The organism is Vibrio sp. HA2012, from assembly GCF_002812955.1.
Taxonomy (GTDB): domain Bacteria; phylum Pseudomonadota; class Gammaproteobacteria; order Enterobacterales; family Vibrionaceae; genus Vibrio.
This window is the reverse complement of sequence record NZ_PFXK01000010.1, coordinates 1-57,671: the sequence shown is the minus strand read 5'-3', so window position 1 is coordinate 57,671 and position 57,671 is coordinate 1. Positions and strand designations below refer to the sequence as shown.

At 45.6% G+C, this 57,671-nt stretch carries 57 protein-coding genes (1 of these 57 running past the window's edge); 22 read left to right on the top strand and 35 right to left on the bottom strand.

Translation table 11 applies throughout. The annotated features are described in order from the left end of the window. The 7 genes from rsmB to CSW98_RS16250 all read left to right on the top strand — a co-directional run. A protein-coding gene (gene rsmB, locus CSW98_RS16275; protein WP_269799028.1) for a 16S rRNA (cytosine(967)-C(5))-methyltransferase RsmB crosses the window boundary here: on the top strand, nucleotides 1–111 show its 3' end. It extends 1,206 nt beyond the left edge of the window; only the last 111 of its 1,317 coding nucleotides appear in the window; its start codon lies beyond the left edge, outside the window; it ends in the stop codon at nucleotides 109–111. Nucleotides 112–198: 87 nt separating this feature from the next. After that, on the top strand, nucleotides 199–1,575 hold the full coding sequence (trkA, locus tag CSW98_RS16270; RefSeq protein WP_100801539.1) for a Trk system potassium transporter TrkA: 1,377 nt from the start codon (nucleotides 199–201) through the stop codon (nucleotides 1,573–1,575). A 16-nt stretch (nucleotides 1,576–1,591) separates the two neighbouring features. Next, nucleotides 1,592–3,037 carry a TrkH family potassium uptake protein gene (locus CSW98_RS16265; protein ID WP_100801538.1) on the top strand — a complete coding sequence of 482 codons (1,446 nt, stop codon included), beginning with the start codon at nucleotides 1,592–1,594 and terminating at the stop codon, nucleotides 3,035–3,037. A gap of 240 nt (nucleotides 3,038–3,277) precedes the next feature. Next, nucleotides 3,278–3,445, top strand: a complete 168-nt coding sequence (locus tag CSW98_RS17660) for a hypothetical protein (RefSeq protein ID WP_198517353.1) — start codon at nucleotides 3,278–3,280, stop codon at nucleotides 3,443–3,445. Nucleotides 3,446–3,599: 154 nt separating this feature from the next. Beyond that, nucleotides 3,600–3,866: a YihD family protein gene (locus CSW98_RS16260; protein WP_100801537.1), complete on the top strand. Its 267-nt coding sequence runs from the start codon at nucleotides 3,600–3,602 to the stop codon at nucleotides 3,864–3,866. 52 nt (nucleotides 3,867–3,918) lie between these two features. Beyond that, nucleotides 3,919–4,917: a serine/threonine protein kinase gene (locus CSW98_RS16255; protein WP_100801536.1), complete on the top strand. Its 999-nt coding sequence runs from the start codon at nucleotides 3,919–3,921 to the stop codon at nucleotides 4,915–4,917. Nucleotides 4,918–4,989: 72 nt separating this feature from the next. Then, nucleotides 4,990–5,610, top strand: a complete 621-nt coding sequence (locus CSW98_RS16250) for a thiol:disulfide interchange protein DsbA/DsbL (RefSeq protein WP_100801535.1) — start codon at nucleotides 4,990–4,992, stop codon at nucleotides 5,608–5,610. A gap of 53 nt (nucleotides 5,611–5,663) precedes the next feature. Here CSW98_RS16250 and yihG read toward each other — a convergent pair whose 3' ends face one another. After that, a complete protein-coding gene (gene yihG / locus CSW98_RS16245; RefSeq protein ID WP_100801534.1) occupies nucleotides 5,664–6,542 on the bottom strand; it encodes a 1-acylglycerol-3-phosphate O-acyltransferase, YihG family in 879 nt (292 codons plus the stop codon). 104 nt (nucleotides 6,543–6,646) lie between these two features. After that, a complete protein-coding gene (locus tag CSW98_RS16240; protein ID WP_100801533.1) occupies nucleotides 6,647–8,170 on the bottom strand; it encodes a YifB family Mg chelatase-like AAA ATPase in 1,524 nt (507 codons plus the stop codon). A gap of 514 nt (nucleotides 8,171–8,684) precedes the next feature. Between CSW98_RS16240 and ilvG the strand changes: the two genes are divergently transcribed. From ilvG to ilvA, 4 genes are read left to right on the top strand one after another with little or no spacing between them, the layout of a single operon-like run. After that, complete coding sequence (gene ilvG, locus CSW98_RS16235; RefSeq protein WP_100801532.1) at nucleotides 8,685–10,331, top strand: acetolactate synthase 2 catalytic subunit; 1,647 nt, start codon at nucleotides 8,685–8,687, stop codon at nucleotides 10,329–10,331. After that, nucleotides 10,331–10,600: an acetolactate synthase 2 small subunit gene (ilvM, locus tag CSW98_RS16230; protein WP_100801531.1), complete on the top strand. Its 270-nt coding sequence runs from the start codon at nucleotides 10,331–10,333 to the stop codon at nucleotides 10,598–10,600. The genes ilvG and ilvM overlap by 1 nt, the downstream gene beginning before the upstream one ends. 14 nt (nucleotides 10,601–10,614) lie before the next feature. After that, nucleotides 10,615–12,474 carry a dihydroxy-acid dehydratase gene (gene ilvD, locus CSW98_RS16225; protein ID WP_100801530.1) on the top strand — a complete coding sequence of 620 codons (1,860 nt, stop codon included), beginning with the start codon at nucleotides 10,615–10,617 and terminating at the stop codon, nucleotides 12,472–12,474. Nucleotides 12,475–12,478: 4 nt separating this feature from the next. Then, nucleotides 12,479–14,026 (top strand): threonine ammonia-lyase, biosynthetic, encoded by a 1,548-nt coding sequence (gene ilvA / locus CSW98_RS16220; protein ID WP_100801529.1) that lies wholly within the window; start codon nucleotides 12,479–12,481, stop codon nucleotides 14,024–14,026. Nucleotides 14,027–14,092: 66 nt separating this feature from the next. Here ilvA and glmU read toward each other — a convergent pair whose 3' ends face one another. The 20 genes from glmU to rpmH all read right to left on the bottom strand — a co-directional run bounded on the left by glmU (nucleotide 14,093) and on the right by rpmH (nucleotide 31,715). Continuing rightward, nucleotides 14,093–15,454, bottom strand: coding sequence for a bifunctional UDP-N-acetylglucosamine diphosphorylase/glucosamine-1-phosphate N-acetyltransferase GlmU (glmU, locus tag CSW98_RS16215; RefSeq protein WP_100801528.1), 1,362 nt, complete (start codon nucleotides 15,452–15,454; stop codon nucleotides 14,093–14,095). 122 nt (nucleotides 15,455–15,576) lie between these two features. Continuing rightward, nucleotides 15,577–16,002: a F0F1 ATP synthase subunit epsilon gene (locus CSW98_RS16210; RefSeq protein WP_100801527.1), complete on the bottom strand. Its 426-nt coding sequence runs from the start codon at nucleotides 16,000–16,002 to the stop codon at nucleotides 15,577–15,579. A gap of 18 nt (nucleotides 16,003–16,020) precedes the next feature. Then, nucleotides 16,021–17,424 carry a F0F1 ATP synthase subunit beta gene (atpD, locus tag CSW98_RS16205; protein WP_100801526.1) on the bottom strand — a complete coding sequence of 468 codons (1,404 nt, stop codon included), beginning with the start codon at nucleotides 17,422–17,424 and terminating at the stop codon, nucleotides 16,021–16,023. Between the two features lie 34 nt (nucleotides 17,425–17,458). After that, a complete protein-coding gene (atpG, locus tag CSW98_RS16200; protein ID WP_100801525.1) occupies nucleotides 17,459–18,325 on the bottom strand; it encodes a F0F1 ATP synthase subunit gamma in 867 nt (288 codons plus the stop codon). 58 nt (nucleotides 18,326–18,383) lie between these two features. After that, nucleotides 18,384–19,925, bottom strand: a complete 1,542-nt coding sequence (atpA, locus tag CSW98_RS16195; protein WP_100801524.1) for a F0F1 ATP synthase subunit alpha — start codon at nucleotides 19,923–19,925, stop codon at nucleotides 18,384–18,386. Between the two features lie 13 nt (nucleotides 19,926–19,938). Next, complete coding sequence (gene atpH, locus CSW98_RS16190; protein ID WP_100801523.1) at nucleotides 19,939–20,472, bottom strand: F0F1 ATP synthase subunit delta; 534 nt, start codon at nucleotides 20,470–20,472, stop codon at nucleotides 19,939–19,941. 15 nt (nucleotides 20,473–20,487) lie between these two features. Beyond that, entirely contained in the window at nucleotides 20,488–20,958 is a 471-nt protein-coding gene (atpF, locus tag CSW98_RS16185; RefSeq protein ID WP_100801522.1) for a F0F1 ATP synthase subunit B, read from the bottom strand. A gap of 60 nt (nucleotides 20,959–21,018) precedes the next feature. Further along, nucleotides 21,019–21,261 (bottom strand): F0F1 ATP synthase subunit C, encoded by a 243-nt coding sequence (gene atpE / locus CSW98_RS16180; RefSeq protein WP_100801521.1) that lies wholly within the window; start codon nucleotides 21,259–21,261, stop codon nucleotides 21,019–21,021. Between the two features lie 47 nt (nucleotides 21,262–21,308). Beyond that, on the bottom strand, nucleotides 21,309–22,085 hold the full coding sequence (gene atpB, locus CSW98_RS16175) for a F0F1 ATP synthase subunit A (protein ID WP_100801520.1): 777 nt from the start codon (nucleotides 22,083–22,085) through the stop codon (nucleotides 21,309–21,311). Nucleotides 22,086–22,093: 8 nt separating this feature from the next. Further along, the gene (locus tag CSW98_RS16170; RefSeq protein ID WP_157810401.1) at nucleotides 22,094–22,453 is read right to left on the bottom strand and encodes a hypothetical protein; all 360 of its coding nucleotides are present in this window, start codon (nucleotides 22,451–22,453) and stop codon (nucleotides 22,094–22,096) included. Between the two features lie 178 nt (nucleotides 22,454–22,631). Beyond that, nucleotides 22,632–23,528: a ParB/RepB/Spo0J family partition protein gene (locus CSW98_RS16165; RefSeq protein WP_100801518.1), complete on the bottom strand. Its 897-nt coding sequence runs from the start codon at nucleotides 23,526–23,528 to the stop codon at nucleotides 22,632–22,634. A gap of 27 nt (nucleotides 23,529–23,555) precedes the next feature. Next, complete coding sequence (locus CSW98_RS16160; RefSeq protein WP_100801517.1) at nucleotides 23,556–24,329, bottom strand: ParA family protein; 774 nt, start codon at nucleotides 24,327–24,329, stop codon at nucleotides 23,556–23,558. Nucleotides 24,330–24,344: 15 nt separating this feature from the next. After that, nucleotides 24,345–24,977 carry a 16S rRNA (guanine(527)-N(7))-methyltransferase RsmG gene (rsmG, locus tag CSW98_RS16155; RefSeq protein WP_100801516.1) on the bottom strand — a complete coding sequence of 211 codons (633 nt, stop codon included), beginning with the start codon at nucleotides 24,975–24,977 and terminating at the stop codon, nucleotides 24,345–24,347. After that, nucleotides 24,974–26,869 carry a tRNA uridine-5-carboxymethylaminomethyl(34) synthesis enzyme MnmG gene (gene mnmG / locus CSW98_RS16150; protein WP_100801515.1) on the bottom strand — a complete coding sequence of 632 codons (1,896 nt, stop codon included), beginning with the start codon at nucleotides 26,867–26,869 and terminating at the stop codon, nucleotides 24,974–24,976. The genes rsmG and mnmG overlap by 4 nt, the downstream gene beginning before the upstream one ends. Before the next feature lie 478 nt (nucleotides 26,870–27,347). Beyond that, nucleotides 27,348–27,782, bottom strand: coding sequence for an FMN-binding protein MioC (gene mioC, locus CSW98_RS16140; RefSeq protein WP_100801514.1), 435 nt, complete (start codon nucleotides 27,780–27,782; stop codon nucleotides 27,348–27,350). 39 nt (nucleotides 27,783–27,821) lie between these two features. Next, a complete protein-coding gene (mnmE, locus tag CSW98_RS16135) occupies nucleotides 27,822–29,183 on the bottom strand; it encodes a tRNA uridine-5-carboxymethylaminomethyl(34) synthesis GTPase MnmE (RefSeq protein ID WP_100801513.1) in 1,362 nt (453 codons plus the stop codon). Nucleotides 29,184–29,359: 176 nt separating this feature from the next. Further along, on the bottom strand, nucleotides 29,360–30,985 hold the full coding sequence (gene yidC / locus CSW98_RS16130; protein WP_100801512.1) for a membrane protein insertase YidC: 1,626 nt from the start codon (nucleotides 30,983–30,985) through the stop codon (nucleotides 29,360–29,362). A gap of 2 nt (nucleotides 30,986–30,987) precedes the next feature. After that, a complete protein-coding gene (gene yidD, locus CSW98_RS16125) occupies nucleotides 30,988–31,245 on the bottom strand; it encodes a membrane protein insertion efficiency factor YidD (protein WP_100801511.1) in 258 nt (85 codons plus the stop codon). Further along, entirely contained in the window at nucleotides 31,212–31,535 is a 324-nt protein-coding gene (gene rnpA, locus CSW98_RS16120) for a ribonuclease P protein component (RefSeq protein WP_232733544.1), read from the bottom strand. The genes yidD and rnpA overlap by 34 nt, the downstream gene beginning before the upstream one ends. Before the next feature lie 45 nt (nucleotides 31,536–31,580). Further along, a complete protein-coding gene (gene rpmH / locus CSW98_RS16115) occupies nucleotides 31,581–31,715 on the bottom strand; it encodes a 50S ribosomal protein L34 (RefSeq protein ID WP_093278272.1) in 135 nt (44 codons plus the stop codon). Nucleotides 31,716–32,269: 554 nt separating this feature from the next. On the opposite strand from rpmH, the gene dnaA reads away from it, so the two are divergent. From dnaA to gyrB, 4 genes are read left to right on the top strand one after another with little or no spacing between them, the layout of a single operon-like run. After that, nucleotides 32,270–33,670 carry a chromosomal replication initiator protein DnaA gene (gene dnaA, locus CSW98_RS16110; protein ID WP_100801509.1) on the top strand — a complete coding sequence of 467 codons (1,401 nt, stop codon included), beginning with the start codon at nucleotides 32,270–32,272 and terminating at the stop codon, nucleotides 33,668–33,670. 50 nt (nucleotides 33,671–33,720) lie between these two features. Continuing rightward, nucleotides 33,721–34,821 carry a DNA polymerase III subunit beta gene (gene dnaN / locus CSW98_RS16105; protein ID WP_100801508.1) on the top strand — a complete coding sequence of 367 codons (1,101 nt, stop codon included), beginning with the start codon at nucleotides 33,721–33,723 and terminating at the stop codon, nucleotides 34,819–34,821. Between the two features lie 17 nt (nucleotides 34,822–34,838). Then, entirely contained in the window at nucleotides 34,839–35,918 is a 1,080-nt protein-coding gene (recF, locus tag CSW98_RS16100; RefSeq protein ID WP_100801507.1) for a DNA replication/repair protein RecF, read from the top strand. Nucleotides 35,919–35,936: 18 nt separating this feature from the next. Beyond that, the gene (gene gyrB / locus CSW98_RS16095; RefSeq protein ID WP_100801506.1) at nucleotides 35,937–38,354 is read left to right on the top strand and encodes a DNA topoisomerase (ATP-hydrolyzing) subunit B; all 2,418 of its coding nucleotides are present in this window, start codon (nucleotides 35,937–35,939) and stop codon (nucleotides 38,352–38,354) included. A 54-nt stretch (nucleotides 38,355–38,408) separates the two neighbouring features. Here gyrB and CSW98_RS16090 read toward each other — a convergent pair whose 3' ends face one another. Continuing rightward, nucleotides 38,409–39,236 carry a substrate-binding periplasmic protein gene (locus CSW98_RS16090; protein WP_100801505.1) on the bottom strand — a complete coding sequence of 276 codons (828 nt, stop codon included), beginning with the start codon at nucleotides 39,234–39,236 and terminating at the stop codon, nucleotides 38,409–38,411. A gap of 348 nt (nucleotides 39,237–39,584) precedes the next feature. Here CSW98_RS16090 and CSW98_RS16085 point away from each other — a divergent pair, with 348 nt between their 5' ends. Continuing rightward, entirely contained in the window at nucleotides 39,585–40,022 is a 438-nt protein-coding gene (locus tag CSW98_RS16085) for an Hsp20 family protein (protein WP_100801504.1), read from the top strand. A 107-nt stretch (nucleotides 40,023–40,129) separates the two neighbouring features. Here the strand turns inward: CSW98_RS16085 and gntR are convergent, their stop codons facing one another. Next, nucleotides 40,130–41,137, bottom strand: a complete 1,008-nt coding sequence (gene gntR / locus CSW98_RS16080; protein ID WP_100801503.1) for a gluconate operon transcriptional repressor GntR — start codon at nucleotides 41,135–41,137, stop codon at nucleotides 40,130–40,132. On the opposite strand from gntR, the gene CSW98_RS17915 reads away from it, so the two are divergent. Beyond that, on the top strand, nucleotides 41,120–41,188 hold the full coding sequence (locus CSW98_RS17915) for a hypothetical protein (protein WP_443083671.1): 69 nt from the start codon (nucleotides 41,120–41,122) through the stop codon (nucleotides 41,186–41,188). The genes gntR and CSW98_RS17915 overlap by 18 nt on opposite strands. Nucleotides 41,189–41,233: 45 nt before the next feature. Here CSW98_RS17915 and CSW98_RS16075 read toward each other — a convergent pair whose 3' ends face one another. The 9 genes from CSW98_RS16075 to glyQ all read right to left on the bottom strand — a co-directional run bounded on the left by CSW98_RS16075 (nucleotide 41,234) and on the right by glyQ (nucleotide 51,734). Next, the gene (locus CSW98_RS16075; protein WP_100801502.1) at nucleotides 41,234–41,872 is read right to left on the bottom strand and encodes a bifunctional 4-hydroxy-2-oxoglutarate aldolase/2-dehydro-3-deoxy-phosphogluconate aldolase; all 639 of its coding nucleotides are present in this window, start codon (nucleotides 41,870–41,872) and stop codon (nucleotides 41,234–41,236) included. 32 nt (nucleotides 41,873–41,904) lie between these two features. Continuing rightward, nucleotides 41,905–43,710 (bottom strand): phosphogluconate dehydratase, encoded by a 1,806-nt coding sequence (gene edd, locus CSW98_RS16070; RefSeq protein ID WP_100801501.1) that lies wholly within the window; start codon nucleotides 43,708–43,710, stop codon nucleotides 41,905–41,907. Between the two features lie 11 nt (nucleotides 43,711–43,721). After that, complete coding sequence (locus CSW98_RS16065; RefSeq protein WP_100801552.1) at nucleotides 43,722–44,210, bottom strand: gluconokinase; 489 nt, start codon at nucleotides 44,208–44,210, stop codon at nucleotides 43,722–43,724. A 29-nt stretch (nucleotides 44,211–44,239) separates the two neighbouring features. Continuing rightward, nucleotides 44,240–45,562: a TRAP transporter large permease gene (locus CSW98_RS16060; protein WP_100801500.1), complete on the bottom strand. Its 1,323-nt coding sequence runs from the start codon at nucleotides 45,560–45,562 to the stop codon at nucleotides 44,240–44,242. Then, nucleotides 45,555–46,109 (bottom strand): TRAP transporter small permease subunit, encoded by a 555-nt coding sequence (locus tag CSW98_RS16055; protein WP_100801499.1) that lies wholly within the window; start codon nucleotides 46,107–46,109, stop codon nucleotides 45,555–45,557. The genes CSW98_RS16060 and CSW98_RS16055 overlap by 8 nt, the downstream gene beginning before the upstream one ends. Nucleotides 46,110–46,164: 55 nt before the next feature. Then, on the bottom strand, nucleotides 46,165–47,181 hold the full coding sequence (locus CSW98_RS16050; RefSeq protein WP_100801498.1) for a TRAP transporter substrate-binding protein: 1,017 nt from the start codon (nucleotides 47,179–47,181) through the stop codon (nucleotides 46,165–46,167). 212 nt (nucleotides 47,182–47,393) lie between these two features. After that, a complete protein-coding gene (locus CSW98_RS16045) occupies nucleotides 47,394–48,641 on the bottom strand; it encodes a valine--pyruvate transaminase (RefSeq protein ID WP_100801497.1) in 1,248 nt (415 codons plus the stop codon). A 106-nt stretch (nucleotides 48,642–48,747) separates the two neighbouring features. Then, nucleotides 48,748–50,814: a glycine--tRNA ligase subunit beta gene (gene glyS / locus CSW98_RS16040; RefSeq protein ID WP_100801496.1), complete on the bottom strand. Its 2,067-nt coding sequence runs from the start codon at nucleotides 50,812–50,814 to the stop codon at nucleotides 48,748–48,750. 2 nt (nucleotides 50,815–50,816) lie between these two features. Beyond that, entirely contained in the window at nucleotides 50,817–51,734 is a 918-nt protein-coding gene (gene glyQ, locus CSW98_RS16035) for a glycine--tRNA ligase subunit alpha (RefSeq protein ID WP_100801495.1), read from the bottom strand. Between the two features lie 209 nt (nucleotides 51,735–51,943). On the opposite strand from glyQ, the gene CSW98_RS16030 reads away from it, so the two are divergent. Then, nucleotides 51,944–52,219 (top strand): hypothetical protein, encoded by a 276-nt coding sequence (locus CSW98_RS16030; protein WP_198517354.1) that lies wholly within the window; start codon nucleotides 51,944–51,946, stop codon nucleotides 52,217–52,219. A 3-nt stretch (nucleotides 52,220–52,222) separates the two neighbouring features. Here the strand turns inward: CSW98_RS16030 and tusA are convergent, their stop codons facing one another. Then, complete coding sequence (gene tusA / locus CSW98_RS16025) at nucleotides 52,223–52,471, bottom strand: sulfurtransferase TusA (RefSeq protein WP_100801493.1); 249 nt, start codon at nucleotides 52,469–52,471, stop codon at nucleotides 52,223–52,225. Nucleotides 52,472–52,579: 108 nt separating this feature from the next. Here tusA and CSW98_RS16020 point away from each other — a divergent pair, with 108 nt between their 5' ends. Beyond that, entirely contained in the window at nucleotides 52,580–53,524 is a 945-nt protein-coding gene (locus tag CSW98_RS16020) for a LysR family transcriptional regulator (RefSeq protein ID WP_100801492.1), read from the top strand. Between the two features lie 128 nt (nucleotides 53,525–53,652). On the opposite strand, the gene acuI is transcribed toward CSW98_RS16020, so the two are convergent. Further along, nucleotides 53,653–54,633 (bottom strand): acrylyl-CoA reductase (NADPH), encoded by a 981-nt coding sequence (gene acuI, locus CSW98_RS16015; protein WP_100801491.1) that lies wholly within the window; start codon nucleotides 54,631–54,633, stop codon nucleotides 53,653–53,655. 178 nt (nucleotides 54,634–54,811) lie between these two features. On the opposite strand from acuI, the gene CSW98_RS16010 reads away from it, so the two are divergent. From CSW98_RS16010 to hemG, 3 genes are read left to right on the top strand one after another with little or no spacing between them, the layout of a single operon-like run. Then, the gene (locus CSW98_RS16010) at nucleotides 54,812–55,429 is read left to right on the top strand and encodes a YigZ family protein (RefSeq protein ID WP_100801490.1); all 618 of its coding nucleotides are present in this window, start codon (nucleotides 54,812–54,814) and stop codon (nucleotides 55,427–55,429) included. A gap of 35 nt (nucleotides 55,430–55,464) precedes the next feature. Beyond that, a complete protein-coding gene (locus CSW98_RS16005; protein WP_100801489.1) occupies nucleotides 55,465–56,922 on the top strand; it encodes a TrkH family potassium uptake protein in 1,458 nt (485 codons plus the stop codon). Between the two features lie 8 nt (nucleotides 56,923–56,930). After that, nucleotides 56,931–57,458, top strand: a complete 528-nt coding sequence (hemG, locus tag CSW98_RS16000; RefSeq protein WP_100801488.1) for a menaquinone-dependent protoporphyrinogen IX dehydrogenase — start codon at nucleotides 56,931–56,933, stop codon at nucleotides 57,456–57,458. Nucleotides 57,459–57,671 lie beyond the last annotated feature (213 nt).

The following is a 57,671-nucleotide window of genomic DNA, read 5'->3' as shown; positions in this document are numbered from 1 at the left end:
ACGGAGATGTCAGAGATCGGCTATCCTGGTCGGCAAATCCTGCCGGGAGAAGCTGAAATGGATGGCTTCTACTATGCGGTACTGTATAAAAATAGTGCAATAACAAACTGATAAATAAAACTCGGGTAAAAAACGCACAAATGATAATATGGCGTTTTTTACCCTGACAGATAATGCATCTCAAGAGTTCAAGACGTTATGAAAATCATTATCCTTGGTGCCGGGCAAGTTGGCGGCACACTGGCAGAAAATCTGGTTGGTGAAAATAACGATATCACCATAGTTGATACAGACAGTGAACGCTTACGAGAGCTTCAGGATAAATATGACCTGCGTGTAGTTAACGGTCGAGCCAGTCATCCAGAGACCCTGCGGGAAGCAGGCGCTGAGGATGCAGATATGCTGGTAGCAGTAACCAATTCTGATGAAACCAACATGATCGCTTGTCAGGTCGCCTTTACTATTTTTAACACCCCCAACCGAGTTGCCCGAATCCGCTCACCGGAGTATCTGGCGGAAAAAGATGCCCTGTTCCAGTCTGGTGCTGTCCCGGTTGATCATCTTATTGCACCAGAAGAGCTGGTCACCCGCTATATCGAGAAACTGGTTCACTACCCGGGAGCATTACAGGTCGTCAGCTTTGCTGATAGAAAAGTCAGTCTGGTTGCCGTCAAAGCTTACTACGGTGGTCAATTAGTCGGAAATGCCCTGTCGACTCTGCGCGACCATATGCCGCATATTGATACCCGGGTTGCAGCTATTTTCCGTCAGGGACGGCCAATCCGTCCTCAGGGTACAACGATTATCGAAGCTGATGATGAGGTGTTTTTTGTTGCAGCCAGTAACCATATCCGCTCGATTATGAGCGAGCTGCAACGGTTGGAAAAACCGTACCGACGCCTGATGATCGTCGGAGGTGGTAACATTGGTGCCGCTCTGGCTAAGTGCCTGGAATCAGAGTACAGCGTCAAGCTTATTGAACGCAGTTTTTCCCGGGCAGAAGCTCTTTCTGAAGAACTGGAGAATACGATTGTCTTTTGTGGTGATGCAGCGGATCAGGAACTGCTGGCCGAAGAGAATATTGATCAGGTCGATGTGTTTATTGCTCTGACCAATGAAGATGAAACCAATATCATGTCAGCTATGCTGGCAAAACGTATGGGAGCCAAAAAGGTCATGGTACTGATCCAGCGCAGTGCTTATGTCGATATGGTGCAGGGGGGAGTTATTGATATCGCAATTTCTCCACAACAAGCAACCATATCAGCACTGCTGACGCATGTCCGCCGGGCTGATATCGTCAACGTTTCTTCGCTACGCCACGGAGCCGCTGAAGCCATTGAGGCCATCGCCCACGGAGATGAAACTACATCCCGGGTTGTTGGCCGTTCTATTGGTGAAATAAGGTTACCACCGGGAACGACCATAGGAGCTATTGTGCGTGGTGATGATGTGCTGATTGCCCATGACAATACTATTATTGAACAGGACGACCATGTAGTTATGTTCCTTGTCGATAAAAAATACGTGTCTGAGGTGGAAGCCCTGTTCCAGCCAAGCCCGTTCTTCCTGTAAGAATAGGTGATTCATTATGGTTAACCTGCGCCCCATACTTTTTGTTTTCGGTTTAGTACTGTCAAAAATAGCACTGTTTATGTACATTCCGACTCTCGTCGCTTTTCTGTCCGGTACAGATGGATTTCTGGAGTTCGGTAAAGCGGTACTAATCACACATACAGCTGCTTTTGCCTGCCTGTCTATAGGCAGAACCCGCAAGTTTCATCTGAGCGTTCGGGATATGTTTCTGATCACATCTCTGGTCTGGACCATATCCAGCGTGTTTGCTGCTCTGCCATTTGTCTTTATCAATAATATCAGTTTTACCGATGCCTACTTTGAAACCATGTCGGGAATCACCACCACAGGTTCGACGGTTCTCAGTGGACTGGATAATATGGCTCCGAGCATTCTGCTCTGGCGTTCTACCCTGCAATGGCTTGGCGGGGTAGGATTTATTGTAATGGCTGTAGCCGTACTGCCTATGCTGAATGTGGGGGGGATGCGCCTGTTCCAGACAGAATCGTCTGACTGGTCAGATAAAAGTGCTCCAAGAGCCAAAACCGTAGCCATCAATATAGTCGGCGTATATATCACACTAACCCTACTGTGTATGATTGGTTATCTCATTACAGGAATGAATTTATTTGAAGCCGTTAACCATGCTTTTACAACGTTATCCACTGGTGGGTATTCAACGTCTGACAGTTCTATGAACAACTTTTCTAATGGGGCTCACTGGGTGGGTACTACTTTTATGTTTTTGGGTGGACTGCCATTTTTGTTATTTGTCACTGCGGTGAAAAAACGTAATCCGTATACCTTGCTGAAAGATGCACAGGTTCGTGGCTTTGCTTACCTGTTCATTGCAGCCAGTCTGGTTGTTGCCGTATGGCTTCAGCTTCATAATGGTTATCATTTTCCAGACGCGATCCGGGTCGCAATGTTTAATATCGTATCTGTTGTCACCACTACCGGATATGGTCTGGAAGATTTTACCGCATGGGGAGCGTTACCTTCCGTACTGTTTACCTTCCTGATGCTGGCTGGCGGCTGCTCCGGTTCAACTGCCGGCGGAATAAAAATATTCCGTTTTCAAATAGCTATCACTCTGCTTAATAAACAGATGATGAAGCTAATCCACCCTTCAGGTGTCTTTGTCCAGCGTTATAATCAACGCCCTGTCAATGATGACATCGTACGTTCTGTTGTTGCCTTTGGAATTACCTTCTTTGCAACCATTATTATCATTGCAGGCTGTCTCGGAGCATTAGGTCTGGATCCTATAACCGCTATTTCTGGTGCAGTTACTGCCGTCGCTAATGTCGGTCCGGGTATGGGAGATGTTATTGGTCCAACGGGGAATTTTTCTACGTTACCAGATTCAGCTAAATGGATTCTCAGCTTCGGCATGCTAATGGGGCGTCTGGAAATTCTGACCATTCTGGTACTCTTTTTCCCAGCATTCTGGAAACGCTGACCTATCACGACAACACAAATTTAAACCGGGTAAAAAAACAGCATTTTTACCTGGTGGAACTCGATAAAGCCTCAGGGTAGTGATACTATTTAGTCAGATATGCGAAACATATCTTCATCCTAGTTATTGATATTGGATTGGTAGTAGCCAGAAAGAAGATTTTCTCATGCATAATGAAAAGTCCTCATCAATAACTAGGCCATTAACTTGGCAATGGATGGCCTGACGAAAGGGTGAATAATGCACACTACCCATGTCAGGTTCTCGCGCACCGTAACCAGCGCGTCCCGCCGCCGTAGCAGTGTCGTATCTGCTCCGGTTGCTAGAAAACAGACGCCAGCAATGGCTCTGGTACAGAGAAAAGCTATCGAGAAACAGATTCACCACGAAACGATACAAGCGGCATAACGAAAAGCGCAGTTTTTCCACTGCGCTTTTTTCTTATAAGCAAAGTTAACTTCCCCTCGAAACAACAGTACTATAAGTAAAGTGTTTCTGTCTGAAAGTAATATTCTGTTAATACAGAAACACTCCATGACAATAAATATAATGGGAGAAAGTAATGAAATGCCACCGTGTTAACGAACTGATCGAACTGCTGCATCCGGAATGGCAGAAAGATCCCGATCTTAATCTGATCGAATTTATTCTGAAACTGGCCAATGAAGCCGGTTATCATGGATCGCTGGAAGCACTAACAGATGATGTGCTCATCTATCATCTGAAAATGCGTAACAGTACAAAAGACGAGATGATCCCCGGGCTTGCTAAAGATAAAGAGGATGATTTTAAAACAGCAATCCTCAAAGCCCGCGGTATTATCAAATAACCCCCGACCACAGGGCTGAATCTTAGTCGGCCCTGTAATAAGTTAATAAATTATGCAAAATATCACCCCGGAAAGTACCTTTAATTTCAATGCACTAACTCCAGACTTTATGTGGTATGCACTAGAAAATATCGGTATTCGAGCTGAATCAGGTCTGCTTCCCCTGAACAGTTATGAAAACCGTGTTTACCAGTTTACGGATGAAGAACGACAGCGTTATGTTGTTAAATTTTACCGCCCACAACGCTGGTCACGGGAACAAATTCAGGAAGAGCATGATTTTACAATGGAATTAATCGAACAGGATATTCCGGTTGCTCCCCCTGTAAATATCAACGGGGAAACCCTGCACAATTATCATGGATACCTGTTTGCATTGTTTAATAGTGTAGGAGGACGCCAGTTTGAAGTAGACAATACTGAGCAACTGGAGTGGGCTGGACGTTTTCTTGGCCGGATACATACTGTTGGTCATAAACAACCATTTAAGCATCGCCCGAGCATCAGCTTACAGGAGTTTCTATACCAACCGCGGGAACAACTGCGCAACAGCCCATTTATTCCACCGCATATGCAACACACTTTTTTTAATGATCTGGATATGCTTATTCAATCAATTGAGCATAACTGGTCAGATAATTTCACCCCTATTCGCTTGCATGGTGACTGTCATCCGGGAAATATTCTCTGGAGAGACGGACCGACATTTGTCGATCTGGACGATTCCCGGACAGGCCCAGCCATACAGGATTTATGGATGTTGTTAAACGGTGAAAGAGCCGATAAATTGATGCAGCTGGAAATTATACTTGAAGGTTACGCTGAGTTTTGCGATTTTAACCCGGCAGAACTGAAACTTATCGAACCCTTACGTGGTCTACGAATGGTGCATTATATGGCCTGGCTGGCTAAACGCTGGCAGGATCCCGCCTTTCCGCTGGCATTCCCATGGTTCGGGGACCAGAAATACTGGGAAAATCAGGTTCTGGCATTTAAAGAACAGATTGCAGCCCTACAGGAGACACCATTAACACTGATGCCTCAGTGGTAACGGTTTTATATCTGGTAAAGCTGCAGCACAATGGTCGCTCAACACCAAAGAACATAACGGAGTATCAATATAATGAAAAAACTATTTGCCCTGATCGCTGCCATGATTGTCAGCGTGTCGGTTCAGGCGACAGAGTTTAAGCCCGGAACTCACTATACGATCCTGAATACTCAGGCATCTTCCTCACCTAAAGTAACAGAATATTTTTCATTCTACTGTCCACATTGCTTTAAATTCGAACCTTTTATGCAGGTGCTGAAAGAGAACCTGCCGGCTAATGCTTCATTCCAGAAGAGCCATGTGACCTTTATGGGGAAAGCTATGGGTATCCCAATGGCCAAAGCCTACGCCACAATGGTCATTCTGAAACAAGAAGAAAACCTGGTACCGGCAATGTTCAGACAAGTTCAGGAACTACGTACCCCTCCGCGAAATGAAGCTGAACTGCGTCAGTGGTTTATTGACCATGGTGTAAATGGTGAATTATTCGACAACACCTATAACAGTTTTGCTATCGATTCTATGCAAAAGCGTTTTGTAAAAGACTTTGACGATGCTGAACTACGGGGTGTACCAGGTGTTGTCGTAAACGATAAATATGTCGTCGAAATGGAATGGATGAATAACTACGAAACTAATCAGGAACGAATCGACGTCTATATAGAGCTCGTAAACTACTTACTAAAAAAGTAAACCCTTAGTACCAATAAGCCCCTTTTCAAAAAACAAAACAGGGGCTTATTCCATTATTTATATATGTCAGTCAATAGCTTATCTTTCTCTTCCCAGAGACTCCCCAACCATTGCTGGAAACAGCGTTTATACGGCTTATCATGAAAGTAATCTCCCGTTACCTGCTCGTCGACAGGTAACACCCGGATACGTACCACAATACGCTTCATTTTCCCCATCAGCATCTGCTTAAATGGATTGGATAAGTTATCCGGATAAGCCAGTGTCACATCGATAATATTCTCGAATTGATCCCCCATAGCGGCCAGAGTATAGGCAATACCGCCAGATTTAGGCTGCAATAGGTAATTGAACCCAGCTTTACTCTTTTTACCTTTCACTGCTGTAAAACGAGTCCCTTCTACATAATTCACTACCGTTGTTGGTGTATGTCTGAATTTCTCACAAGAGCGCCGGGTTGTCATGAGATCCTGTCCCCTCTTTTCCGGATGACGGATAAGATACTCTCGTGAATAACGACGCATAAACGGCATATCCAAAGCCCAGCACGCCATACCGACAAAGGGGACATACAAAAGCTGCTGTTTCAGAAAGAACTTCGGCATAGGGATTCGATCTTTAAACACGCAACATAAGACGACAATATCTGTCCAGCTCAAATGGTTAGATATCATCAGATACCAGCCATTTTTCTTCAACTGCTCCCCCCCTTCAACATCCCACTCAACCCGGTTAGAAAGGGTCAGAATACCGGCATTCACCGTAGCCCAAACCCACATAAACCTGTTAGCTGCAGCCGTTGCAGCCCGTTTACCCACAGTAAACGGCAATATAATCTTGACCAGAGCCATCAGACAGATCAGCACTGAACAGACAGCTGTATTGAGCATAACCAGCGATACGTTTATCACCAAAAGCAAATAGCCAAACATTACAATCGATCTTATGTAGAAAAAAACAGCGTGTAATTATACAAATCAGGCTATCGATTGGAATATCTGAATGGTCTGAGTTGTGGGAACAACCGGTAATACCACTACACAACCTGTGCTGAAAGTTGTTTTAGTAACCGGTCCATAGCCCGGTATCCCAAAGCCTCTGCAATATGCGAACGTCTAATATTCTCTGCGCCTTCAAGATCAGCAATAGTTCGTGACACCTTAATAATACGGTGATAGGCACGAATAGATAACCCCAATTGATGCAGCGCATTTTCCAGAAACCGGGCATCCTCTTTTTTCAGTTGGCAATAATATTCAATCTCCCGACTGCCAAGCAGGGCATTAACCTTACCATTACGGTTTAACATTACGCATCTGGCCTCCCTGACCCTCTCCCTGACAACAGCTGTACTTTCTCCCCGCTCCCCTCCTTCAGCCAAGGTACCCTTCGGTAATGAAGGAATTTCAAGGCTCATATCAAATCGATCCAACAAAGGACCGGATAAACGATTCAAATACCGAAGCGTTGCTTGCGGGTTGGAACGAGAACTCCGCTCATCGTAATAACCGGTCGGACTCGGATTTAGGGCACCTACAAGCTGAAAACGAGCCGGAAAACGGGTTTTTCCGGCAGCTCTGGAAATAATAATTTCCCCGGATTCTAACGGTTCACGCAAAGAATCCAGTACTTTTCTTTCAAATTCAGGGAGTTCATCTAAAAAAAGCAGGCCGTTATGTGCCAGAGATATTTCTCCCGGCCGGGGAACAGAGCCCCCACCTACCAGTGCAGCCATTGAACTGGAATGGTGAGGAGCCCGAAATGGCCGTTGCTTCCAGTTAAACTGATTAACATCTTGCTGTGTCAGTGAGGCAATGGATGCAGTCTCCAGAGCCTCTTCATCACTCATCTCCGGTAATAAATCACACAAACGTGAAGCCAGCATGGTCTTCCCTGTACCTGGAGGGCCAACAAACAATAAGTTATGACAACCACAAGCAGCTATCTCCAGCGCTCTCTTTCCCTGCTGCTGACCGATAATATCCTGCAGATCACGTAACGAATCGTCTGTAGATAACTGTTTCGGGTTCTGAAACAGGGTTAATGGCCTTTGCCCACACAGATACTGACAAATATCTTCCAGACTGGAGACCGACTTATGCAGATCTCTGCCAACCAATGCTGCCTGATCACCATTATCATCCGGTACAATCAGACAGCGCTGTTTCCGGTTAGCAGCTAAAGCTGCAGGCAATACCCCCTTAACAGCCCGCACCAGTCCGGAAAGAGCCAGTTCCCCAATAAATTCATAGCTATTCAGTTTATCAGCCGGAATCTGTCTGGACGCCGCCAGAATACCCAGAGCAATAGGCAGATCAAAACGACCGCCTTCTTTAGGCAAATCTGCCGGAGCCAGATTTACCGTAATTTTCTGTGGTGGGAATTCAAAACGGGAATTGATAATGGCACTACGAACCCTGTCGCGCGATTCTTTGACCGTTGTTTCAGGAAGGCCCACCAATGTAAATCCAGGCATCCCCCGGCTGATATGAACTTCTACATTAACCTCCGGAGCTTCCACTCCGACACTTGCTCTGCTGTGAATAACTGCCAGCCCCATATTTATCCCTTATATGTTTTATCTTGTTACTGTTCTGTATATAAACACCTTTTTTATAACCTTTGTGTATAAACCAATAGCTAAAAGAATAAATATGAAAAAAGACTGAGTTTTTACTTGTCAGGCAACAGAGTTATGTGATACCACTAGGGATGTGAACAAACTAACAACAAATTAATTACTAAAAATGAACCTAACCGCTCGTATTAACGCACTCATTATTATTCTTGTCGTGGTCATTATTGATACCGCGCGGGGGCGAGTGAGCGGAAAAAAATAATCGACTAATTCAAAAAAACCCCCGCACTGAAAAGTCCGGGGGTTTTTTTACAGGGAAAAAACAAAAATTAAGGCAATATCAGTGAACTGATTCTCTGAACCATGCCGTTTACGGTTCTGCTTACCACGCAGATATTGCAGGAATTACAGACACGGGAAGTACAGGAGCACCTATGTGCAAACACACGATAAAGCGTACCCAAGCTGCGCAAATGATAATGACCGGAGGCACTAAATGAATGGTTCTGATTTAGTCGTTGCCGCACTGAAACACCAAGGCATTCATACCGTATTCGGTTATCCGGGTGGTGCCATTATGCCAATCTACGATGCTATCTATGATGGTGGTATAAACCATATTTTATGCAGGAATGAACAAGGTGCAGCGATGGCTGCCATTGGTCTGGCCCGGGCAACTCAGCAAGTTGGGGTTTGCCTCGCAACATCAGGACCGGGAGCAACCAACCTGGTTACAGGCCTTGCTGATGCTATGCAGGATTCAATCCCTCTGGTCGCCATTACCGGTCAGGTTGCCAGTAACCTTATCGGTACCGATGCATTTCAGGAAATGGATGTAATCGGCATGTCTCTCTCCTGTACCAAACACAGCTACCTCGTTAACCATATCGATGATCTGGCTCCAACACTTGCCGAAGCCTTTGAAGTGGCTAAATCCGGCCGTCCCGGTCCGGTTATCGTCGATATCGCTAAAGATGTCCAATTGGCAGAAGCCCCGGTACATACCATGCCGTATGTGGAACCACCAGCATTACCTGTTGCCGATCCAGAAGCGATGACTACCGCTCAGAAGCTGATTAGTGCCAGTGAAAAACCTGTTCTCTATGTGGGTGGTGGTGTTCAGCTGGCTAAAGCAACCGAATCTGTACGTAACTTCCTTCTCAGTAATCCTATGCCGTCCGTTTCAACTCTGAAAGGACTAGGTACAATCAATAAAAATGATCCTAATTATCTGGGTATGGTTGGTATGCACGGTACGAAAGCAGCTAATCTGTCAGTACAGGGGGCAGACCTGCTCATTGTCGTCGGTGCACGTTTCGATGACCGGGTAACTGGTAAGCTGGATACTTTTGCACCGGAAGCAAAAGTTATCCATATTGATATCGATACCGCTGAGTTTAATAAACTACGCACAGCGGATGCAGCTCTGCGTGGTGATATTAATGTGATTCTTCCGCAACTGGAAACCTCACATGATATCTCGGCATGGTTGTTACACACTGAAGAACTGAAAAATAAATTTAAATGGCGTTACGATCATCCGGGTGAACATATTTTTGCACCTAAGCTGTTAAAGCAGTTATCTGATATGATGCCAGACAGCACTATTGTCTCTACAGATGTAGGACAACATCAGATGTGGTCAGCTCAGCATATTCAACCACGTCGTCCAGAAAACTTCATCACCTCTGCCGGACTTGGCACAATGGGTTTTGGCCTGCCGGCTGCTATAGGCGCAAAAATTGCCCGTCCGGATGATCAATCCGTTCTGATCACAGGTGATGGGTCCTTTATGATGAATATTCAGGAATTGGGCACTATAAAACGTAAACAGGTACCGGTAAAAATGGTACTGCTGAATAACCAACGCTTAGGTATGGTACGTCAGTGGCAGTCACTCTTTTTTGATGGTCGATACAGTGAAACTATTCTGGATGATAACCCGGATTTTGTTGCACTGGCAGCTGCATTCGGTATTCCGGGTAAAACGATTACCACTAAAGATGAAGTAGAATCCGCACTGAAAGAGATGCTGGAAAGCAAAACAGCCTACCTGCTGCACGTTGCAATTTCCGAGGAAGAAAACGTATGGCCACTGGTACCACCGGGTGCCGCTAACCACGACATGCTGGAGAACTCCTGATGGACAGATATCTACTTACCATTAAAGCCGATGATAAACCGGTACTGCTTGAGCGTGTTCTACGTGTAGTACGTCACCGTGGTTTTATTATCAAACAGGTGCTGGCAACACAGAACCAGGACAGCAAGGTCGCTAAAGTAGAAATAGTCGTCGACAGTGATCGTCCTATTTCTCTACTGACCAATCAGGTTGAAAAACTGTGGGACGTGAAAGCGGTCAACACCTCTCGTCTGGCAAAAGATGAACTATTAAGTGCTTATAAAATTTAAGGGATAACCAGAGTATGGAAGCAAGCAAAACAAAAATTAAATACCGCAGTGCCACTACGACACACGGACGCAATATGGCCGGAGCTCGTGCTCTGTGGCGTGCAACAGGTGTAAAAGAAGAAGATTTCGGTAAGCCTATCATTGCTGTTGTCAATTCCTTCACCCAGTTTGTACCTGGGCACGTACACCTAAAAGATATGGGTCAGCTAGTCGCGCAAGAGATCGAAGCGGCTGGTGGCATAGCAAAAGAATTCAATACTATTGCTGTTGATGACGGTATCGCTATGGGTCACGGTGGCATGCTGTATTCCCTTCCTTCCCGGGAGCTGATCGCAGACTCAGTAGAATATATGGTGAACGCTCACTGTGCCGATGCAATGGTATGCATCTCCAACTGTGACAAAATCACTCCGGGAATGATGATGGCCGCATTACGGGTAAATATCCCTGTCATCTTTGTATCTGGCGGCCCGATGGAAGCCGGTAAAACTAAGCTTTCAGATCAACTGATTAAATTAGATCTGGTTGACGCCATGATGCAGGGTGCAGATCCAACCATATCTGATGATCAAAGCGAGCAAGTAGAGCGCAGTGCCTGTCCAACCTGTGGTTCATGTTCCGGTATGTTTACCGCTAACTCCATGAACTGTCTTACTGAAGCGCTGGGTCTGAGCCAGCCGGGTAACGGCTCCATGCTGGCAACCCACGCCGACCGTAAAGAACTGTTCCTGAGTGCTGGTCGCCGCATCGTAGAGCTGACTAAACGCTACTATGAACAAGGGGACGAATCCGCTTTGCCACGCAGCATTGCGACCAAAAAAGCATTCGAAAATGCCATGGCTCTGGATATTGCGATGGGCGGTTCTACTAATACCGTTCTTCACCTGCTGGCATCCGCTCAGGAAGGGGACGTGGACTTCGATATGAACGATATCGACCGTATGTCCCGCAAAGTTCCGCACCTGTGTAAAGTGGCACCTTCCACTCAGCAATACCATATGGAAGACGTACACCGCGCGGGTGGTGTTATGGGAATCCTTTCTGAGCTAAACCGTGCCGGCCTTATCAACACGGATACCAAAACTGTGCTGGGTCTGACTATGCAGGAGCAGCTGGCTAAGTTCGATATCATGACTAACCCGTCCGAAGAGCTGGCCAGTTTCTTCAAAGCGGGCCCTGCCGGTATCCGTACCACCGAAGCTTTCTCTCAGGACTGCCGCTGGGACAGCCTGGACAATGACCGTAAAAACGGCTGTATCCGTAATAAAGAGCACGCTTTCAGTCAGGACGGTGGTCTTGCAGTACTGAAAGGAAATATTGCTCTGGACGGTTGTATCGTTAAAACAGCAGGTGTTGATGAAAGCATCCTGAAATTTACCGGCCCGGCAGTCGTATTTGAAAGCCAGGAAGATGCAGTAGAAGGCATTCTTGGCGGTAAAGTGAAAGCGGGTGATGTCGTCGTTATCCGTTACGAAGGCCCTAAAGGTGGTCCAGGCATGCAGGAAATGCTGTACCCAACGACTTATCTAAAATCCATGGGTCTGGGTAAAGAATGTGCTCTACTGACTGACGGCCGCTTCTCCGGTGGTACTTCTGGCCTGTCTATCGGTCACGCTTCTCCGGAAGCTGCTAACGGTGGAACGATCGGTCTAGTTAAACCAGGCGATATTATCGCTATTGATATTCCGGGTCGTACTATATCTCTACAAGTCAGCGAAGAAGAACTGGCCATCCGTCGCGCAGAGCAGAACTCTCAGGGCTGGAAACCAGTATCACGTCAGCGTGAAGTCTCTTTTGCCCTGAAAGCCTATGCAAGTATGGCAACCAGTGCGGATAAAGGCGCGGTACGCGACAAATCTAAGCTGGAGGGTTAATCCCATGGGTGATGATCTCTCTAAACATAAACTGCCTAAAACCGGCGCAGAATATCTGCGCCATATCCTTAGGGCTCCGGTCTATGAGATTGCAAAAGTAACCGAGTTGCAGGATATGCCCAGGCTGTCTGAACGAATCGGGAATAAGGTGCAGCTAAAACGTGAAGACCGCCAGCCAGTACATTCATTTAAGCTGCGTGGTGCTTATAATATGGTTGCCAGTCTGACTGAAGAACAGAAACAGGCTGGTGTTATTGCTGCCTCTGCAGGTAACCATGCACAGGGTATTGCACTATCAGGCAAACACCTTGGTATCAGAGCTATTATTGTAATGCCCAAAACCACCCCGGATATCAAAGTCGATGCAGTACGCAGCTTTGGCGGTGAAGTGGTTTTGCACGGCAGTAATTTTGACGAAGCAAAATCTGAAGCAGAACGACTGTCTAAAGAACACGGTTATACCTTTGTACCTCCGTTCGATCACCCGCTGGTGATTGCCGGACAAGGTACCATCGGTATGGAAATGCTGCAGCAGAACGGCCATCTGGATTACATTTTCGTTCAGGTTGGCGGTGGTGGTCTGGCAGCCGGAGTCGCCGTACTAGTGAAACAACTGATGCCGGATATTAAAGTTATCGCTGTTGAGCCGGAAGATTCCTGCTGTCTGAAAGCTGCGCTGGATGCAGGTAGACCGGTAGTACTGGATCAGGTCAGTATGTTTGCTGACGGTGTGGCAGTAAAGCGTATCGGTGATGAGACTTTCCGCCTGTGCAATGAATATCTGGATGGACATATAACCGTATCCAGTGATGAGATCTGTGCTGCTGTAAAAGATATATTCGAAGATACCCGTGCGATTGCCGAGCCGTCAGGTGCACTGGCACTGGCAGGTCTGAAAAAATATGCAGAGCAGAATCATCTTAAAGATAAAAAACTGGGGACTATTCTTTCCGGTGCTAATACTAACTTCCATGGCTTGCGTTATGTATCTGAACGCTGTGAACTGGGTGAAAAACGCGAAGGTTTGTTAGCAGTCACTATCCCGGAAGAGCCTGGTGCATTTTTTAAGTTCTGTCAGGTTATCGGCGGACGGTCTGTTACTGAGTTTAACTACCGGTATAACAATGATCGTCTGGCCAATATCTTTGTTGGTGTTCGCCTACAAGGGGGGCAGGAGGAGCTGGATAATATTATTCAGGATCTGCGCAGCGCCGGATATCCTGTTGTTGACCTGTCTGATGATGAGATGGCCAAACAACATATTCGTTATATGATTGGCGGTAAACCATCCAAACCACTAAAAGAACGTCTGTACAGCTTTGAATTTCCGGAATACCCGGGAGCGTTGCTGAAATTCCTCAGCACACTGGGCACCCACTGGAATATCAGTCTGTTCAATTACCGTAACCATGGTATGGATTATGGCCGGGTCTTGTGTGGATTCGAACTGGAAGAATCTGATCTCACCCGCTTCTCTGAACATCTGTTTGAACTGGACTACCCGTATAAGGATGAAACTGATAACCCGGCATATAAATTCTTTTTGTCCTGATTAAGCTCATCAATACAAATAAAGCCGCTCGATGAGCGGCTTTATTATTACAACACTGAATTTGTCTTATTTTTTCTTCTCTGGACGATTCCAGTTAGGAATTCTGCGCTCTCTGGCGCGAGTGATAACTAACTCACCCTCACCAATATTTCGGGTAACTGTCGCACCAGCACCTATCGTTGCTCTGTCACCGACAGTCACAGGAGCTACCAGTTGAGTATCCGAACCAACAAACACATCATCCCCGATAATCGTTTTGTGCTTATTGGCACCATCATAGTTACAAGTAATGGTTCCGGCACCAATATTCGAACGCTGGCCAATCACCGCATCGCCAATATAAGTCAAATGATTCGCTTTCGAACCTTCACCGATAGTCCCGTTTTTCACTTCCACAAAATTACCTACATGTGCATCATTTTTCAACTCAGCTCCCGGACGCAGACGGGTAAACGGCCCTACGGTACATTCTTCCCCAACCGTTGCTCCTTCAATCACACTGTATGGACGAATAATTGTATTATCATCTATTTCACAGTCTTTCAGCACACATCCGACACCAATGACCACATTATCACCGATACTGACGCTACCTTCGATGATAACATTCACATCAATCTCAACATCCGTACCACATTGCAGCTCACCACGCAGATCGAAACGGTTAGGATCGCGCAGCATCACGCCTTGCTCCAGCAGCTTTTCTGCCTGCATGGACTGATAAGCACGTTCCAGACGCGCTAACTGAACACGGTTATTAACCCCTTCCACTTCAATCGGGTTCACCGGATGTACCGCCTCAATCGCCCGACCTTCATCGTGAGCAGCAGCAATCACATCTGTCAGATAATATTCACCCTGAGCATTATCATTATTCAGTCCGGACAGCCAGCGTTTCAGATCACTCCCCGTAGCGACCATTACACCAGTATTAATCTCTTTAATCAGTTTCTGTTCTTCTGTCGCATCTTTTTGCTCAACAATCGCCACTACAGGGCCATTTTTACGCACAATGCGTCCGTAACCGGTAGGATTATCTAAAACAACCGTCAATAATGCGATTCCACCCACAGGTTGTGCATCCAGCAAGCTCTCAATCGTTTCAGCAGAAATAAGCGGTACATCGCCATACAAAACCAGAATCTTTTCATCATCCGCAAACTTTGGAGAAGCCTGACCCACCGCATGTCCGGTACCCAGTTGTTCTGCCTGCAGAATCCAGTTAACAGGCGTATCTTTTAATACCTGCTGCATTTGCTCACCACCATGGCCATACACCAGATGAATATGCTTAGCACCCAATCCGGCACAGGTATCTATCACATGTTTTGCCATCGGTTTTCCAGCCAAAGTATGCAGTACTTTCGGCATATTAGAATACATACGGGTTCCTTTACCCGCCGCGAGGACAACCGCACTGAAATTCATGGAATCAATCCTTGTTGTTGTATTTTGGTAGAGAGGAAATTCTAACCTGTTCATATTAAGAAGAGAAATAAAAAACAAAAGGCGACCAACTGGCCGCCTTTATATCATCACACTAAATAAGATTAGCGTCGTCTTTGCTTAGTCAGTTCGATAACCCGAAGCTGAGCAATCGCTTTAGCCAGTTCACTGGCCGCTTGTGCAAAGTCCATATCGCCATGCTGATTCTGAATATGCTCCTCAGCTTTGCGTTTGGCTTCTTCTGCCTTAGCTGCGTCCAGATCTTCACCACGAATTGCTGTATCAGCCAGTACTGTAGAAGTACCCGGCTGAATCTCAACAATACCACCAGAAACATAAATGATTTCTTCGTGGCCGTGTTGTTTCACTATACGCACCATACCCGGCTTAATAGCGGTCAGAAGCGGCGCGTGACCATGGTAAATACCAAGCTCACCTTCGCTACCGGTCACCTGAAATGTTTCAACACGACCAGAGAAAATCTGCTTCTCGGCGCTTACTACATCAAGGTGAAAGGTAATCTGTGCCATATCGCCTCCTAGTTAGCCTTACAGCTTCTTAGCCTTCTCAATTGCATCTTCAATCGTACCGCAGTACATGAATGCTTGTTCAGGAATATCATCATATTCACCGGAAAGCAGACCTTTGAAGCTACGCAGAGTATCTTTAAGAGAAACATAAATACCAGGAGTACCGGTAAATACTTCCGCTACGTGATAAGGCTGAGTCAGGAAACGTTCAATCTTACGAGCACGGGATACTACCAGCTTATCGTCTTCTGACAGCTCATCCATACCCAGGATCGCAATGATATCTTTCAGCTCCTTATAGCGCTGAAGTGTTTGCTGAACGCCACGCGCAACATCGTAGTGCTCCTGACCAACAACCAATGGATCAAGCATACGAGATGTTGAATCCAGTGGGTCGATCGCAGGGTACAGACCCATAGCTGCGATGTTACGGCTCAATACCACGGTTGCATCCAAGTGCGCAAACGTCGTAGCCGGAGATGGGTCAGTCAAGTCATCCGCAGGTACGTATACCGCCTGTACAGATGTGATAGAGCCACTCTTAGTTGACGTGATACGTTCCTGAAGTACACCCATCTCTTCAGCAAGAGTTGGCTGATAACCTACCGCAGAAGGCATACGGCCAAGCAATGCCGATACTTCTGTACCCGCAAGGGTATAACGGTAAATGTTATCGATGAACAGCAGTACATCACGGCCTTCGTCACGGAAACGTTCCGCCATAGTCAGACCTGTCAGTGCTACACGCAGACGGTTGCCCGGTGGCTCGTTCATCTGACCATATACCATTGCTACTTTTGATTCTTCAGGCTTCTCGATGTTTACAACACCCGCTTCCTGCATTTCAAAGTAGAAGTCGTTACCTTCACGAGTACGCTCACCCACACCCGCAAAGACAGACAAACCGGAATGTTGCAGTGCAATGTTGTTGATAAGTTCCATCATGTTAACGGTCTTACCTACACCAGCACCACCGAACAGACCGATTTTACCACCCTTAGCGAATGGACAAACCAAGTCGATTACTTTTACACCGGTTTCCAGAAGCTCAGTGGTATTTGACTGATCTTCATAACTAGGAGCTTCCCGGTGAATCGCATAGTGCTCTTCAGCACCCACTTCACCGCGCTCATCAATCGCATCACCAAGCACGTTCATGATACGACCTAAGGTTTTTGTACCTACTGGTACAGTGATCGGAGCGCCAGTATTTTCTACCGCTAAACCACGACGTAAACCATCAGAGCTACCCATTACGATACAGCGAACTACGCCGCCGCCCAGCTGTTGCTGAACTTCAAGAACCAGACGTTCTTTAGAATCAGTAACATTCAGAGCATCATATACACGAGGTACTTCGCTCTGTGGGAACTCTACGTCGACTACTGCACCGATGATCTGTACGATCTTACCTGTAGCCATCGTTAATCCTCTAAACTATTTGTTTTACCTAAGCTTAAACCGCAGCTGCACCACCCACGATTTCCGACAGTTCCTGTGTAATCGCCGCCTGACGGGCTTTGTTATACACAAGTTCCAGATCTTCAATCAGACTGGTCGCATTATCTGTTGCAGCTTTCATCGCAATCATCCGGGCTGCCTGTTCACAGGCTAGGTTTTCAACCACCCCCTGATACACCTGAGATTCCACATAACGCACTAACAGTGCATCCAGCAGAGGTTTCGGCTCAGGTTCATACAGGTAGTCCCAGGTATGCTCTCGCTGCATCTCTTCACTATCCGATTTAGGCAAAGGCAGCAATTGATCGATCGTTGGTTCTTGAACCATGGTATTCACAAACTTATTGAACACTACATATAAACGGTCCAGTTCACCTTCATCATATTTCTTCAGCATCACACCAACAGAACCGATCAGGGCTTCCAGACTAGGATTGTCTCCAAGTCCTGATACCTGAGCCGCTACTTTTGCGCCGCTGTTATTGAAAAAAGCAGTCGCCTTAGAACCGACAACCGCCAGTTCAACGTCAACGCCTTTCTCTTTCCAGTCCTGCATGTCCAGGATGGCTTTTTTGAACAGATTAATGTTCAGGCCACCACACAGACCGCGATCCGTTGAAATAATGATATAACCAACACGTGAAGCATCACGCTCTTCCAGATACGGATGACGATATTCCAGATTCGCATGAGCCACATGACCGATCACTTTACGCATTGTCTCTGCATATGGACGAGAAGCATTCATTGCGTCCTGTGAACGACGCATTTTTGATGCTGCTACCATTTCCATCGCTTTGGTGATCTTCTGAGTGCTTTTTACACTCCCGATCTTATTACGTATCTCTTTTGCGCCGGCCATCGTTACTCTCCATTAGTGGTAATTGCCGTTGATCAGTGACGTTACCGTCACCAATCTATTACCAAGTCTGGGTTGCTTTGAAATCATCCACCAGCTTAGTCAGCTGAGCTTCAATTTCATCGTTATAAGCACCCGTTGCATTAACCTCTTTAGCAAGGTCAGCAAAATGACTGTGAGCATACGATAGTAGAGCAGCTTCAAAATCCAGAACCTTATCCAGTTCTACATCGGACAAATAGCCTCGCTCTGCCGCAAAGATAACCAAAGCCTGGTCAAATACTGACATAGGAGCATATTGTTTCTGCTTCATCAGTTCAGTTACTTTCTGACCATGGTCTAGCTGTTTCTTAGTTGCTTCATCAAGGTCAGAAGAGAACTGTGCAAACGCAGCCAATTCACGATACGCAGCCAGAGCAGTACGAATACCTCCTGACAACTTCTTGATGATTTTAGTCTGTGCTGAACCACCTACACGAGATACTGAAATACCAGGGTCAACAGCCGGGCGAACACCCGCATTGAACAGTTCAGTTTGCAGGAAGATCTGACCATCGGTAATCGAGATTACGTTAGTCGGTACAAATGCTGATACGTCACCTGCCTGAGTTTCAATGATAGGCAGAGCAGTCAGAGAACCAGTCTTACCTTTCACTTCACCATTAGTAAAACGCTCTACATAAGCAGCATTTACACGAGCAGCCCGCTCCAGCAAACGTGAGTGAAGATAGAATACATCACCCGGGAATGCTTCACGGCCTGGAGGACGTTTCAGAAGCAGAGAGATTTGACGATAAGCTACCGCTTGCTTAGACAGATCATCATAGATGATCAGTGCGTCTTCGCCACGATCGCGGAAGTACTCACCCATCGCACAACCAGCATACGGTGCCAGATATTGCAGCGCAGCAGATTCAGAAGCCGATGCCACAACAACGATGGTGTTTTCCAGCGCGCCGTGCTCTTCCAGTTTGCGTACTACGTTTGCGATAGTCGATGCTTTCTGACCGATAGCAACGTAGATAGAGTAAATACCAGAGTCTTTCTGATTAATGATGGCATCGATCGCCATCGCAGTTTTACCAGTCTGACGGTCACCGATAATTAGTTCACGCTGACCACGACCAATTGGAATCATTGAGTCGACAGACTTATAACCTGTCTGTACCGGCTGATCTACCGATTGACGGTCGATTACACCCGGTGCGATAACTTCTACAGGAGAAGAAAGTTTCGCTCCGATTGGGCCTTTACCATCAATAGGCTCACCCAGCGTGTTTACTACACGACCAAGTAGTTCAGGACCAACTGGTACTTCAAGGATACGACCGGTTCCGGTCACTTTCATGCCTTCCTGAAGGTCAGCATATGGGCCCATAACAACGGCACCAACCGAGTCACGCTCAAGGTTCAGTGCCAGCGCATAGCGGCCACCCGGTACTTCAATCATTTCACCTTGCATCACATCGGCCAGGCCGTGGATGCGAATAATACCATCGCTTACCGATACGATAGTACCTTCATTACGCGCTTCACTTACAACTTCGAAAGATTCGATACGCTGTTTGATCAGATCGCTAATTTCCGTGGAATTAAGTTGCATGCTCCAATCCCCATTAAGACCTTAATGCATCGCTCAGGCGGTTCAGTTGACCGCGGGCTGAGTTATCGATGATCAGATCTCCGGCTCGAATAACAACCCCACCAAGTAGGGCCTCATCTACACTGCAGTTCAGATTCACTTTGCGTTCTAAACGCTGCTCAAGTTTACTTCCGATATCTGCTAACTGTTTTTCCGTGAGTTCAGTGGCGGAAGTCACTTCCACATCCACTCTCTTCTCATGTTCTTTTCGTAACAGGGAAAACTGTTCACACACATCGGGAAGTGCCGTTAAACGACCATTCTCAGCCATTACCTTTAACAGGTTCTGACCATGAACATCCACTTGTTCACCGCAAACTGCAACAAAAATTTCTGCCAGTTTTTCAGCAGAAACGGAGCTGGTTAACAACTCACTCATTTGTTCGTTCTTAGTTACTTCTGCAGCGAAAGTCAGCATCTGTTCCCACAGGTCCAGTTGCTTATTTTCCACCGCAAAGTCGAATGCTGCTTTAGCATAGGGGCGTGCAATAGTAGTCAAATCAGACATCAAGCGCCCCCACGTTTAAAGTTTTGCAGTAATGTTATCGAGAATATCCTTATGAACATCTTTATCGATAGAACGCTCAAGGATTTTCTCTGCACCAGCAACAGCCAGAATAGCAACCTGCTTGCGTAACTCATCACGAGCACGATTACGTTCAGCTTCAATTTCAGCCTCAGCCTGAGCAAGGATTTTCTTGCGCTCTTCTTGCGCTTCCTCACGGGCTTCATCCAAAATTAAAGCTTTACGCTTATTAGCCTGTTCAATAACTTCTGTTGCTGTACGTTTTGCTTCTTTCAATTGATCCGAAGCATTAGATTTAGCTAAAGCTAGGTCTTTTTCAGCTCTTTCAGCAGCTTGTAAGCCATCAGCAATTTCTTTCTGACGCGCTTCGATCGCCTGCATAATTGGTGGCCATACATATTTCATGCAGAACCAGACAAAAATGGCAAACGCAATAGCCTGACCTAGCAGAGTTGCGTTTATATTCACCGCAGACTCCTCTATGTTTGCTCAACAAAAATAAAACGAATTCAGTTCAATGAGAACTTACTACCCGGCAACAGCAAACATGACATACAGACCCAGACCAACAGCGATCATAGGAATCGCGTCCACTAGACCCATAACGATAAAGAATTGGGTACGGATTAGAGGAATAAGGTCAGGCTGACGTGCAGCACCTTCTAGATATTTGCCACCCAGCATACCGATACCGATAGAAGCACCAATTGCAGCCAGACCCATCATGATAGCCGCTGCAATGTACAGCAGATCCATATTCAAATGTTCCATTTAAAGACTCCAAGTTACTATTAAGTAAATGTGTTAATTTCGTTTAGTTAATGATCTTCTGATGCTTGTGACAAATAAACAATTGTCAGCACCATAAAGATAAATGCTTGCAAAGTAATTACAAGTATATGGAATATCGCCCAAGGTACCGATAAAATCCATTGAGACCACCAAGGCAACAGGCCTGCAATAAGAATAAAGATCAATTCCCCTGCATACATGTTACCGAACAGACGAAGCCCCAATGAAACCGGTTTGGATAATAAAGTTACACCCTCAAGAATCAGGTTGATCGGAATGAACGCCCAGTGATTAAATGGCTGTAGAGTAAGCTCTTTAGCAAATCCTACCGGGCCTTTAATCTTGAAGCTGTAAAACAGAATCAAGCCAAAAACACCTAACGCCATAGAGAGAGTAATGTTTACATCCGCGGTTGGTACAACACGTAAATAGTGGATACCCATCAGACCAGCTGCATGTGGAAGGAAATCAACCGGGATCAAGTCCATTAAATTCATCAGAAACACCCACACAAAAATGGTCAGTGCTAATGGTGCAATTAATACACTTCTTCCGTGGAAAACATCCTTAACCGTTCCCTGCACAAACTCCATGAGAATCTCAACGAAGCACTGCAGTTTTCCGGGAACACCGCTGGTTGCTCTTTTAGCCAACCTGTAGAATAACCAGAGAAACCCAGCCCCAAGAAGTACAGAGATAACCATCGAGTCAATATTAATTGACCAGAAGCCTTCCCCTGAACTTAAAAAGGTGAGGTGATGCCCGATATATTCCTGAGGAGTTTGTACGCCTGAAGCAGACATTGAACATCCTATTTTTCACGGTTAATAAACACAAATGACGTTACGTACTGCACAACTGCTCCCAGACAAAACATACCGACAACCATGGCTGGAGGAAAATCAGTTTCCTTAAACAGGTAAACCAAAATTCCCGCCGCCATCATCAACCGGTAGATTGACCCTGCATAAGCCCTGGCCACAGCACTATTCATGTGTGTAGACAAGTTAATATACAGGTTAGCAAGCAGTACAGGAACACAGTACGCAAGTCCCCCAAGAAGAGCCGCTAACGCACTCCCCATATCATAAGCCAGGCTAACAACGGCTGCTGAAATAGCAAAAAAAGCACATTGCCAGTAAAAGGACAATAAATACCATTTTTTAAACATAGGCAACCATTTATTAACAAAGCGACATGATACATTCAGCTCCATCTGATAAAACAGAGCTAAGCCTTTAATTCGTCTAGAAACAGCTTAACCGCTTCCCAGAAAAGAATATATAAAACATTATAAAATTTCGTTAAGCTTGTTAAACATTAGTTTAGTCAAATAGCGAACAAACTTCTCAATCTGTGCGGTTTGCCAGCATTTTTAAAATATTTTCCAGCGAACCTTCATCATCCAGATTGATGGTAATACGCGCTTTACCACTAGAAGATATATCCAGATTTACTTTAGCCTGAATACGGTCTTCAAGCTGCTGGGATAAGTCCACAGCCAGAGGAGTCGGCTCTTTTTTACCTGCAGTTTTCTGCTCTGCCGGCTCCAATATCTTTTTTACATACAGCTCAGTCTGACGAACAGTCATCTTCTTATCGGCAACCACCTGAGCAACGTCAGCCTGTTGATCCTGTTCAAGAACCAGTAAAGCACGAGCATGCCCCATATCCAGTTTTTTCTGTTCAACCAGACGTTTTACCGGCATATCCAGCATATTTAAACGCAGTAAATTAGTGACAGTAGTACGGGACTTTCCGATAACATCAGCAACCTGCTGGTGGGTTAGATCAAATTCGTCCTGCAGCCTTTCCAAGGCCTGAGCTTCTTCAATAACATTGAGATCTTCGCGCTGAATATTTTCAATGAGAGCCATTGCAATGGCTGCGCGGTCAGGTACATTTTTGACAATACAGGGAACCCGCTTCAAACCAGCCTGTTTCGCAGCCCTCCAGCGACGTTCACCTGCGATAATTTCATACATACCAGATTCAAGCTGACGCACAACAATAGGCTGAATAATTCCTTGAGACTGAATTGAAGCTGAAAGTTCTTCCAGAGCTTCCACTGACATTTCTTTACGCGGCTGGTACATACCGGGCTTAAGATCCATAATCCCGATATCAGATAACTCACCATCGTTTGAAAGAGTCTGGCTTTGGGCGGCTACCTGCTGCTTTTCTCTTGCCAGTGTGCTGGTTGCCAGTAAAGCATCCAGACCTTTTCCTAAACCACGTTTAGACATCGACGATCATTCCTTATTTTCTATCAACTATGCCGGAACAGCTTCACGGCGGAGCATTTCACCAGCCAGAGCCAAATAAGCTTTGGAACCGGCAGAATGCTTATCATAGTACATAGCAGGGCGGCCATGGCTGGGCGCTTCTGCCAGACGAACATTACGAGGAATCACCGTTCGGTAGACTTTGTCACCAAAATGCTTTTTCAGTTGATCCGATACTTCATTTGACAAACGGTTTCTCGGATCAAACATGGTACGCAGCAAGCCTTCAATCTTCAGGTTCTCATTAACAACAGCAGCCAGCTTACTAATGGTATCCATCAGAGCCGTTAATCCTTCCAGAGCAAAATATTCGCATTGCATCGGAACAAGAACAGAATCAGCAGCAGCCATCGCATTGATTGTAAGGAGATTAAGCGCCGGCGGACAATCGATAAAGATGAAATCATAGTTATCACGAACGGAGGATAACGCATTTTTCAGCCTGACCTCGCGGGCAAAAACTTCCATCAACTTAATCTCAGCGGCAGTGACATCCCCGTTAGCAGCAATTAAATCATAACCACCACTGGTTTTACGACACACAACATCGTGAAACGGCGTATCTTCAACAAGCAGGTCGTAGGAAGTGGCATCAATCTGATACTTATCAATCCCGCTCGCCATGGTTGCGTTACCCTGAGGGTCGAGATCAATCACTAATACTTTGCGCTTGGTCGCAGCCATAGATGCGGCAAGATTAACACAAGTTGTTGTTTTACCTACGCCACCTTTTTGGTTTGCGATTGCAATAATTCTTCCCACGTGGGTTCTCCCTGATTATTTTTTCCCCGACAAGATTACAAGATGTCTCTCACCTTCAAGTTCAGGAACTTGCAAAGATTTGACAGTGATCACATCACACCAGTCAGGTAAGTGGGCGATTTCATCTTCAGGCACTTGCCCTTTCAACGCCAGAAAGCGACCATTATGCTCATGGGGTAAATGCTGACACCAATCAAGCATATCCTGAACAGAGGCAAATGCCCGACTCAGTACCGCATCAAATTTCTTTTCAGGCAAAAATGCTTCGACCCTGCTCTGCACCGTTGTGACGTTTTTAATCCCCAGTTCGTGCAGAACCTGTTTAATAAACCGGATTCGTTTTCCCAAACTATCCAGTAAAAAAAACTGCTTATCCGGACACATTATTGCCAATGGAATGCCAGGTAATCCAGGACCGGTTCCGACATCGATAAAACGCTGCCCGTCAAGATACGGACTCACCACAATACTATCCAGAATATGTTTCACCAGCATATCCATAGGATCACGCACAGATGTCAGATTATACGCTTTGTTCCATTTATGCAGCAGTTCAACATACCCAACCAACTGCTTACGTTGATTTTCATCAACAATAAGGTCGGTCTGTGCGATTAAGGCATCCAGTCTGTTGTTCAGCAAACTCATTCCCCATCCCCTTTTTTCAGCACACCCTGTTTTTTCAGGTAAACCAGAATGATAGAAATTGCAGCAGGGGTAATACCAGAAATACGTGAAGCGACACCGATCGACTCGGGTCTGGCGTCTTTCAGTTTTGCCACAACTTCGTTCGAAAGCCCTTTGACACTGTCATAATCAAAATCAGCCGGGATCTGGGTATGTTCATGACGCAGTGATTTTTCGATCTCATTTTTCTGGCGTTGAATATAACCTTCGTATTTAACCTGAATTTCAACCTGTTCAGCAGCCTGAAGATCATTCAGGGCCGGTGCATACGCAGGTAAAGCGGTCAGATCCTGATAACTGATTTCAGGTCGACGCAGAAGATCTTCCCCACTGGCTTCCCGGAGCATCGGAGTTTTCAGTATGGCATTCAGCTTATCTATTTCTGCTGACTTCGGATTCATCCAGGTATCTTTCAGACGCTGACGTTCTTTTTCTATGTTTTCGACTTTCTCACAGAATCTTCCCCAGCGGGTATCATCCACCAGCCCAAGCTCGCGGCCTTTTTCTGTCAGACGCAGATCGGCATTATCTTCGCGCAGTAACAGGCGATATTCAGCACGGGAAGTAAACATGCGATAAGGCTCACGTGTTCCCATGGTAGACAAATCATCAATCAGAACCCCCATATATGCCTCATCACGACGCGGACTCCAGCCTTCTTTACCCTGAGTGTACAGACTGGCATTCAGGCCTGCCATTAATCCCTGAGCAGCCGCTTCTTCATAGCCAGTTGTACCATTTATCTGTCCGGCAAAGAACAGACCAGCAATCGTTTTTGTCTCATAGGTTTTTTTCAGATCCCTTGGATCGAAGAAATCGTACTCAATAGCATAACCAGGCCGCACTATATGGGCATTTTCAAAGCCCTGCATAGAGCGAACTATTTTGACCTGAACATCAAACGGCAGGCTGGTAGAAATACCATTAGGATACAGTTCTGTTGTGGTTAGCCCTTCTGGCTCAATAAAGATCTGATGGCTGTTTTTATCTGCATAACGCATTACTTTATCTTCGATAGAAGGACAATAACGCGGACCAATTCCCTCAATAACCCCGGCATAAAGAGGACTGCGATCCAGATTGGATCGTATGACATCATGGGTTTTTTCATTAGTATGCGTGATGTAGCATGGCACCTGGCGAGGATGTTGACTCCGGTGTCCTAAGAAAGAAAACACTGGTGTCGGATCATCTCCGTGCTGAACCTGTAACTGAGAAAAATCAACGCTGTTAGCATCAATTCTTGGAGGGGTTCCTGTCTTTAACCTATCCACGCGTAACGGTAGCTCGCGTAGACGGTTTGCCAGAGGAATCGAAGCTGGATCGCCTGTACGGCCACCAGAGAAGTTTTCCATGCCGATATGGATCTTTCCTCCAAGGAAGGTTCCAACCGTTAATACGACGGCTTTGGCGTGGAATTTAAGCCCCATTTGAGTAATAACGCCGGTCACTTGATCATTTTCTACGATCAAATCGTCCGCTGCTTGCTGAAATAATGACAGATTGGGGGTATTTTCCAGAGCATTTCTTACTACTGATTTATATAAAGCCCGGTCAGCCTGAGCCCGGGTAGCACGAACTGCTGGTCCTTTAGAAGCATTAAGAATACGAAACTGAATACCAGCCTGATCGATTGCCTGAGCCATCAAACCACCCAGAGCGTCTACTTCTTTAACCAGATGCCCTTTGCCGATACCACCGATAGCCGGGTTGCAGGACATCTGACCCAGTGTATCAATATTATGGGTAAGCAGCAGAGTTTTCTGGCCAGTACGGGCAGAAGCTAAAGCGGCTTCTGTACCGGCATGACCGCCACCGACGACAATGACGTCAAATTTTTCGTGATAGAACATGGATCGACCTCAGGGGTAACCAAAACAGGAAGTAGACAAAAGAGCGATATTTTACCTTGTTTATATGGGTGAGAAAATGCTTTCTGCTTTTTTTCGATCTTATCTGGATCTCTTTAATATATATAAGATCTATATATAGATCTTTTATTAGATCTATTATTAAGGGGAGACGATCATGTGGATAAGTGGAAAATGATCAATAAGATCAATGTGATTTTAAGGATCATTTGTTGTGATCTATCTATGATCCTTTCGTGTATTAACTGGGATCAAAAATGCAGGTTATTCACAAGGATCGTTTTTGATAGATCTTGTTATTGGGATAACTATAGGTTAATCACCGAAAAGATCTATTTTTATCCACATGCTGATGAAGATATTTAGTATAAAATAGGATATGTTGTGAGTAAGGTATGCTTTTTTGTGTAACACTATGAAAATAAACAATTAAGGCAGATATTTCTATCTGCCTTAAGGATTAAAACTGGCTGATGTGTTCTAGTAACCAGTTTTCTGCCGGCTCTTCCGGGACAGTATGTTCCTGTATGTCAATCAGCAGACACTCACTTATTGGTGTTGCTCCTATATCACTGAGTAAGCGGAATGCATGTTTACCTGCTGCACAGAAAGTATCATAGCTGGAATCCCCTATAGCGATTACAGCATATCGAAGCTTATCTGTTCTTGGGGGAGTATTCTGCAGAGTAGTAATAAAAGGCCTGATGCTATCTGGATACTCTCCTGCGCCATGAGTTGAGGTGATAATTAACCAAATACCATCAGCGGGAATAGTACTAAATTCTGGCTGGTTATGGATTTCAGTCTGCAGTCCTTTTTCCTGTAACAGATCACTCAGGTGATCCCCGACATACTCGGCTCCGCCAAGCGTACTTCCTGTGATAATATGAATCATACTGTTCTCCTGAAGCTCATGTTGTATCTACTCTTGAAATCATTTCCCGATACAGAATGAAGAGAATATCCTGCCCAACAGATCGTCAGAACTGAATTCACCGGTGATTTCGTTTAGATGCTGCTGACAGATACGCAGTTCTTCTGCCAGTATTTCTCCGGCCATAAAGCCTTCTAACTGCTGTTGTCCAGTCTGGAGATGTTCTGCTGCGTGTTCTAATGCATCCAGGTGTCGTCTGCGGGCCATAAAGCCTCCTTCCGTATTACCGGCAAATCCCATGCATTCTTTTAAGTGGGTTCGTAGAGCATCAATACCAGCCCCAGTTTTTGCAGACAGACGGATGAGTGTTGGTGTGCTGACATGACAGATCCCGCACTGTTCCCTGGTTTGATCGGATTTATTGCGGATCACGGTCATGCCTATATTATCAGGAAGACGATCTATGAAATCAGGCCAGATCTCTTTGGGGTCAGTAGCCTCTGTGGTAGTACTGTCTACCATAAATAGCACCCTGTCGGCCTGAATAATTTCGTCCCATGCCCGGTCAATACCTATCTTTTCCACTTCATCGGAGGCATCCCGCAGGCCGGCTGTATCAATGATATGCAGCGGCATGCCATCAATATGAATATGTTCGCGCAGTACATCGCGTGTAGTACCTGCTATATGGGTCACTATGGCTGAATCTTTGCCGGATAATGCATTCAGCAGGCTGGATTTTCCAGCATTCGGGCGTCCAGCTATTACGACTTTCATGCCTTCACGCATAATAGCTCCCTGATTAGCTTCCTGCCGTACCGCATTCAGATTATCTATAATCTCTTGCAAATCTGCCGCCACTTTTCCATCGGCCAGAAAATCGATTTCTTCTTCGGGAAAGTCGATAGAGGCTTCGACATAAATACGCAAATGGATCAGGGACTCAACCAGAGTGTGGATCCGTCTGGAAAATTGCCCTTGCAGTGATTTTAGTGCGGATCTGGCTGCTTCTTCTGAACTGGCATCGATCAGATCTGCGATAGCTTCTGCCTGCGTCAGATCCATTTTATCGTTCAGGAAAGCTCGTTCGGAAAATTCTCCCGGGCGGGCTGGACGAATTCCGTCGATATGCAAAATACGCTGGATCAGCATATCCATAACAACCGGTCCACCATGCCCCTGCAGTTCCAGAACATCTTCTCCGGTAAATGAGTTTGGGTTTGGGAAAAATAGGGCTATTCCCTGATCAAGTTCTGTTCCGTCTTTTGCTGTAAACGGCAGATATTCAGCATAGCGTGGTCGGAGAAGCTTTCCGGTGATCTCTTGTGCTACGTGAGATGCAAGAGGGCCTGATACCCGGATGATACCTACGCCACCACGGCCGGGGGCTGTGGCTTGAGCAACGATAGTGTCTGTTGTCATGTTTGTGTTACCAAAATAGAGAGGGGTATATCTTTGACAAGAGCCTGGAAAAAGTTATCTCATCTTGCCAAATCAATACATTGCCTTCTGTATGAATAATGAAATTAGCTAAATTGTAATCAGGCTAAAACAAAAAGGCGACCTTTTGGCCGCCTTTCTTCGTTTATCTGAGAATATTACTTCTTAGAGTGTAAGCCTTTCTTTTCCAGATTCTTATAAATAAGCGTCTGCTGAATAAGGGTTACTACGTTAGATACCAGCCAGTACAGTACCAGACCTGATGGGAAGAACAGGAAGAAGAAGGTGAACATGACCGGCATGAACATCATGATCTTCTGCTGCATTGGATCTGTGACGGTTGACGGGCTCATTTTCTGAATCATAAACATACTGACGCCCATCAGAAGTGGCAGGATGTAATAAGGGTCCTGAGCTGACAGGTCAGTAATCCAGCCAAAGAATGGAGAATGACGCAGTTCAACTGATTCCATCAGAGACCAGTACAGGGATATAAATATAGGCATCTGCAGGAAGATTGGCAAACAGCCACCCAGTGGGTTTACCTTCTCTTTCTTATACAGTTCCATCATCTCCTGGCTCATACGCTGACGGTCGTCACCAATGCGTTCGCGCATCGCCTGCAGTTTCGGCTGCAACATACGCATTTTGGCCATGGAAGTGTACTGGGCTTTAGTTAGCGGATACATGGCTCCGCGCACGATAAAGGTCAGAACCATAATCGCAATACCCCAGTTGACAACTATTCCCTGAATAACAGAAAGTAGCCAGTGCAAGGGCTTGGCTATAAACCATAGCCAGCCGTAATCAACAACCAGATCAAGGTTTGGAGCAACGGCTGCCATTTCACTCTGTAGCTTAGGACCAACCCATAACGTGGCTGAGAATTGACCTTGCTCACCAGAGGTAATGGTTTTATTTGGCATGCGGATACCGATATCACCCATGTTGCCTATCACGCGGGTGTACAGATTTGAACCTGCGGCATTACGCGGAATCCATGCAGAAGCAAAGTAGTGCTCCAGCATGGCTGCCCAGCCTTCACCATCTGGCAGGTTCAGGGACAAATTACGATCCTGCATGTCATCAAAGCTGTATTTTTTATAGCGGGTTTCGTGGGTTGAATAAGCGCCGCCACGGTAAGTTGGCATTGCCAGACTTCCACCTGCATCCACGACATTCTGGCGCAGGTGCGCATACATACCTAATGTTGCGTCATTGCCAGATTGGTTGATGATATCGTACTGAACATCAATATCATAAGCGCCGCGCTTTAGAATAAATGTTTTCGTGTACTGGATATCATTCGCTGTATAGTTCAGAGGAACTCGCAGTTCATCTTGTGAATCAGCCATAGCAAATGTATCTTCTGCAACCTGATAGACAGGACGGCTGGTGCTGCTCTGATCGATACCCTGAGGACCAACCAGGCCACTTTGAGCGATATAGGTATGCTCTGAGCCTTTTTTCAGCAAAGTAAAAGGCGTATCTGAGCCTTCTTCTTTTGCATACTCATTTAACTGAGCCAGTACGACATCTCCACCAAAAGTGTCAATAGACAGAGTCAGTACGTCTGTTGTCACTGTGATAAGTTTGGCCGATGCGTTTTGTTGCGGCGCAGGGTCTAATTCATCAGCAATTGATGGGGCAGGTAAGGTACTGCTGGTTTGTGCCTGCTGTTCTGTACGCTGATACTCAGGATTCTTCTCAACCTGCCACTGTTGATACAGCAGGAAAGAAACCAGAGCCAGTGCCAGAAGCAGGATATTACGTTGAGAATCCATCGTTATTTATCTCTGTCTGTTTCTTGTACTGGAGGAACGGGGTCATATCCCCCTTCATTCAAAGGATGGCATTTTAATAGACGTTTAGCAGATAACCAACACCCTTTTACAAAACCGTGAGCTTTTAATGCTTCTATTGCATATTGAGAACAGGTTGGAGTAAAGCGGCAGCGGGGGCCGATAAGCGGACTTATCACCCATCTATAGATATTGATGAGGCCGATAGCTAGCCACGTGAAGGGCGAGAGAGGCGACGCCATAGTTTATTAAATAGCTTAAATATTTCATCATTACTCAAATCCTGAACACTTTTCTTCGCAATAACAACAAAATCTTTATGCGGAAGCTGATGCTGTTGGATACGGAAACTTTCTCTGGCTAGTCGTTTGAACCTATTTCGGCCAACAGCAGTTTTTATCTGTTTTTTCGGAACGGCTAAACCTAAACGAGGGTGTGAAAGAGAGTTATTCCGGGCAATGATAGTAAAATGAGGGGAGCCAGCACTGTGTGCTTGCTGGAAGACATTTTGATAATGTTCGGGAGTTAACAAACGTAACTCCCGATTGAACGCGTACTTAGTCAAAATAATCGCGAATTATTTTGACAGGCGCTTACGGCCTTTCGCACGGCGAGCATTAATTACTTTACGACCGTTCTTAGTTGCCATACGAGCACGGAAACCGTGAGTACGTTTACGCTTTAGAACTGAAGGTTGAAAAGTGCGTTTCATGGTTAATACCTTTACTGATCAGTAGTTTTTAGGTTTTTGTTAAACCCGGCGTGGGCATACTTTCTCTTTTATTTCTCCTGTAACAGAGAAAGAGAGAAAACCGACGCCTCTCAACAAAGAGGCGGAATTGTAATCACTGACTGCTAAAGAGTCAATAATCGGTCTAACGATAATTCCGGACGACGGATTATACGTTGTGCCAACTAAATCTCAAGGATCTTTTCTTTCGGAATACTAAATTGTTGCTACTCTGAGAGGGATCCATCTGTATAGATCTGTGGATTAAATGGAGTAAGTTGTGAATAAGCGGTGAGCTAGTAAGGTTTCCTGTTCTTGTTTGTTGTGGGGATAACTTTTTTCTTAACGTCAGCCCGGTTACATTTTTGTGAATATCCATGGGAAAAAACCGCTGGATCCGGTTATGTAACGGTGAATATTTGTGAATAACTAAGATCTTATTCACTGGATCACAGATCATTTGCTGGCGATCTTCTGAGACTAGCGCTAAAATTATCCACCTTTCACAACACACCGACATTTATTTTGGGGGCACCGTGTCATCTTCGCTTTGGTTGCAATGTCTGCAACAGCTTCAGGAGGAGCTACCAGCTACAGAATTCAGTATGTGGGTCAGACCGCTGCAGGCTGAGCTCAATGACAATACCCTGACGTTATTTGCCCCTAACCGTTTTGTTCTGGACTGGGTCCGGGACAAGTATCTGAACAGTATTACCCGTCTGTTACAGGAATACTGTGGTTCAGATATTCCCAATCTGCGTTTTGAAGTGGGCAGTCGTCCAGTGTCAGCGCCTCCGGTACCGAAGAAAACTCCAGCGGATGTGGCTGCAGAGTCTTCTGCTCCTGCCCGTTTACAGGCTCAGAGACCGGTACACAAAACCTGGGATGATGAATCGGAGGTTGTACATATCAATCATCGTTCGAATGTCAATCCTAAGCATAAATTCAATAACTTTGTGGAAGGTAAATCGAACCAGCTTGGCCTGGCTGCGGCTCGTCAGGTTGCAGATAACCCTGGTGCAGCGTATAACCCTTTGTTTCTATACGGTGGAACAGGCCTGGGTAAAACACACCTGTTACACGCAGTAGGCAATGCGATAGTGGACAATAAGCCGAATGCTAAAGTGGTATATATGCATTCAGAGCGCTTTGTGCAGGATATGGTAAAGGCACTGCAAAATAATGCGATTGAAGAATTTAAGCGTTATTATCGCAGTGTTGATGCGTTGCTGATCGATGATATTCAGTTTTTTGCTAATAAAGAGCGTTCACAGGAAGAATTTTTTCATACTTTTAATGCCTTACTGGAAGGCAATCAGCAGATTATCCTGACATCTGACCGTTATCCTAAAGAGATTAACGGTGTGGAAGATCGGTTAAAATCTCGTTTTGGCTGGGGGCTGACGGTTGCTATTGAGCCGCCGGAACTGGAAACTCGTGTGGCAATTCTGATGAAGAAAGCTGAAGCGCATCAGATTCATCTGGCTGATGAAGTGGCTTTCTTTATTGCTAAACGTTTGCGTTCCAATGTCCGGGAACTAGAAGGTGCTCTGAACCGGGTTATTGCCAATGCGAATTTTACCGGGCGTCCGATAACGATTGATTTTGTCCGTGAAGCACTCAGAGATTTACTGGCACTGCAGGAGAAGCTGGTTACTATTGATAATATTCAGAAGACAGTCGCTGAATATTACAAAATTAAGGTAGCCGATCTGCTTTCTAAACGCCGCTCCCGTTCGGTTGCTCGTCCACGTCAGTTAGCGATGGCTCTGGCTAAGGAGTTGACTAACCACAGCTTGCCGGAAATCGGTGATGCTTTTGGTGGACGAGATCATACTACCGTTCTTCATGCCTGCCGTAAGATAGAGCAGTTGCGTGAAGAGAGTCATGATATAAAAGAAGACTACTCCAACCTGATCCGTACCCTTTCTTCTTAATATTCATATATGGGGTTGCCCCGGATAGGACAGATAACTAAGAGACAGATATGAAATTTACCATCGCTCGCAGTCAATTGCTTAAACCGTTACAACAGGTTTCCGGTGCTCTGGGTGGGCGTCCGACATTGCCTATACTGGGTAATCTGCTGCTTAAAGTAGAAGATAATACGTTAACGATTACGGCTACGGATCTGGAAGTAGAACTGGTGGCACGTTTGGCTCTTGAAAGTGATACAGAAGCAGGAAGTATTACGGTTCCTTCACGTAAGTTTCTCGATATTTGTCGTGGTTTGCCGGATGATGCGATAATTACTGTTGTGCTGGAAGGTGAGCGTATTCAGGTAAGATCCGGACGTAGCCGTTTTTCTCTGGCAACCTTACCTGCTCAGGATTTTCCTAATATTGAAGACTGGCAGACGGAAGTTAATATTACCCTGACTCAGGGTGAACTGCGTTCATTGATAGAGAAAACTCAGTTTTCTATGGCCAATCAGGATGTTCGTTATTATCTGAACGGTATGCTGTTTGAAACTGAAAGTTCGACATTCCGTTCTGTAGCGACGGACGGACACCGTATGGCGGTAGCTCAGGTAACGCTGGGAGATAATTTTGAAGCTAAGCAGGTTATTGTTCCGCGCAAAGGTATTCAGGAACTGGTTCGTTTGCTGGATGCTCAGGATAGCCTGGTCACATTGCAGGTTGGGCAGTCAAACCTGCGTGCTGACGTGAATAATTTTATTTTTACTTCTAAGCTGGTGGATGGTCGTTTTCCTGATTATCGTCGGGTTCTGCCACAGAATACGAATAAAACGCTGGAAGCTGGGTGTGAAGCATTACGTCAGGCTTTTTCCCGGGCGGCAATACTGTCCAATGAAAAATTCCGAGGGGTAAGGGTTAACCTGAGCGGGAATGAAATGCGTATTACTGCTAATAATCCAGAGCAGGAAGAAGCTGAAGAAATGCTGGATGTGAATTTTGAAGGTGACGCGCTGGAGATAGGATTTAACGTCAGTTATGTGCTGGATGTTCTGAATACGCTGAAATGCACAAGTGTAAGGGTGTCTATGTCAGATGCCAATGCCAGTGCTCTGATTGAAAATACTGAAGATGACAGTGCCATGTATGTGGTTATGCCAATCAGACTTTAAGATCAGAACGCTATATAATGCCACTGACCCGTTTAATTGTTCAGCAGTTTCGTAATATCAAAGCCTGTGATATTGAATTGTCACCAGGCTTTAATTTTCTTATCGGTCCTAACGGTAGTGGTAAAACCAGTATACTGGAAGCAATTTATTTACTTGGGCACGGACGTTCATTTAAGAGTTCACTGACCGGACGTATCATTCAGAATGAATGTAATGAACTGTTTGTTCATGGGCGTTTTTTGAACCCGGATCAATTTGAGCTGCCAATTGGCATAAATAAACAGCGTGATGGCTCAACAGAGGTTAAAATAGGCGGCCAATCCGGACAAAAGATTTCACAACTGGCCCAGGTTTTGCCTCTGCAGTTGATTCATCCGGAAGGGTTTGAGCTACTGACAGACGGCCCCAAATACCGGCGGGCATTTATTGACTGGGGGGTATTTCATACTAAACCGCAGTTTTATGACGTCTGGAGTCGGCTGAAGCGACTGAATAAACAGCGTAATGCGTTGTTGAAAAGAGCGCATAGTTACCGGGAACTGAGTTATTGGGATAGCCAATTAGCACAATTGGCAGAAAGTATCAGTCAACTGAGGGCTGGGTATATTGAACAAATGACACAGGTTGCTGAAAAAATCTGTCGTCATTTTTTGCCGGAATTTGATATTCAGATAGCGTATTACCGAGGGTGGGATAAAAATACCCCATATCTGGATATTCTTGAACAGAATTTTGAACGGGATCAGCAGCTTGGTTATACCTTCAGTGGGCCGAACAAAGCAGATCTCCGAATAAAAGTGAATGGCACTCCAGTAGAGGATGTGTTGTCACGTGGTCAGTTGAAACTTATGGTTTGTGCTTTGCGGGTTGCGCAGGGACAGCATTTAACTCAGTTGACCGGCAAGCAGTGCATCTATTTGATAGATGATTTTGCGTCAGAATTAGACAGCCAACGTCGCGAACGGTTAGCAGATTGTTTGAAACAGACGGGGGCACAGGTTTTTGTAAGTTCTATTACTGTCGGCCAAGTTGCAGATATGCAAGATAAAAATGGCAGGATGTTTCATGTGGAACATGGCAGAATAGAGCAAGGATAACTAATGAGAGAGTAACTCATGGCTGAAAATTACGATTCATCGAGTATTAAGGTACTGAAAGGTCTGGATGCGGTGCGTAAGCGTCCGGGGATGTACATCGGCGACACGGATGATGGTACCGGTCTTCACCACATGGTATTCGAGGTGGTGGATAACTCCATTGATGAAGCGTTGGCTGGCCACTGTAATGACATCATTGTGACTATCCACGAAGATAATTCTGTTTCTGTTCAGGATGATGGCCGGGGTATCCCTACAGAGCTGCACCCTGAAGAGAAAGTATCAGCAGCAGAAGTTATTATGACGGTACTGCATGCCGGCGGTAAGTTTGATGATAATTCATACAAAGTATCGGGTGGTTTGCACGGAGTAGGGGTTTCGGTTGTTAATGCTTTGTCCGAAAAAGTAGAACTGACGATTTATCGTAGTGGTTCTGTGCACAGTCAGACGTATCACCATGGTGAGCCGGATGCACCTCTTGCTGTCGTTGGGGAGACAGATCGTACAGGTACTACTATCCGTTTCTGGCCGAGTGAAGAGACTTTTACTAATATTGAATTTCATTATGACATTCTGGCTAAACGTCTGCGTGAGCTGTCTTTTCTTAATTCTGGTGTCTCTATCAAACTGGCTGATGAGCGAGAAGATGGTAAAGGTGACCACTTTATGTATGAAGGGGGTATTCAGGCGTTTGTTAATCATTTGAATACCAATAAAACACCGATCCATCAGAAGGTATTCCATTTTGATTTTGAACGTGAAGATGGTATTGCTGTAGAAGTCGCAATGCAGTGGAATGATGGTTTCCAGGAAAACATCTATTGTTATACCAATAATATTCCACAGCGTGACGGTGGTACTCATTTGGCTGGTTTCCGTGCAGCCCTGACTCGTACCCTGAATAATTTTATGGATAAAGAAGGTTTTTCCAAGAAAGCTAAAACAGCAACTTCTGGTGATGATGCCCGTGAAGGTCTGACGGCTGTTGTGTCTGTGAAAGTTCCGGATCCTAAGTTCTCCAGTCAGACGAAAGATAAACTGGTTTCTTCAGAAGTAAAGGCTGCCGTTGAATCTGCTATGGGTGAAAAACTGGCAGAATTTTTAATGGAAAACCCGAATGAAGCCAAGATTGTCTGTTCTAAGATTATCGATGCAGCCCGAGCTCGTGAAGCGGCGCGTAAAGCCCGGGAAATGACCCGGCGGAAAGGGGCTCTGGATTTGGCTGGTTTGCCGGGCAAGCTGGCAGACTGCCAGGAAAAAGATCCTGCTTTGTCTGAATTGTATATTGTGGAAGGGGACTCTGCTGGTGGTTCAGCCAAGCAGGGACGTAACCGTAAAAATCAGGCTATTTTACCTCTGAAAGGTAAAATTCTGAACGTAGAAAAAGCCCGTTTTGATAAGATGCTTTCATCTCAGGAAGTCGCCACTTTGATCACTGCTCTGGGATGTGGTATTGGCCGGGATGAATATAATCCGGATAAGCTGCGTTACCACAATATCATTATCATGACCGATGCTGATGTGGATGGTTCGCACATCCGAACTCTGCTTCTGACCTTCTTCTATCGTCAGATGCCGGAATTGATTGAACGCGGTTATATTTATATTGCTCAGCCACCGCTATATAAAGTGAAGAAAGGCAAACAGGAACAGTATATTAAAGATGAAGATGCGATGGAGCAGTATGAAACCGCTCTGGCTCTGGATAATGCCGCTCTGTTTGTTAACCCTGAAGCTCCGGCATTGACTGGAGCAGCTCTGGAGCAGCTTGTGCAGCAGTATAACGCAGGCATCAAACTGGTTAATCGTATGAGTCGCCGATATCCAAGGGCTCTGATTCAGGAATTTATCTATGTTCCGCGTCTGACTGCTGAGATGTGTCACGATGAAGCTGTTGTAGAAGTTTGGGCTAAACGTCTGACAGAGCAACTGAATGCTAAAGAAGTTGGTGCCAGCCAGTACAGCTTTGAAGTGGAAAAACACACTGAAATGAATGTTTGTCTGGTGAAAATTATAGTACGTACCCATGGTGTAACACATGAATATGTACTAGGACTGGATCTTCTTGGTTCCAAAGAGTACGGACGTCTGGCAGCTTTGTCTGAAGCTTTGGATGGTTTACTGGAGAATGGTGCGTTTATTCAGCGTGGAGAGCGTACTCAACCTGTCAGCAGTTTTGTTGATGCCCTTAACTGGTTGGTCAAAGAATCTCGGCGTGGTCTGAGCTTACAGCGTTACAAAGGGTTGGGTGAGATGAATCCTGATCAACTATGGGAAACGACTATGGATCCGGAAACCCGGCGTATGATGCAGGTAACAATTGATGATGCTGTCGGAGCAGATCAGTTGTTCACAACATTAATGGGTGATCAGGTTGAACCACGTCGTCACTTTATTGAAGAAAATGCGCTGAAAGTAGCCAATCTGGATGTGTAATTTGTAATTACGATACGGATTATCATATAACCAAACACCACCTTCGGGTGGTGTTTATGTTTTTGGAATACTGTAAGCCTTTTGATTAATATCACTGACTTTAGCTGGCAACCGGCCTTTACCATAATATTTTTCAAAAATCCGGGTATAAGTACCGTTACTGCGGATGGTTCTGATACCTGATTGTAGTGCCTCTATGTACTTTTCTGCATCCGGGTATTTTCTGGAAAAAACCACTTGTGCGACCAATCCCTGAATAATATCTTCTGTCATTACCCACTGATCCAGTTGATCCTGGTAATCTCGTTGCAGAATCGAAAGGCCGCTTAATTCTGCCATAAATCCTATATCGTTACGGTTGACCTGTACTTTTTTAAACATCTGCTCTCCCTGAGATACTTCCTCTACCATCAGGTTGTGTACGGTCTTAAATATCTGTGCATCAGAGCTGCCAAGAATAACCCCCAGATGATAATTTGACAGATCAGCAAGGGAGCTGAAACGTATGTTGCTGAAACGGTCTTTACGGTAAAAGCCAACTACCCGGTAATAGAACAGAGGAACCGGTGTTATATCCTTATTCCTGCTGGCTTCAGGAAAATTCCATTCCGTACCTAGCTGGCCTAATGCTGTTCCTGACAAAACATATTTGGTTGAACGCATAAGAGGGTAAAAGCGGTATGTGACAGTATAGCCACTGGCTTTATAGGCGGCAGAGACCAGTTCACAGAATACTCCGCCTGAAGGCTGGGATTCATCCATATAAGGCGGATAGTGAAAGGCTGTCAGGATTATTTGCTCAGTATTTTTTGCTACTGACGGGAAGATACCAGTAATCCATAGCATCAAAAGCAACAGGAAGTTTTTAAGTAACCAGCACATAAAACCTCTGAATATATTCGGTTAATAAGATTAACTGAGGTGATGTATTGTAGTGAACAGCTCATAGGATGACTAATAGCTGAATACTAATATGAGACATGCGATCTTTTTTTATTTTTTCCCTTGAAACTGATGTATGCGGACCTATATTAATAATGAAGGGAATGCCAAATGGATCCCGGAACCGCTTGTCCTGTTTGGTCACAGTCGTGACAGACGTAAAGGAAAGCACACAATGTAAACGCAAATTAGACAGGCATGTCCGGTAAGGAATGTTTGAGCTAATTACCTTAAACGCCCGTCAGAAAGGGTGAGTTTAAGGCTATTGCTTATTATGAGGATAGCATCATGAGAACTGTAGATTTCACACCACTATATCGTAACGCAATCGGCTTTGATCGTCTGTTTGACATGATGGAAGCTGGATCGGCGAAAAACGCATCCAACGGTTACCCACCATACAATATCGAGCAGAAAGACGATAATAAATACCGTATTACTATGGCGGTTGCGGGCTTTGCTGAAGAACAGCTGGATATTACTCAAAAAGAGAATGTACTGATTGTTCGCGGTGAGCATAAATCAGACGAAGATAGAAAGTACGTCTATCAGGGTATTGCTGAGCGCAATTTTGAGCGTAAGTTCCAGTTAGCGGATTACGTCAAAGTGATTGGAGCTACCATGGAAAATGGTTTGCTGCATGTTGATTTAGAGCGTGAAATCCCTGAAGCGATGCAGCCTAGGAAAATCGCGATTAATAGTGGAAACTTGCTTGAGGGAAAGTAGTTAACTGACCCGAAGCAGACTGACTTGAGTGTCAGATAAGTGGACAAGAGCGCCTGTGTTGGGCGCTCTTTTTGATTGAACGGTTAAATAGTTAAACGGAATTGGATCTAGAGACTTTCTCCCAGATAGATCTGGGTTGGTAGTTCGATAATATGTTTTTCTATTTTTTCTCCCGGATGGGTTAACCGGTACAGTAATTGTTCTGCGGCGATTTTCCCCATTTCTTCCCTCGGGGTGATCACTGTAGCCAGAGTTGGCTGGACGACAGAGGTGATATTATGTCCGTGAAAACCAGCAATAGAAATATCTTCCGGTACCTGAAGACCCATACGCAGACACTCAAATAAGGCACCGATAGCCAGATCATCATTAGTACAGTAGATACCGTCTATCTGAGGATACTCTTCTCTGGCCTGCTGGGTCAGTTCTGAACCGACAGTATAGGAAGAAGCCGCTTTGGTACTGATAATATTTGGTATGAGTCCGGCCGCATGCATTGCCTGTTCAAAGCCGACGATCTTCTGTTTGGTACGCTCATCCATACGAGCTGCAAGATAGACAATATGTTTTCTGCCTCTGGCGATAAGATGTTCGGTCATCTCTCTGCTGGCTCTGATATTATCAAAACCAACAGCCTGCTGGAGTGGTGGAGAAGCAGAATCCATCATTTCTACAACGGGTATCCCTGTGGATTTCAGCATTCTTTTAGCGCGCTCGGTATGATAGCTTTCTGACAGAATAATGCCATCAACATTATAGGAAAGCATGCTTTCAATACGTTTTTCTTCTGTGCGTTTACTGTAGCCATAGTGTGCCAGCATTGCCTGATAGCCCTGTGGCTCTATCACTGTTTCAATACCGCGCAATACTTCAGCAAAGACCTGATTGGTTAGAGAAGGAAGCAGAACGCCTATGGAATAGCTTTTCGCTTTAGACAGAATATCTGGAGCCCGGTTTGGAATATATCCGAGCTCATCTACCGCCAGAGCGATTTTTTCACCAACAGTTTTAGACACCTTTTCTGGATCGCGTAAATAACGGCTGACGGTCATTTTGGTGACTCCAACCTGATCTGCGATATTTTGTAAGGTAGGGCGCTGTTTTTTGACGGTCATGTTCGGTTTCTTTCTGCAATCTACAACATTGGTGTTATCTCTGGATATTAATAATATGTCAACTCAATGGCAATCTTAATCACTGGTCTAAGCTCTTCACCAACCTGCTGTGTGCAATGCTGCTCTGGTCAACTCAGTGATACGATCCCATTGCTTATTTTCTATTGCTTCTGCGGGGAGCATCCAGGTACCGCCAACAGTCTTTACGCAGTCAAGGGACTGATAAAGCGGCATATTCTGCTCATTAATACCACCAGTCGGGCAGAAGCTGACCTGTGGTAGTGGTGCTGAAATCGCTTTCAGCGCCATTACACCACCATTGGCTTCGGCCGGAAAAAATTTTAGGTGGTCATAACCGAGATCCATTGCCTGCATGATTTCAGTGGCGGTTGAGACCCCCGGAATAAGAGGAACCGAATGTTTAGCTGCATGCTCCAGTAAACGGGTGCTTGCTCCCGGTGAGATAACAAATGTTGCACCAGCTGCAACTGCTGCATCGTATTGCTGTGGTGTCAGAACCGTTCCTGCTCCGGTCATCGTCTCCGGCAGAGCGGAGACAATATCCCGGATAGCATCCAGAGCAACATCAGTGCGCAGGGTGACTTCAAAAACATTGATACCACCATCCGACAGTGCTTTAGCCAGAGGTACAGCATCTTCCAGATGCTTAATCACCATAACGGGTATAATTGGTGAAGCAGAGAATACGGCTTGTGGAGATAGAGTCCAGTTCATAATCGATCCTAATGTTGGTTTTGTCCGGAGTGTTAAAAAATGCTTGCGCCTTCTTCGGCACTGGAAACCGCCTGACGGAAAATACCAAACAATTCCCGGCCATACCCACTGTATTCACTACTGAAATCTACAGTATCAGTCTCGCGGTCTGCTATATCGATCAGTACGTTAATCTTGCCTGTCAGGCCATCGACTTCAATTTCATCACCATCTCTTAATTTGGCCAGTAATCCACCCCGGCTTGCTTCCGGGGTCATATGGATAACGGCTGGTATTTTACCTGATGCCCCAGAAAGCCGACCGTCAGTGACCAGTGCAACTTGCAGGCCCTGCTTCATCAAATTGCCCATAACCGGCATGAGTTTATGCAGTTCCGGCATACCGTTTGCTGCTGGACCATTATAGCGAACAACAATGACACTATCCTGATTCAGTTCTCCCTGTTTATAGGCTGCTTCTACATCATGCTGGGAATTAAATATTCGGGCAGGAGCTCTGACATAACGGTGTTCCTGCGCAACGGCACTGACTTTCATTACGCCCCTACCCAGATTGCCGGACAGTAGTTTCAACCCGCCCTGAGTGCTGAAAGTTGTATCATCCTTGGCAATAACTTCTGGGTTTTCAGTAGACTGAGCCGGAGCGAACGCTAACTTACCGTTTTTATCCAGATAAGGAGTAGTCAGATAATCTGCCATGGTTCCGTACACCGGATTGGCATCCATCCAAATCAGCCCGCGTTTATTCAGGGTTCGCATCAGGGTGGGCACACCACCAGCCCGCTGGAAGGCGTTGATATCCGCTGCACCATTTGGATACATCCTGACCAGTAAAGGTATGACATCCGAGAGGGCATCTAGATCATCCCAGGTGACAATCCATCCAGCCGCCCGGGCAACGGCCAGAAGGTGGATGGTATGGTTGGTACTGCCGCCGGAAGTGAGCAGAGCAACCAACCCATTGACCACAGATTTTTCATCAACCACATGCGCCAGTGCTTTATCGCTGACGTTGCTGGTGCTAATAGCTGCAACATGGGTAGCGATTTTATTGGTCAGTGCCTGCCGTAGTGGATCAGTTGGTGGAATAAATGCAGAACCGGGTAGCATCAGGCCCATGGCCTCCAGTACCAGTTGATTGGAATTGGCTGTGCCGTAAAAGGTACAGGTGCCCGGGGAATGATAAGCCTGGCACTCCATATCCAGCAGGGCTGATTTATCAACTTCACCGGCAACATATTTTTGCCGGATGGCTACTTTTTCATTGTTACTTATTCCTGTCGCCATCGGTCCTGTCGGTACAAAGGCTCCTGGCATATGTCCGAATGCGAGAGCCCCTATCAGTTGTCCTGGTGCTATTTTGTCACATACACTGAGCAACAGAGTCCCGTCAAAGGTATTATGGCTAAGGGACAGTGCTGTAGACTGAGCGATCAGGTCTCTGGAATAAAGTGACAGCTCCATGCCCGGATTTCCCTGGGTAACACCATCGCACATTGCCGGTACGCCACCAGCAACCTGTGCGGTATGTCCTATCCTTGCCAGAGCTGCTTTTATTTGTTCCGGATAGTTAATATAAGGTTGGTGGGCGCTGACCATATCGTTATATGCGCTGATAATAGCCAGATTCACTTTGGTTAGATCCAGAATAGTTTCTTTCTGGAAAGTTGTGCAGGCTGCTACACCGTGAGCCAGATTACCGCAGGAAAGATGGGATCTCTGTTTTCCTTGCTCTGCCTGTTTCTCTATTTTATTCAGATAGGCATTACGGCTGGTTTGACTGCGTTTCAGAATACTCTGTGTGACACTTGCCACGACAGAGTTTATCGGTTTCGACATCGTTACTTACCTTAGGCTAAATGAGCCAGAATATAATCAATAATTTGTTGTGGTGACTGTCTGATATCGACATACAGGGCTTCTTGTTCATCCGGTTCAATCAGGGTATTAAATTGGCTTTCCAACATGGACGAACCATTAAAATAATGCCCTTCTCGTTTCTGATGTCTTGACCAGATGGTATCGAAATCTCCTTTTAAGTAGATAAAATGGAGATCTGTTTTCCCTTCTCTTAGTTTGTCCCGGTATTCCGGCTTCAGGGCTGAGCAGGCAACAACCAGAGAATCTTTTTCTCTGAGTAACTGGTTCAGGGTGGTTAGCCATGACTGGCGATCAGTATCTGTCAGTGGCTGACCACTTTGCATTTTCTGCACATTTTCCTGTGAGTGGAAATCATCTCCATCAAAGAATGGAATACCAAGAGCTTTTCCTAGCGCTGCGCCAATAGAGGATTTACCACACCCAGAAACACCCATAACGACATATTTATGATTCATAATTATTCTCTCTGTTACTTTGTGGATAAGGGCTATTGCCACCAGAGCGCCAGCTCAGGGAATATAATAACCAGAGCCAGAACACTGATTTGCAGTGCGATAAAAGGAAGCAGAGAGGTGAAAATTTCTCCCAGACTGATGTCTTTTGGTGCAACAGATTTCAGGTAGAAGGCTGCCGGACCAAACGGAGGTGACAGGAATGCTACCTGCATATTCAGACAGAACACTACACCAAACCAGATCGGATCCATACCCAGACCGGTAATGATGGGTACGAAGATTGGCATAGTCAGCAGAGCAACCCCTACCCAGTCAAGGAACATGCCCAATACAAACAGAATAACCATCATGATCAGCAGAGTACTCATGGCATTACCACCACTCAAAGCCAGAATAGTCTGTTCAACAAAGTCAATTCCCCCCATCAGGTTGTATACACCGACCAGAGCTGAAGCCCCAATACCTATCCACATGATCATGCCACAGGTTCGCATGGTAGCTATGGCAGACTCTTTTACCATTTTGGTATTCATCTCACCACGGATCCATGCACTGATAGCAATACCGACAACGCCCAGAGCAGATGCTTCGGTCACTGATGCAATACCTGTGTATATGCTGCCCAGAACTGTAGCAACAGAAAGTAGCGGGAAAAATAGTGCCTTAAAATAACTTGGATGGCTTTTGGCGTCTTCAGCCAACTCGTCTTCAGAAGGCAGAGGTGCCAGCGCCGGATTAATCCGGCAGCGGATCAGTACGTAGGCAACATAGAAGAGAGCCAGAATAAATGCGGGTAAAAATGCGGCCTTAAATAGCTCGCCGATAGAAACGGATGCAGATAATCCGTAGATGATCAGTACGATACTTGGTGGCAGCATGGTTCCCAGTGCTCCGCCAGCACAGGTTGTACCGATAGCTAGTTTACGGTTATAGCCCAGACGCAGCATTTGTGGCAGAGCCAGTATCCCCAGCAGAACTGTTTCACCACCGATGACTCCGGACATTGATGCCAGCACGACTGCGACCAGCAGGGTTTGTACGGCTACGCCACCACGGACTTTTCGGCCGACATTCTTCATGGCATCAAACAGATCCCGGGCAATACCGGAACGGTCAAGCAGGGCTGCCATTAATACAAACATGGGGACAGCCAGAAAAACATAGCCGTTTACAAAGCTGAAAATACGGCTGGTTACCAAAGGTAAGGCGTCAATACCAAACCAGCCATAAGTAAATATCAGAGCAACCAGACCGGTAACAAAAGCCAGTTGCATACCGGTCAGCAGCAAACCAATCATCAGCACAAGCATCAGAAGGCTGCCGTAGGCGATACCTATAGAAGATAAATCAAACATCTTTTTCCTTCCTTAGTGCTTGTATTTCATTGACCAGGTGTAAAATAAACTGCACAAACATAATGCAGACAATAAGCAGGATCAGTCCTTTCAGCAGAGCTGGGAATGGCGGGTTCCAGGCGGTGCCTGAGGTTTCCAGGTGTACGTCTCCCCATGGAGTAAACCAGGAGTTGGCAACCATCTGGTAAGCCCCGTAGATCAGCATACCGGAGAAAAGCAAGCCAGCGATATGATGGAATAAGTTCAGATAGTGTCTGGTACGACGGGAAACAATATCGTATACCAGTACAACTCTTACGTGTTTATCGGTTGCCAAAGCATAGGCTCCGCCGATCACAAACAGTGATCCACCGATAAAGGATGCGGTTTCATGCACCCATATGGTCGGGGAGTCGAACAGATAACGACTGAGAACTTCATAAAATGAAATAAGAACGGTAAAGACAAAAAGGTAGCTCAATACTTCACTTACCCGGGCTATCAGTCGATCGAGAATATTGTGGGGCATTTCTGCTACTTTTATATCCGTAGTGTCTGGATTTTTCATAACGTTTTATCCGGAGAATAGTGAGGGGAGGGAAAATGCCCTCCCCAAAGGCGGTTTACAGCAGACCTGCGTCTTTCAGGTACGCAGTAATCGAGTCATAGACTTTTTTAGCATTCGGTGATTTTGCTGCATATTTTTCCCATTCCCCCATAGCGATCTGACGGAATTTTTTGCGTTCTTCCGCTGGCCAGTCATGAATAGTGATATCTGGATTTGCCTGTGCTTCTTTTACTGATTTAGCATCAGCAATGCGCAACTGAGTGGTAATATCCTGAGCAAAATCACGAACGGAAACCGTCATGATTTCCTGCAAATCTTCTGGTAGCTTGTTCCATTTTTTCTGACTCATGGAAATATCAATCATTGGCAGGGAGTGGAAGCCTGGCTGAACAGGATGGGTTGCTACATCATTCATACCCGCTTTCTGGTTGGTGGAGAACACGGTATAGTCAGCGGCATCAATAACTCCTTTGCTCAGACCGGTAAACACTTCAGAGCCGGGCAGATTAACCGGAGCAGCACCGGCAGCAGCAAATACCTGTTGTACCAGGCCTTCAGGAGCACGCAGTTTCAAGCCTTTCAAGTCCGCGACACCATCCAGAGGCACTTTGGAGACAAAAGATTCCACGCCGGTTGTTGAGCCACCCACGTATTTAACACCGTATGGTGCATACAGTTCAGTCATCAGCTCATAACCACCACCATAGTTAATATATTCCAGTAACTGACGGGTGTCGGACCATGCGCCTACCATATTACCAATCAGGCCAAAAGCCGGATCCTGTCCGGAGAAGTAACCGGTAGCAGTGACATGACCGTCAAGTACGCCCATCTTTATCGCACCGAGAGTTTCTGTGTGTTTCACTACTGCGCCAACGGGGAGCAGATCGATATGAATACGTCCGCCTGACATTTTTTCCAGACGCTCAGTCCATTCTTTTTGTACCTGAAAATTTTTATCGCCAGAAGGATCACTGGACTGGAATTTAAAATTAAAATCCGCAGCCAGTGCCGAAGTAGACAGCAGAGCAGTAGCAACGGTCACGGCGAGGGTTTTTATAGTGAGTTTCATAGGGGTTGTCCTTTTGTTTTCGTCATATAGCCCGAAATGTTACCGGGAACATTGGTGATGTTATCGGTAACATTGTGTTAATTCTAGTAGATTAGTCACATTTTGCTAACACAATGCTTATTTTGTGATCAAAAAAACAAAAATAAAGACAAATACAGAAAGGAACGTTAAGTGGTATGCAGGAACATCACTCAATGTTCCTGCTAAAAGTATTACAGTTGGTAGGCTTTTTGGATTTCTTCTGCGATGATACCGATTCCATCCCGAATACTGTTTTCATCCTGAACATAGTTCATTCGAATACACTGGTGACTGTGCTGCCAGGTGACTTCCTGACCAAAGAAGAAATATTCTCCCGGAACAATCAATACCCCGCGGGCTTTTAGTCGTTGGTACAGATCCATGGTTGTTATCGGTAATTCATCCAGCCATAACCAGAGGAAGATGGCTCCTTCCGGTTTATGGATACGAAACCTTGGGTCATCAATTGCAGCCTGAAGCTGTTGTACAGCAAAATCTGCTTTCTGTTGGTAATAAGGTTTGATGATGCTGTCGCTGAGATGCAGCAAATCACCAGACTCGATCATATGGGTACCGATTGCCGGCCCAATTCCTCCAGGAGCTAGGTTGATAATTCCGTTCAGATTACTCATAGCGGTAGTAATTTCTTCACTGGCGATCACTATACCGCAGCGAACACCGGGAAGTCCGAGTTTTGATAAGCTCATGCACAGGATGGTATTTTCATTCCAGAAGGGTTTTACATCCTCAAAAATAATATTTGGAAATGGGGTGCCGTAAGCGTTATCAATGATCAGTGGCAGATTATTGTGCCGTGCCAGTCGATCCAGCTTTTCGATTTCTTCGTCGGTCAGAACATTGCCGGTCGGGTTGGTAGGGCGGGATACACAGATAGCAGCGACAGCATCATCAATTTTAATTTGTTCAAAATCCACATGGTACTTGAACATGCGGTTGCCCAGCAGTTCGATTTCCGGCTGGTACGAGATAAAAATATCATCATTGACACCGGCATCACTGTAGCCGATATATTCCGGAGCCAGCGGCAGCAGGATTTTCTTATGGGAGCCGTCTGGTTGTTCTCCCGCCAGCAGGTTAAACAGATTGAAAAACGCGCTCTGGCTACCATTGGTCAGGCTGATGTTCTTTTCACTGATGTCCCAGCCATAGGTATCACGTAGTAATTGTGCCAGTGCTTTCACAAAGGCATCTTTACCCTGCGGGCCATCATAGTTGGTCATGGCTTCTACCAATTTTCCGTTTGCCAGCATATCGCTACCGGCCTGATGAAAGTAATCGAGCATGGTCGGGATCGCAGCTGGATTACCACCACCGAGCATAATGGCTCCCGGTGTGCGCAGACCATCATTCAGGTCATCCATTAGCTGTGTGATCCCAGAGTGCTGGGTAAACTTTTCACCAAATTTAGAAAATTGCATAGCTCATTACCTAGTCATTGTTTCGTTTAAGTATATGTATAAGTTTGGCTGAACGAAAAAGCCCCGTTCTGATGAACGGGGCTTTAGTTCACGTGAAATAACCCCGTTATTTCTGCAGGAGCGAGATATCGGCGATTTGCAGGAACAGGTTACGCAGGTTGTTCAGCAGCGTCAGACGGTTTTTCTTCAGTGCTTCATCGTCGGCCATTACCATCACTGAATCAAAGAACGTATCCACCGGCTCACGCAGTGCGGCCAGTTTGTTCAGTGCATCCTGATAGTTACCGGTCGCAAACGCAGGCTCCAGAGCTTCGGTCATTACCGCAACATCTTCTGCCAGTGCTTTTTCTGCGTCTTCCTGAAGCAGTGCCAGTTCAACGTCATCTGCCAGTTCGCCATCAAATTTAGCCAGAATATTACCTACTCGCTTATTGGCTGCTGCCAGAGATTCAGCTGCATCCAGATCACGGAAGTGAGATACCGCTTTCACACGCTGGTCAAAGTCCGTTGGCTTGGTCGGGTGACGAGCCAGTACGGCCTGAATAATATCTACACCGAAACCAGCATCCTGATACCATGTCCGGAAACGTCCCAGCATAAATTCTATTACATCAGATTCAACGTTTGTATTGGTCAATTTCTCACCGTACTGAGCTTTAGCTTCTGCAACCAGCTCAACCAGATCCAGGTTATAGCCGTTTTCAACGATGATACGCAGCACACCCAGAGAGGCGCGGCGCAGAGCAAACGGGTCACTGCCTTTTGGAGCCTGACCGATACCGAAGATACCGACGATAGTATCCAGCTTGTCGGCCATCGCTACGGCAGAGGAGATGGCACTGCTTGGCAGGTCATCACCGGCAAAACGCGGCATATACTGCTCATTCAGTGCAACAGCAACCGCTTCGTCTTCTCCGTCGTGACGCGCGTAGTGCATACCCATTACGCCCTGAGTTTCGGTAAACTCAAAGACCATTGAGGTCATCAGGTCACATTTCGCCAGTAGCGCAGCACGGGTTGCTTTCTCTACATCGGCACCAATTTGCTTGGCAATATAGCCAGCCAGCACAGCAATACGATCAGTTTTATCTTTGATGGTTCCCAATTGCTTCTGGAATACAGCCGTTTCCAGTTCCTGCAGACGATCAATCAGAGGGCGTTTACGGTCGGTGTTAAAGAAGAATTCGGCATCTGCCAGACGTGGACGAACGACTTTCTCATTGCCCTCGATAACATGACGAGGTTCTTTCGACTCGATGTTAGACACGAAGATAAATTTTGGCAGCAGGTTTTTGTTTTCGTCATAAACCGGGAAGTACTTCTGGTCGCCTTTCATGGTATACACCAGAGCTTCAGAAGGGACAGCCAGGAATTTTTCTTCAAAAGAAGCGGTCAGCACGACTGGCCATTCGACCAGAGAGGTCACTTCTTCGACCAAATCGTCTTCCAGATCGGCAATTCCACCAACAGCGGCAGCCGCTTTCTGGGCATCTTCAATGATAATGGCTTTACGTGCTTCGTAATCAGCCATAACCTTGCCGCGATCCAGCAGAATCTGTGGGTATTGATCGGCATGATCGATGGTAAACTCTGATTCACCCATAAAACGGTGGCCACGAATAGTGCGGGCAGATGCAACACCAAGGATTTCACCTTCAATCAGCTCATCGTCCATCAGCATCGTCAGTGTTTTTACCGGGCGAATAAATTGAGTATCTTTGTTACCCCAGCGCATTGGTTTGGCAATCGGCAGGTTCGCCAGTGCTTTATCTGCCAACTCAACGACCAGTTCTTTTGCTGTTTTACCTTTCACTTCCTGTTTAAACAGCAGCCATTCGCCTTTATCTGTCGCCAGACGCTCTGCCTGTGCAACTGTAATTCCGTTACCACGAGCCCAGCCTTGTGCGGCTTTGGTCGGATTACCGTCGGCATCAAACGCAACGGAAACCGCAGGACCGCGTTTTTCTACTACTTTATCCGGCTGACCTTCAGCCAGTTCGGTTACTTTCAGAGCCAGGCGCCGGGGGGCAGCAAACCATTTGATACTGGTATAAGCAAGATCTGCGTCTTTCAGTCCAGCTTTAAAGTTGTCGGTGAATGCTTCAGCAAGTGTACGGAGCTGAGTTGGTGGCAGTTCTTCCGTTCCCAGTTCAATTAGAAAATTCTGTGTCATGGTTACTTCTCCTCATCCTTCTTGCACATTGGGAAGCCCAGAGCTTCACGTGATGCGTAATATGCTTCGGCGACAGCTTTAGTCAGATCGCGGATACGCAGGATGTAACGCTGACGTTCGGTTACAGAAATAGCTTTACGGGCATCCAGCAGGTTGAAAGCGTGTGCAGCTTTCAGAATACGCTCATAAGCAGGTAGAGGTAACGGTCTATCTAGAGATAGTAGGTGTTTACTTTCTTTTTCGCACTGGTCGAAAAAAGTGAACAGGAAGTCAACATCAGCATGTTCGAAGTTATAGGTAGATTGTTCAACCTCGTTCTGATGGAAGATATCGCCGTAAGTGGTTTTTCCTAGCGGACCATCGGACCATACCAGATCATAGACAGAGTCTACACCCTGAATATACATCGCAAGGCGTTCGATGCCGTAAGTGATTTCACCAGTAACTGGTTTACATTCCAGTCCGCCGACCTGCTGGAAGTAAGTAAACTGAGTCACTTCCATGCCATTCAGCCAGACTTCCCAACCCAGCCCCCAGGCACCCAGAGTGGGGTTTTCCCAGTTATCTTCTACAAAGCGGATATCGTGTACGGTAGGGTCAATCCCCAGAGTTTTCAGCGAACCCAGATATAGTTCCTGAATGTTATCCGGAGACGGTTTGATGATGACTTGGAATTGATAGTAGTGTTGCAAACGGTTAGGGTTTTCACCATAACGGCCATCGGTCGGACGGCGTGACGGTTGAACATACGCTGTTGCAATAGGCTCAGGGCCCAGCGCGCGTAAGCACGTCATCGGGTGAGAAGTACCTGCACCCACTTCCATATCTAATGGTTGCACTATAGTGCAGCCTTGTTGTGCCCAATAATCCTGCAGCGCGAGGATCATACCTTGAAAGGTTTTGATATCGTATTTTTGCATAGTCAGGTTCGCGCGATTCTTCTGTTTTAGTCGAAAAAATAACGATCAAGTATACCGGGATATTGGCGCTGCGAGTAGAGGGAAATAGTGCTTATTTACTCACCATAACTGGTTTTTCATCATTTTGTTACTTTTATGGGAGATAACAAAAAGGCTAAGTAAAGAAGTATGGAATTGTTCTATGCTTAAATTAGGTATTGTGTGGAGGTATTATTATGCTGACGCGTTATATGGGAATAAGTCCACAAAGTCAGAGTTATATGTTTACTTTTGGTTTGATATTGACTTTGCTGGGAATGGTTTTGACTGATATGTGGTTGCCTATGGTGGTAGGAGCTATTGTGATGACTGGACTGGCGGTTGAGTCCTGGATTCGGGTGCAGCATATTATTCCTATGCATAAAGAAATGCGGGATATGCATCATCAGTTAGAGAAGATTCAGAAGCAGTTGTATTCCCGTCAGACAGACAATTCTGAATTGTAGATATTATTCCAGTCCCTTTTTAATAAGGTACAGGTAAGGCAATGTGTCTGTCTGTGCCTGAAGTAGTTGGTGATCCATAAAGCGGCAAAAGCTGGGAATATCTCGGGTGGTTGATGGATCATCTGCTCTAATCAGCAGTATTTCACCATCTTGCATTTTACGTATTGTTTTTCTGACCATCATAACTGGTTCCGGGCAGCGCAGCCCTTCGGCTTCAAGAATGTGGTGCACGGATGATTCGTCAATGGTCATGGTGAGATCCTTAATACTGCCAAGAGGGAGATCATACTGATGATGGGAAAATATGCAATAATCCTGAACATGATTAAATCCGGCGTTTAACGCCTGGAGAGGGCTGAAGTGGAACTGGAAGAAATATATCGCAGGGATTTAAATTTGTTGGTGGCGTTGCGGGTATTAATTGAAGAAGGTAGTGTCAGCCGTGCTGCTGAACGGTTGAACCTGAGTCAGTCAGCCATGAGCCGGGTTCTTGGCCGTTTGAGGCTGCTGTTGGATGATCCATTATTCACCCGTCAGGGACAAAAGCTATTACCAACCGAAAAAGCTTTAGATACGAACCGGGCCTTGAGTGAGCCGTTGGAATCTTTGCGGCAATTATTGTCCGAAAAGGAATTTATACCGGAAAACTGCAATCAAACATTTACCATCGCAACGACTGACTATGCGATGCAGACGATTTTACCTTTTGCGTTGCCGCGTATCTATCAAGAAGCACCGCATGTTTGTCTTAACTTTTTGCCGCTTCAGCATGAACAGCTATTAAACCAACTAACGGTTCAGGGGGCTGATTTGGCTATCTGTCGTCCTACTGCTCTTGTGGAACCACTTCAGCAACAGATTTTAGGTAAGGTTGGTGTGTTCTGTATGTTATCGAAGACACACCCTTTGGCGGATAAAGAGATGATTCTGGAAGACTATCTGGCTTATCCACATGCTATGATTGCGATTAGTGATGGAGTTAAGGCTTTGTTGGATCAGGCATTGGATGGGCAGCCAGAACGCAAAATGGTAATCCGGGCTTATCATCTGGAGGCTGCACTGGCGGTAATTGATACCATGCCTCTTATTTTGACGGTTCCGGCAGATCTTGCATATCTGGTGGCGGATAAATACAGGCTGATCATTAAGCCTTTGCCGTTTAAATTTACTCCGTTTGATTATTCGATGATCTGGCATCCGCGATACGAGCATTCACCGGCTCAGGAATGGTTGCGGAATTTGCTGAAAGAGGAATGTGGCAAACTGATTGCCAAACGGGTAGAAGACCTGAGGCTTGAAGGATAATTAGCGTTAGGCAACTCTGAGATCATTTGTAGTGCAGGACGCTGTCAATACATCCATGTAGGCTTGGACGCAGCATCCATGCTGCATACACCTGCTCTACAAACACCCTCAGATTTGTTTGACCTCTATTACAGTTTAATCACAACCCGGCCGGTTACCTGGCCATTGGTAATATCTTCAGCGTATTTCGGCGTGTCTTCCAGCGAGATTTCAGTACATGCCTGTTCAAAGTAACTTGCAGGTAATAATTCAGCCAGTTTTTCCCAGGCTGCGATGCGTTTTTCAGTTGGGCAGGCGACAGAATCAACACCTTGAAGACGGACATTGCGCAGAATAAATGGCATTACTGTGGTTGGTAAGTCGAAGCCTGAAGCCAGGCCGCAGGCTGCAACGGTACTGCCGTAATCCATTTGAGTTAGTAGTTTGGCCAGAATTTTGCTGCCTGCAGTATCAACAGCACCCGCCCAGATTTGTTTTTCAAGCGGACGTGCCGGTTCTTCAAATTCTTTGCGATCGATAATGCGGCTGGCACCCAGTTTTTCCAAGAGAGGACCATTTTGTTCCGTACGTCCGGTAACTGCTGCAACTTTATAGCCTAGTTTTGCAAGTAAGGTTACGGCAACGGAGCCTACACCACCACTTGCTCCGGTAACCAGTACTTCACCATCATCTGGGTTTACGCCACCATCTAGCAGAGCCTGAACGCACAGCATAGCAGTAAAACCGGCTGTACCAATCATCATGGATTTTTTAGCATCTAACTCCTTTGGTTGCGGAACCAGCCAGTCAGCTTTCAGACAGGCTTTTTCAGCCATACCACCCCAGTGATTTTCACCTACCCCCCAGCCAGTCAGTACAACTTCATCACCTTCCTGATAACGCTCATCAGCAGAACTAATGACTTTACCCGCAAAATCAATGCCCGGAACCATAGGGAAGTTACGCACAATTTTGCCTTTTCCTGTAATAGCAAGACCATCTTTATAGTTTAGGGATGAGTAGCTAACAGCGACCAGCACTTCACCTTCAGGTAGTTGGTTTTCATCGAGCTGTTCAATGGAAGGCTGGGTTTTCTTGTCTTCTTGGTTTAATACCAGAGCTTTAAACATAAAGGTCTCCACAATAAGCGGTAATATTTAAATGTTATTTAGGTTGTCCGGATAGAATAGAGGTAATTAATCTATGACTAAAGTGAAATATTATCATTTAATCTATGCTTACAACGCATAAATAGAAGTTGTGTTTATTACCATGTTAGACTCAGTTTTTTGCTGATTACTGAAGTTCATGAATGATCAACCTTATTTGATTCCGGCGGCACCGACAAAGTTTGTTGAAGAAATAAAGAAAAGTACCTTTATTACCTATCTGGCACATACGCCAAATGTAGAGTTAGCCAGGGATTTTGTTGCGCAGATAAAAGAGAAGCATGCGGATGCCAGACATAATTGCTGGGCATTTATTGCCGGGAGACCGGAAGATTCCATGTTATGGGGGTTCAGTGATGATGGTGAGCCATCTGGGACAGCCGGTAAACCTATACTGGCTCAATTAAGTGGCTCTGGTATTGGTGAAATAACAGCTGTGGTTACCCGCTATTCCGGAGGCATAAAGCTTGGAACAGGTGGACTGGTAAGAGCGTATGGCGGTGGAGTACAGCAGGCGCTTAAGACCTTGCAAACACTGGAGAAAAAAATCACCGTAATACTAAACCTACAGTTAGATTATGCGTTTATGCCACTGGTTCAGTCTATGATTTCTCAGTTTGATGCTTCTCAGAGGGATACTGATTTTGGTCAGCAGGTGGTTATGCTGGTGGAAATAGAAAAATGTCATGTGGCTGATTTTACTCAGACTATCATTAATAAAAGCAGTGCGAAGATTATTATAACTGAACAAATATAACGAGGAAGTGAGAAGCCTGGCTTCATAATACGATCATGCAATATCGTTCCATCATCCGTATCGTCGGGTTGTTACTGGCCCTGTTTAGTCTTTCTATGTTAGCGCCTGCTTCTGTGGCTCTGATATACAGGGATGGTGCTGGTGTTTCTTTTGTCAGTACATTTTTCGTGTTACTGCTGTTTGGAGGTGTTTGCTGGTATCCAAACCGAGAGCAGAAACGCGATTTGAAAGCGAGAGATGGTTTTTTGATCGTTGTCCTTTTCTGGACGGTTATTGGCAGTGCTGGATCGCTTCCTTTCCTTATTTCAGATAATCCGGATGTTTCTGTAACGGATGCTTTTTTTGAGTCATTTTCTGCTCTGACCACAACAGGTGCCACTGTTATTGTTGGTTTGGATGAACTACCAAAAGCAATTCTTTTTTATCGCCAGTTTTTACAGTGGTTCGGAGGGATGGGGATCATTGTACTGGCGGTAGCGATTCTTCCGGTTTTAGGTATTGGGGGAATGCAGTTGTACCGGGCCGAAATTCCGGGGCCGGTCAAAGACAGCAAAATGACCCCACGCATAGCGGAAACTGCAAAGGCTCTCTGGTATATTTATCTGAGCCTGACCATAGTTTGTGCCTGGGCGTTCTGGTCCGCCGGAATGAGTATATTTGATGCTATTTGTCATAGTTTCTCTACGATTGCTATTGGTGGCTTTTCTACTCATGATGCCAGCATGGGTTATTTTAATAACCCTGTAATTAATTTAATCACTGTGGTATTTCTTCTCATTTCCGGTTGTAATTTTTCACTACACTTTGCTGCATTCGGTTCCGGTGGTGTGCACCCAAAATATTATCTGAAGGATCATGAGCTGAGAGCTTTTTTTTTGATTCAGATTCTTTTGTTTGTTGTCTGTTTTCTTCTATTGCTGCAACATCAGTCTTACGATTCAATTTATGATGCCTTTGATCAGGCATTGTTCCACACGGTCTCTATCTCAACTACAGCAGGCTTTACTACGACAGGCTTCTCTGAGTGGCCATTGTTTCTGCCTGTGTTGCTTCTGTTTTCTTCTTTTATAGGTGGCTGTGCAGGTTCTACTGGAGGCGGAATGAAAGTCATCCGGGTATTGTTGCTGACCCTTCAGGGTGGGAGAGAGATTAAAAGGCTGATTCATCCCAGAGCGGTATTCACCATCAAGCTGGGGGATAAAGCATTGTCGCAGAGAGTTGTTGATGCGGTTTGGGGTTTTTTTTCGGCCTATGCATTAGTCTTTGTTCTCTGTATGCTTGCGCTGATTGCAACAGGGATGGATGAACTCAGTGCATTTTCTGCCATAGCATCAACATTAAATAATCTTGGCCCCGGATTGGGGGATGTTGCACTTCATTATGGCGATATTAATGACAGAGCCAAGTGGGTACTCGTTGTCTCTATGCTGTTTGGGCGGCTAGAAATATTTACACTGCTGATTTTATTTACCCCCACATTTTGGCGTAGCTAGGAGAAAAAGTGAAAAAAGTATTGTGTCTCTATTCAACGACTGATGGTCAGACAATCAAGATTTTTAAACATATACAGAAGAAACTTGTCGGCTACCAAAGCGAGTTGATGGATCTGCATGAAGCTAGTCAGATTGACTTTACACTGTATGACAGAGTGATTATCGGTGCTTCTGTTCGTTATGGGCGGTTAAATAAGAAGCTGTATCAGTTTATAGAACGAAACCGGACCCAGCTACAAAACAATAAAGTGGCATTTTTCTGTGTGAATTTAACAGCTAGAAAAGAAGCACAAAAGAAAGATACACCAGAAGGTAGTGTTTATATCAAGACCTTTCTGACGAAGTCTCTGTGGAAGCCTGAACTTATCGGTGTTTTCGCTGGAGCATTGCGTTATCCCAAATATAAATGGCTTGATCGTTTGTGTATTCAGCTAATTATGAAAATAACAGGTGGAGAAACTGATACGAGTAAAGAAGTTGAATATACCAACTGGAAAAAAGTTTCTTTATTCGCCATTTTAGTGGCTGATATGTGAGTAAAAGAGGTGTTTTATTTTTTTGTTGAATTTTTGTTCGAACAGAAGGAAATTATAAAAAAATAGCGAAAAAGCCTTGCCAATGTGATGGGGATCTCTATAATGCCGCCTCACTGACACGGCAGAGCCGACAAGGCCTCAGCGCAGAGTCAGTCAGGACGAAAGCTCTGGTGAAATAAATTTGAAAAAGTGTTTGACACTGACCGTTATCTC

Bases quoted from the DNA above. Each gene is read 5' to 3' on its own strand.
- trkA (WP_100801539.1), top strand. From the start codon at position 199: ATGAAAATCATTATCCTTGGTGCCGGGCAAGTTGGCGGCACACTGGCA.
- CSW98_RS16265 (WP_100801538.1), top strand. From the start codon at position 1,592: ATGGTTAACCTGCGCCCCATACTTTTTGTTTTCGGTTTAGTACTGTCA.
- CSW98_RS17660 (WP_198517353.1), top strand. From the start codon at position 3,278: ATGCACACTACCCATGTCAGGTTCTCGCGCACCGTAACCAGCGCGTCC.
- CSW98_RS16260 (WP_100801537.1), top strand. From the start codon at position 3,600: ATGAAATGCCACCGTGTTAACGAACTGATCGAACTGCTGCATCCGGAA.
- CSW98_RS16255 (WP_100801536.1), top strand. From the start codon at position 3,919: ATGCAAAATATCACCCCGGAAAGTACCTTTAATTTCAATGCACTAACT.
- CSW98_RS16250 (WP_100801535.1), top strand. From the start codon at position 4,990: ATGAAAAAACTATTTGCCCTGATCGCTGCCATGATTGTCAGCGTGTCG.
- yihG (WP_100801534.1), bottom strand. From the start codon at position 6,542: ATGTTTGGCTATTTGCTTTTGGTGATAAACGTATCGCTGGTTATGCTC.
- CSW98_RS16240 (WP_100801533.1), bottom strand. From the start codon at position 8,170: ATGGGGCTGGCAGTTATTCACAGCAGAGCAAGTGTCGGAGTGGAAGCT.
- ilvG (WP_100801532.1), top strand. From the start codon at position 8,685: ATGAATGGTTCTGATTTAGTCGTTGCCGCACTGAAACACCAAGGCATT.
- ilvM (WP_100801531.1), top strand. From the start codon at position 10,331: ATGGACAGATATCTACTTACCATTAAAGCCGATGATAAACCGGTACTG.
- ilvD (WP_100801530.1), top strand. From the start codon at position 10,615: ATGGAAGCAAGCAAAACAAAAATTAAATACCGCAGTGCCACTACGACA.
- ilvA (WP_100801529.1), top strand. From the start codon at position 12,479: ATGGGTGATGATCTCTCTAAACATAAACTGCCTAAAACCGGCGCAGAA.
- glmU (WP_100801528.1), bottom strand. From the start codon at position 15,454: ATGAATTTCAGTGCGGTTGTCCTCGCGGCGGGTAAAGGAACCCGTATG.
- CSW98_RS16210 (WP_100801527.1), bottom strand. From the start codon at position 16,002: ATGGCACAGATTACCTTTCACCTTGATGTAGTAAGCGCCGAGAAGCAG.
- atpD (WP_100801526.1), bottom strand. From the start codon at position 17,424: ATGGCTACAGGTAAGATCGTACAGATCATCGGTGCAGTAGTCGACGTA.
- atpG (WP_100801525.1), bottom strand. From the start codon at position 18,325: ATGGCCGGCGCAAAAGAGATACGTAATAAGATCGGGAGTGTAAAAAGC.
- atpA (WP_100801524.1), bottom strand. From the start codon at position 19,925: ATGCAACTTAATTCCACGGAAATTAGCGATCTGATCAAACAGCGTATC.
- atpH (WP_100801523.1), bottom strand. From the start codon at position 20,472: ATGTCTGATTTGACTACTATTGCACGCCCCTATGCTAAAGCAGCATTC.
- atpE (WP_100801521.1), bottom strand. From the start codon at position 21,261: ATGGAACATTTGAATATGGATCTGCTGTACATTGCAGCGGCTATCATG.
- atpB (WP_100801520.1), bottom strand. From the start codon at position 22,085: ATGTCTGCTTCAGGCGTACAAACTCCTCAGGAATATATCGGGCATCAC.
- CSW98_RS16170 (WP_157810401.1), bottom strand. From the start codon at position 22,453: ATGTTTAAAAAATGGTATTTATTGTCCTTTTACTGGCAATGTGCTTTT.
- CSW98_RS16165 (WP_100801518.1), bottom strand. From the start codon at position 23,528: ATGTCTAAACGTGGTTTAGGAAAAGGTCTGGATGCTTTACTGGCAACC.
- rsmG (WP_100801516.1), bottom strand. From the start codon at position 24,977: ATGAGTTTGCTGAACAACAGACTGGATGCCTTAATCGCACAGACCGAC.
- mnmG (WP_100801515.1), bottom strand. From the start codon at position 26,869: ATGTTCTATCACGAAAAATTTGACGTCATTGTCGTCGGTGGCGGTCAT.
- mioC (WP_100801514.1), bottom strand. From the start codon at position 27,782: ATGATTCATATTATCACAGGAAGTACGCTTGGCGGAGCCGAGTATGTC.
- mnmE (WP_100801513.1), bottom strand. From the start codon at position 29,183: ATGACAACAGACACTATCGTTGCTCAAGCCACAGCCCCCGGCCGTGGT.
- yidC (WP_100801512.1), bottom strand. From the start codon at position 30,985: ATGGATTCTCAACGTAATATCCTGCTTCTGGCACTGGCTCTGGTTTCT.
- yidD (WP_100801511.1), bottom strand. From the start codon at position 31,245: ATGGCGTCGCCTCTCTCGCCCTTCACGTGGCTAGCTATCGGCCTCATC.
- rpmH (WP_093278272.1), bottom strand. From the start codon at position 31,715: ATGAAACGCACTTTTCAACCTTCAGTTCTAAAGCGTAAACGTACTCAC.
- dnaN (WP_100801508.1), top strand. From the start codon at position 33,721: ATGAAATTTACCATCGCTCGCAGTCAATTGCTTAAACCGTTACAACAG.
- recF (WP_100801507.1), top strand. From the start codon at position 34,839: ATGCCACTGACCCGTTTAATTGTTCAGCAGTTTCGTAATATCAAAGCC.
- gyrB (WP_100801506.1), top strand. From the start codon at position 35,937: ATGGCTGAAAATTACGATTCATCGAGTATTAAGGTACTGAAAGGTCTG.
- CSW98_RS16090 (WP_100801505.1), bottom strand. From the start codon at position 39,236: ATGTGCTGGTTACTTAAAAACTTCCTGTTGCTTTTGATGCTATGGATT.
- CSW98_RS16085 (WP_100801504.1), top strand. From the start codon at position 39,585: ATGAGAACTGTAGATTTCACACCACTATATCGTAACGCAATCGGCTTT.
- gntR (WP_100801503.1), bottom strand. From the start codon at position 41,137: ATGACCGTCAAAAAACAGCGCCCTACCTTACAAAATATCGCAGATCAG.
- CSW98_RS16075 (WP_100801502.1), bottom strand. From the start codon at position 41,872: ATGAACTGGACTCTATCTCCACAAGCCGTATTCTCTGCTTCACCAATT.
- edd (WP_100801501.1), bottom strand. From the start codon at position 43,710: ATGTCGAAACCGATAAACTCTGTCGTGGCAAGTGTCACACAGAGTATT.
- CSW98_RS16060 (WP_100801500.1), bottom strand. From the start codon at position 45,562: ATGTTTGATTTATCTTCTATAGGTATCGCCTACGGCAGCCTTCTGATG.
- CSW98_RS16055 (WP_100801499.1), bottom strand. From the start codon at position 46,109: ATGAAAAATCCAGACACTACGGATATAAAAGTAGCAGAAATGCCCCAC.
- CSW98_RS16050 (WP_100801498.1), bottom strand. From the start codon at position 47,181: ATGAAACTCACTATAAAAACCCTCGCCGTGACCGTTGCTACTGCTCTG.
- CSW98_RS16045 (WP_100801497.1), bottom strand. From the start codon at position 48,641: ATGCAATTTTCTAAATTTGGTGAAAAGTTTACCCAGCACTCTGGGATC.
- glyS (WP_100801496.1), bottom strand. From the start codon at position 50,814: ATGACACAGAATTTTCTAATTGAACTGGGAACGGAAGAACTGCCACCA.
- glyQ (WP_100801495.1), bottom strand. From the start codon at position 51,734: ATGCAAAAATACGATATCAAAACCTTTCAAGGTATGATCCTCGCGCTG.
- tusA (WP_100801493.1), bottom strand. From the start codon at position 52,471: ATGACCATTGACGAATCATCCGTGCACCACATTCTTGAAGCCGAAGGG.
- acuI (WP_100801491.1), bottom strand. From the start codon at position 54,633: ATGTTTAAAGCTCTGGTATTAAACCAAGAAGACAAGAAAACCCAGCCT.
- CSW98_RS16010 (WP_100801490.1), top strand. From the start codon at position 54,812: ATGAATGATCAACCTTATTTGATTCCGGCGGCACCGACAAAGTTTGTT.
- CSW98_RS16005 (WP_100801489.1), top strand. From the start codon at position 55,465: ATGCAATATCGTTCCATCATCCGTATCGTCGGGTTGTTACTGGCCCTG.